Origin of the sequence: Duganella sp. FT27W (assembly GCF_009295655.1) — a bacterium.
Taxonomy (GTDB): Bacteria; Pseudomonadota; Gammaproteobacteria; order Burkholderiales; family Burkholderiaceae_D; genus Rugamonas; species Rugamonas zoogloeoides.
Window position 1 is genome coordinate 621816 of record NZ_WHIV01000002.1, and the last position, 56587, is coordinate 678402.

Genomic DNA, 56587 nt, shown 5'->3' on the forward strand with positions numbered 1-56587 from the left:
GGTAGCCCGTCGCCAGCAGGTCCGGGTGGTGGCAGAAAGCAAACGGGCCCAGGTGCATCGGCTCGTCCGCCATGGCGATCGACAACCACAGCGGCGGATCGCCCGCGTGCATATCGTGGTTGCCACGCACCAGCGTGAGCGCCAGCGCGGGATTCAAGGTGCGCCAGCGCTGCATGGCTGCCATGGTCGATACCGCGTGCGCTGCCTTGGCATGCAGAAAGTCGCCGAGGAACAGCACCTGGCGCGCACCATGGCGCGCCACCAGGCGATCGAGCGCAGCCAGGTTGGCGGACGTGGTACCGGCCGGCACCGGCACGCCCAGCGCGCGGAACGACGCCGCCTTGCCGAAGTGGATGTCGGCAATCACCAGCATCCGCTCGCGCGGCCAATACAAGGCCTTCTCGGGCAGCAGCCAGACCAGCTCGCCGGCCAGTTCCAGCGCCAGTGCGCCGTGGTGATCGGGCAGCGCGCTCATGGTCCCGCCGCCTTTTCCAGTTCGCGCACCATGCGCGCCACCCGGTCCGACAGTTTTTCGGTGCTGAGTTTTTCGCGGAAGCGTTCGACCATCAGCGCAAAGCCGAACGGCGTGGCGCGCCTGGTCTGGTGAAAACTGATGTGACGCGCCTGCAGCTCCTCCAGCGTGGCGCGCAGGCGCGTCAGCTCCAGTTCCTGCTCCAGCACTTCGCGCTGGGCTTGCGTGAGCAACAGGTTGCCGGCATCGTGCTGGCGGAACACGGAAAAGAACAGCGCCGACGAGGCCTGCAACTGCCGCGCGCTCTTGGGCTGACCGGGAAAGCCCTGGAAGATCAGGCCGGCGATGCGGGCGATCTCGCGAAAGCGCCGCTGCGACAGCTCGGTCGCGTTCAGGCTGGCCAGCACGTCTTCCAGCAAGTTATCGGTGCCGAACAGGCCGGCTTTGGCGCCATGGCCCACGTCGAGCAGCGCCGTCCAATCGAGTTCCTGCGCGGCCAGCAGCTCGAAGCCGTAGTCGTTGACAGCGATTGAAAACGTCACCGGCGTCACCCGCGCCACGCGCCAGGCAATCAGCGACGCCAGGCCGACGTGGACCGAGCGGCCTGCAAACGGAAACATGAACAGGTGGCGTCCTTCGCGGCTGTGCATGGTTTCGATCACGGTGGTGTCGGGCGTGGGCAGCGCCGACCATTTTTGCTGGGTGGCCAAGAGTGGCGCAATCGCCTGCATTTCCGGGCCCAGCGTTTCGGCGCCGTCAATTGTCGCCAAGCGTAGTTGTTCGAGCGCGGCGTGGGCCAGCTCGGACGACATTGGCATCCTGCCGCCCTGCCAGCGCGGCACGGCGCCACGGGTGCCGGTGGCGCGGCGCACGTAGGCTGTCATCTCGTGCAGGCGCACGAATTCCAGGATGCGGCCGGCAAACAGGAAATGGTCGCCCTGCTTCAGGCGCGAGATGAACGATTCCTCCACGCTGCCCAGCCGCCCGCCGCTCACGTATTTCACTTGCAGGCTGGAATCGGAGACGATGGTGCCGATGCCCATGCGGTGACGGCGTCCAATGGCGGCGTCCGGCACGCGGTAGACGCCCTCGTCGTCGGGCAGCACGCGGCGGTATTCTGGATATACGGCCAGGGTCTGGCCGCCACGGGCGATAAAATCGAGCGCCCATTGCCATTCTTCTTCAGTGAGATCGCGGTACGACCACGCCGTGCGCACCTCGGCCAGCAATTCCGCCGAACGGAAGCCGCCGCCCAGCGCGATGGTCACCATGTGCTGCACCAGCACGTCGAGCGGTTTATACGGCACCGGCCGCGCCTCGATATCGCGCGCGGCCACCGCTTGCCGGGCGCCGGCCGCTTCCAGCAGTTCCATGCTCTGGGTGGGCACCAGCGTCAAGCGCGAAACGCGGCCCGGTGCGTGGCCGCTGCGCCCGGCCCGTTGCAGCAAGCGGGCGATGCCCTTGGCGCTGCCGATTTGCAGCACCCGTTCCACAGGCAGGAAATCGACGCCCAGGTCCAGGCTCGACGTGCAAATCACGGCTTTCAGTTGCCCACTCTTGAGGCCCAGTTCCACCCAGTCGCGCACCTGCTTGTCGAGCGAACCGTGGTGCAGCGCAATCAGTCCGGCCCAATCGGGACGGGCATCGAGCATGTTCTGGTACCACAGCTCGGCCTGCGAACGGGTATTGGTAAACACCAGCGTGGTGGCGTGGCGTTCGATTTCGTCAATCACGCGCGGCAGCATTTGCAGGCCCAGGTGGCCGCCCCACGGGAAGCGCGACGGATGGTCGGGGATCAGGGTATCGACCACGATGTCCTTGGCGACATGGCCCTCCACTGCCACGCCGTCGGGCATCAACGCCTCGCGCGCTTGCGCCAGGTTGCCCAGCGTGGCCGACAGGCCCCACACCACCAGGCCCGGATTCCAGTGGCGCAGGCGCGCCAGCGCCAGCTGGGTCTGCACGCCGCGCTTGTTGCCCATCAGCTCGTGCCATTCGTCGATGATCACCATGTCCAGCTGGGCGAACTGGGCAACCGCATCGGCCTTGCTCAGCATCAGGGTCAGGCTCTCGGGCGTGGTGACCAGGGTGTCGGGCAGGCGCTTGTTCTGGCGGGCGCGCTGGGCCGAGCCGGTGTCGCCGGTGCGCGCCTCGATCTGCCACGCCGGCAGCAGGTCGGCGGCCGAATCCTGCAACGCGCGCAGGGTGTCGGCCGCCAGCGCGCGCATAGGCGTCAGCCACAATACTTTCAGGCCCACGCGCGGGCGCTTGTGCAGGGCGGCGCGCTGCAAGGCGGCAAACCAGACCGCGTAAGTTTTACCAGCGCCGGTGCTCGCGTGCAGCAGCCCCGACTGGCCGGCCATCGCGGCTTGCCAGACATCACGCTGGAATGGAAACACTTTCCAGCCGCGCGCGGCGAACCACGCTTTGGCCTGGGTCGGTGAGGGGCCGGTGGATTTGGCGACCGGGTTGCCGCCCCGCCTGGCAGGGACTTTGGCCGACAGGTTGGTGGCTGACCTGGCGGAAGACTTGACCGAAGAGTTGGCGACTGACCTGGCGGGAACCTTGGCTGACGAGCTGACATCGGTTTCGGCTGCCGGGTTGATTGGCGGGTTGGCTTCCGGTCCGGCTTGCGCTCTCGCGACCGGGCTGCCGGCCGGATCGATGGCTGGTGCGGTAGCGGAATCGGCCAGCGGCTCGTTCGTCTGGTTGGCGGCGGTGACGACGGACTTGTTGGCAGGCATGGCGACAAGCGTATCGGCGCGGCTCCCGACTGCTGCACCGCTTGGCGCAGGACGCGGCCTGGCCAGTTGGGCGCGCAAGCTGGTGCGGGGGCGCGCCGTCATGGAGCGACCAGCAGGCTTTTCAGGGCGTCGAGCGTATCGGCCTGGTCCACGGTCTTGTCCTGGCGCTGGCGCAGGATGCGCGGGAAGCGCACCGCGATGCCGGACTTGTGGCGCGGCGAGCTGGCGATGCCTTCGAAGCCGATCTCGAACACCATGCTCGGTGTCACGCTCCTTACCGGGCCGAATTTTTCGATCGTCGTGCGGCGGATCGCGTGGTCCACCTTGGCGATCTCGGCGTCGGTCAGGCCCGAATAGGCCTTGGCGAACGGTACCAGCTTGCGGCCGCCCTCGCCTTCGCCTGCTTCATCCCAGACGGCAAAAGTGTAGTCGGTGTACAGCGAGGCACGGCGGCCGTGGCCGGCCTGGGCGTAGATCAGCACGGCGTCGATGCTGTACGGGTCGATCTTCCACTTCCACCACGTGCCGACATTCTTGGTGCGGCCCACGCCATATTGTGCATCGGCCGCTTTGAGCATCATGCCTTCCACGCCGCGCTGGCGCGATTCGGCGCGGATCTCGGCCAGTTGCTCCCAGCTGTCGGCGCGGATCACGGGCGCCAGCCGCAGTTGCGGTGCACCCTGCTGCACTTGCAGCGTGGCCACCAGCTGTTCGAGCATGGCGCGGCGCTGGGCTTGCGGCAAGGTGCGCAGGTCGCGGCCTTCGTATTCGAGCAGGTCGTATGCGACTAGCACCGCCGGCAATTCGCCGAGCAGCCGCGCCGAGACCTGCTTGCGGCCCATGCGCTTTTGCAGATCAGCAAACGGCGCCGGGGCGTCGCCGCCGTGCCAGACCAGGATTTCGCCGTCGATCACCACACCGTCGGGCAGACGCAGCACGGCCAGCTCCGGGAAGCGCTCGGTAATCAGGTCTTCGCCGCGTGACCACAGCCAGTTCTGGCCTTTGCGGCTGACCAGCTGGGCGCGCATGCCGTCGTATTTCCATTCCACCTGCCACCGGGACAATTCGCCCAGCGCTTCCGGTTCGCGGTCGAGCTGGTGGGCCAGAAAGAACGGATACGGCTGGCCGCCGCGCTGCGCATGTTCCTCTTCGGTATGCTCGGCGATCAGTTGCTGGAAGCCGGCAGCCGTCGGCTTGACGCTGCCGTCGGTCCAGCCCATCAGGCGCTGGGCGATCAGTTTGCTGTCGAGACCGGCAATGGCGCTGAGCGCGCGCGTGACCAGCAGGCGCGACACGCCCACCCGGAAGCCGCCGCCAATCAGCTTGGTCAGCAGGAAGCGCTCGCGCGTATCAAGCTGGTCCCAGTACAACAGCAGCGCGCTGCGCACGGTGCCGGGGTCGGCGCCGCGCAATGGCGCGATGCCAAGTTCGATCCAGTCGGCCAGGCCGATTTCGCTGGGCTGGTTCGGCGGTGGCAGGATGTGGGCGATGGTTTCGGCCAGGTCGCCGACGGCGTGGTAGCACTCGTCGAACAGCCAGTCATCCAGGCCCGAGTATTCGATGGCGAACTGGCGCAGCAGCTTGGTCGGCACGGCCTGGCGCGGCTTGCCGCCAGCCAGGAAATACACGGCCCAGGCCGCGTCGGCCGGCGCAGCGGTGCGAAAATACTGTTGCAGCGCATTGAGCTTGCGCGTGGTGGACGTGGTTTCGTCCAGCTCGGCGTACAGCAGGGCGAAGTCACGCATGGCGTGCTCCCGCCGGTGCAGCGTCGGTGGAGACGGCTTCGGCAGACGCGGCTGTGACGTTGGCTGTGACGTTGGCTGTGACGTTGGCGGTGGCGGTGGCTGCGACGTCGGCTGTGGCTGTGGCGGTACCGCTTGCATTGTCGGCGGCACTGCTGGCGGCATTGCCCACGCCTGCATCGTCGGCCTCATCGTCGCCGTACTCGGTATCAAAGCCGCTGGCCTGCAGACCCTGCTGCTGCAACCAGCGCACCAGGACCGCGATCGAACCATGGGTGACGATCACCCGCTGGGCGCCAGTGGCGGTAATTGCCTGCATCAAGCCGGGCCAGTCGGCGTGGTCGGACAGTACGAAGCCGCGATCGACGCCACGGCGGCGGCGCGCGCCGCGCAACTGCATCCAGCCGCTGGCAAACGCGTCGGAAAAATCGCCAAAGCGCTTGACCCACGGCGAACCGGCCGCCGACGGCGGCGCAATCACCAGAGATCGCTTGAGGTCTTCCTTGTCGACGTCGCCCACCATCACTGTGGGCGGCAGCCACACGCCGCTGTCGCGGTAAACCGTATTGAGGGTTTGCACGGCGCCATGGCAGACGATGGGGCCGATGTCCGCTTCCAGGCCACTCAAAATGCGCTGCGCCTTGCCGAAGCTGTAGCACTGCATCACGCTGGCGCGTCCCTGCGCAGCGTTGGCGCGCCACCAGTCGTTGATGTCGTCGTACACGTCCTGCTGCGGCTGCCAGCGGTAGACCGGCAGCCCGAACGTCGATTCGGTGATGAAGGTATCGCAGCGCACCGGCTCGAACGGCGTGCACGTGCTATCGGCCTCGACCTTGTAGTCGCCGGAGGCCACCCACACTTCGCCCCGGTACGCCATGCGCACCTGCGCCGAACCGAGCACGTGGCCGGCCGGGTGCAGCGAGATGGTGACGCCGTTGTGCACCACGGTCTCGCCATAGGCCAGGCCGTCGATGTGGATATCGCCGAGCCGTGACTTGAGCACACCGACACCGGGCGTGGCTGCCAGGTAGTGGCGATGGCCGCCGCGCGCATGGTCGCCATGGGCGTGCGTGATGACGGCGCGCTCCACTGGCCGCCAGGGGTCGATATAGAACTGGCCCGGCACGCAATACAGTCCTTCCTTGCGCACCACCACCATGTCGGACGTCATTGCACACATACGCGGCTTTCAGAACAGGATAACGCCATTCTGTCGCCGCCCGCCGGCGCCGTCTGTCAGGCACCGCACCCAGCCCCGTGGCCGGGAACGCCTTCACCGCCTCAGGCAGGATCGATGTACTCGGCCATGAAGTGCAGGTCGTCGTCTTCCGCAGCGTCGATGATCACGCGGTCGGCGCCGACCATCAGCAACGTGGAAAGACAAATAGCGCCAGCCGGCACGGGTGGCGGTAACGCGGGATCGCCACCGTGGACGGTGGCGGTGAAGGTGGGCTTGCCCGTGCGGGACGGGCTGACGCTGCGTTTGCTGGTGGCCATGGGAGTTCCTCAAAAACGCCGGTGCGGCGTATGGAATCCAGAGTATCGCGCACGATTGCGGGGCGCCATCGGACACTGCCTAGTATGCTGTAGGAGGAACTGACGGCAAACGCTTGCTTGCGCTAACATATGCGTTTTCTCCAGTTTCCGAGCCGACCATTATGACTTTTACCCTCAACGACACCGCCTACGGCACCGACACGCCCGCGGCCAAGCACGCCATGTTCGACGACCTGCGTTCGCAACTGACCGGCCTGGTACACGGTGAGACCGACCTGATCGCCAACTCCGCAAACTTCAGCTCGCTGGTATTCAACGCCATGCCGGGCCTGAACTGGGCCGGCTTCTATTTCCTGCAGGGTGACGAGCTGGTACTGGGACCGTTCCAGGGCAAGCCGGCCTGTATCCGCATCAAGAAAGGCCGTGGCGTGTGCGGCACCACGGTGGTGGAGGGAAAATCGATTGTCGTGCCGGACGTGCACGCGTTCCCGGGCCATATCGCCTGCGACGTCAATTCGCGGTCGGAACTGGTGGTACCGGTACGCCGTCCCAACGGCGAAATCATGGGCGTGTTCGACCTCGACAGCCCGCTGCCGAACCGCTTCGACCAGGATGATGCCGACGGCATCGAAGCCCTGGTGGGTATCCTGGAAAAAACGCTGGCCTGAACTGGCGCAACGCGAGCAGGCTAATAGCCGCGCTTGCGCTGCTCCGAGGCCTCGCGCAGCATCCCTTCAAGCAATTCGGCGCGCATCCGTTCTTCGGCGGCGCGCATCTCCGGCGTGAATTCACGCTGCTCGCGGCGTTCGCACACCTCGCGGATTTCGACGGTGACGTCGCCCGCGTGCGGGTACGGGCAGCCGCCGGCCCAGGCAATCGCCAGGTCCAGGGTAGCGGCCTGGATGATCCAGTAGCCCGCCACCAGTTCCCGCGTATCGGCAAACGGTCCCGCCACCAGCGAGGTATTGGCGTTGGCAAAGTGCACCCGCGTGGCCGTGCGCGTGGCACTCAGGGCGCTGCCGGCCAGCAGCACGCCGGCGCGCGCACTGCGTTCTTCGTGGGCGCGCATGCGCGCCAGCGCTTGCGCCGGTGGGGCAATGCCGAACTCGGCCTCGAAGTCCGACCGCAGGAACACCACGTACCGGGTCCAGTCCGGATTGCGTTCCGGCACACTGCCGGGCGCGGGGCCGTGTGCCCTGCCGTCGGCGAAAGGCACCTGGTCGCGGATTTCATAAACCGCGCCGGCGTCGAACAACGGCCACCACCGCACCTGCTCGATCACGTCGGCGCGCGACGGCGACTGCACCAGCGTAAAACCGGCCACGATCTCACGCGGCGGGTAAGGCCCGGTATCACGGCTCCACACGCCATCGCGACGCACCAGGCGCAGCGCGCTGTCGCTGGGGCGCATGAAGACGCCCGGCTCCAGCGCCGGCGGCTGATCGCCGCGTTCGGTACTCTGGTTGGCGCGGCGCAGTACCACGAATTCCATGCATGACTCCTGGGTAATTTCTTAAAAGCATTATCCCAAGTGATAGCACGCCTCGGCAAGCTTTCGTGGGCCGACCAGGGCTATCGGCAGGTGCGAGGCCGGTATACCGTTGTTGCGCCGGTACGAGCAAGGGCTCGCGGGCGTGCTTCAGCCGGATTCCTGCGCGATTCCAGCTGCATTGCGGCTCAACTCAGGCGGGATTCAGGCCGGTCAGCCGCAACCACCGGGCCCCTGCTGCGCCATGGCCCGCATGATTTCCTCGGTACTCAAATCGCGCTGGTGGGTGGCGATGGCCCAGTAGTGGCCGAACGGATCGACCAGCATGCCGTAGCGGTCGCCCCAGAACATGTCCTGCGGCGGCATTTTGGCCTCGCCGCCAGCTGCGATTGCCTGGGCATAAGCCGCATCGACATCGGCCACGTACAAATGCAGCGTAACCGGACTGCCCTTGAGCGCCTTGGGGCCCATGCTGCCATGCTCGGGAAAATCGTCCACCAGCATGATGGTGGAGTCGCCGATGCGCATGCTGGCATGCATGATCTTGCCGTCGGGACCGGGCAGGCGCATGGTTTCCACGGCATTGAATGCTTGTTGGTAATAGGCCATCGCTGCTGCCGCGCCCTCGCAAACGAGGTGGGGCGTGATGGTGTGCATGGCCGCAGGAACGGGCTGTGCCGCGTCAGGCTGAGCGGAAGTCGTCATGATGATCTCCTTTTCGAGCCATCCACTTTACGCCCACCGCATGCGGCACGACTGAAATCGACGTGATTTTTGCGTTTTCGAGACAACGAACCGGACCATCAACAAGTCCGGTTCGCCATTCAAAAAATCAGAACGTGTAGTTCACACGGGCGTACACAAAGCGTCCGCCCCGACCGAACGGCGCCCGGTTGGAGAACGGCGCGGCCGCGTTCGAGGTCAGCGACGACGGCAGCGAGTCCGGGTAGATATCGAACAGGTTGTCGGCGCCCAGCGCCAGCTGGGTTTGCTTGGTAATGGCGTAGCGGCCTTCGGCGTTGACGATGGTTTTCGCCGAAACAGTCACGTCCGTCGCGGCCGTGGTGCCGGCCGAAATGATTTCGCCGTAGCGGGTGGCGCTGGCGCTCACGCCCCAAGCTGCCTGCTCCCAGTTGACCGATGCCGTGATCTTGTTTTTCGGCTGGCCTTTTTCCAGGCTGATCACGTTGGCGCGGCCGAACAGCACCGGCGCCGGGTTCAACGCAGCGAGTTCGGCCGTTTGCGGCACGCGTTTGACTTCGGTCTTGTTGTAGTTGCCGGCCAGGGTGAAGTCGAACTTGCCGTAGGCGGCCGAACGCCATGGGTAGTTGGCCACGATGTCGATGCCGTCGGTGCGGGTATCGACGCCGTTGATGAAGAAGCGGGCGCCGCCGATGCCGGCATAACCACGCGACGCCAGGTAAGTACGCACATTGGCCGCGTTCAAGTTTTCCGACAGCACGATGCGGTTATCGATATTGATGCGGTAGGCGTCGGCCGTGATGCTCAGCGCGCCAACGCGGAACACCGCGCCCAGCGAGAAGTTGACCGATTTCTCGGCGTCGAGCGGCTTGGCGCCCAGCGCGACCGCAGCAGCGTCGGTCGGACGCAGGGTCACGATATCGAACGGCACGCCGTCAATAAAATTGGTGGACGTGGACGTGTAGAGCTGCTGCTGCGGCGACGGTGCACGGAAGCCGTTCTGGATCGAACCGCGCAGGGCGAATTCCGGCACGAAGTCGTAGCGGGCGGCCAGCTTGCCGGTGACGTTGCTGCCGAAGTCAGAATAATGCTCGGCGCGCGCTGCCAGCGAGGTCAGCAATTTGTCGGTCAGGTTGGTTTCCAGGTCGATGAAGGCGCCGGTGGAATGGCGGCCCTTGTCCACCGCGTTTTCCGGACGGTAGCCCGGGAAACCCTGGGCACCTGCCGCCGATGGCGTGCCGTTGGCCAGCAACACGCCGCCGTAGCGGTAGGAATCGGGCTCGCCGGCCCACAATTCATAATTTTCCCAGCGCGCCTCGGCGCCCACGGCCACGTTGAGCGGCTTGGACAGGAAGGCCACGTCCACCGGACGCACGGCCGAGAAGTTGGCCGACAGTTGTTCGTAGGCGAAGCCGCCAGCGTCGAAGTCGGTCTTGCTGGCCGCGCCGATCGAGCGGTTGAGCGTATTGGTGACATCGAACGCCATCTTGTTCTTGCCGTAAGTCAGCGAAGTGTCGTAGTCCCAGCCCTGGCCGCTCCAGGTGGTGCCCAGCGCCGCGCTGAAGTCGGTCACGGTCGGTTCGATCACAGGCAGGAAGCCGTCCGGATAAATCGCCGCCACGTTTTCATCCTGCAATGGGCGACGGAAGAACGCTGCCGATTCCGACTCGCGCCGCTGATAGCTGGCCCAGCCGTAGATTTTCTGGCCGCTGGCCAGGGTCTGGCCCGCATTGGCAAACAGGGTCGCCTGCTTGAGGTTGGGGTCGCCGGACCAGGTGTCGTAGCGGTTGGCGGTCAGTTCACGCGGATCGAAGGCGCCGGTGGTGGCGTTGCCCACGCGCGGGTAGAACTGGCGCGTGTCGTAGGCGCTGCGCTCGCTGTGTTGTTGCTGCTTCAGTTCGGCCGCGACGGTCAGGAAGCCGTTGTCGCCCAATTCAAAACCTTTCCAGCCACCCACGGTGTAGGTTTGGCCGTCGGTGCGCTTGCGTTCGGTCGGCACGGAGAGGCCAAGGCCGGTCGGCTGCGCCACCGGGTTGAAGCTGTATTCGGTCTTGCGCACGCCGCCGGTGGCGCTCAGGGCGCCGCCGCTGCGGTTTTCACGCAGACGGAAGTTGATCACGCCAGCGATCGCATCGGAACCGTACTGGGCGGCAGCGCCGTCACGCAGCACTTCCACGGTATTGATGATGCCGGACGGCAGGGTATTGATGTCGGTCGAAGCCGAGCCACGGCCGATGGTGCCGTTCACGTTGACCAGCGAGGACGCATGGCGGCGCTTGGAGTTCACCAGCACCAGCACCTGGTCGGGCGCCAGGCCGCGCAGGGTGACCGGGCGCACGGTGTCGGTACCGTCGGTCAGGCCCGGGCGTGGAAAGTTCAGCGCAGGCAGCACTTTCGACAGCGACTCGCTCACTTCGGTCACGCCGTTGTTGCTCAAGGTCTTGGCGGAAATCACATCGACGGCCGAGGCGGTATCGAGCACAGAGCGGTTCGAGACGCGGGTGCCGGTCACCACTACCGTGGCTTCCGGGGCTACGGCGGGGGGCATCGGCCGATTGCGCGTGGGCGGTACCGGCAGTGGCGAACAGCGTGCCGATGGCAACACTGAGCAGGCGGCGTTGCAGCTGTGGCTGAACTGAAAATTTATTCATATATGACCAATCATCGTTGCGGGTTGTTTTTATGTGAAAACAATATAAGGCTTGCACTTGTATAAAGGAACGAACGATTAGGCATAAGCTTTATATAAAAAAAGTAGTTGCATGGAAGTAGGAGCAATCTTTCCTATCCAATCGGTAAGTATCGCAGTGCAGCATCCGCGCGTATCCTTACCCCTTTGGAAACTCATCACACATCGTACAACGCTGTGTTACCCACCCATCATGTCCAAAGATAACGTCAATCTGTCACGCCGCACCATCCTGATGGCGACTGCGGCAGCCGTTCCCCTGGTGACCGCCCCGATCTATAAAGCAAAGGCCGAAGGCCTGGAAGGCACCGACCTGCAACGCTACCAGCCGGTGTTTTTCACGGCGCCCGAATGGCAGTTCCTGCTGGCCGCCTGCGACCGCCTGATCCCGGCCGAAGGCCGTGGCCCCGGCGCGCTGGAAACCAATGTGCCCGTGTTTATCGACCAGCAACTGAAGAACGGCCTCGGCGACGATGTCTATATGCAGGGGCCGCACCAGGCCGATGCGCCGGCCACCATGGGGTTCCAGCAAACCCATAGCCCGCAGGACATGTACCGGATCGGCATCAGGCTGGCGCAGCAGGCCAGCGTGGCCGTACACGGCAAGCAGTTCCAGCAACTGTCGCCCGCCGACAAGGATGCGCTGCTCACCAGGCTGCAAAAAAACGACATCGACTTCGCCGCCCTGGGCGATCCGTCATTGAAAGCTTCGCAGTTTTTCGGCCAGATGCTGGGCGACGCCAAGAACGGCTACCTGGCCGACCCCGCCTACGGCGGCAACAAGGACATGAAGGCCTGGGTAGCGATAGGCTTCCCCGGCGCCCGCGCCGCCTTCACCGAATGGGTCGATACCCATAACGTCAAATATCCGCTTGGGCCAGTGAGCCTCTCCGGCAAGCGCGCTTGATGAGGCACTAAAACCTACTGCGCGATCGCCTATCGCCCTTGTGTTGCTCAGCGTACGTTCGTCCGCCTGCGCTACTCAGGACGATAACCGACCGCTCGCTACGGTTTTAGAGGCCTCCTAACCAATAGGTACCTTATGCAAAAAATTACCAATGACGACGTCGATGTCGTCATCGTCGGACTCGGCTGGGCCGGCTCCATCATGGCCATCGAACTGGCGCAGGCTGGCCTGAAAGTACGCGCGCTCGAACGCGGCCCCGACCGTCCACCCGAAGACTTCGCCTACCCGAAGCCGGCCGACCAGTACGCCTACGCGATCCGCAACAAGGTGTTTGCCACCCCGCGCGACGCCGCCCTGACCGTGCGCTACAACACCGGTGAGACCGCCCTGCCCACCCGCAAGTGGGGCGCGTTTGCGCCCGGCACCGGCGTCGGCGGCTCCGGCCTGCACTGGACCGGCGTGCTGATCCGCCCTACGCCCACCGATATCAAGCTCAAGACCTATGCCGACCAGGCGTACAAGCGCGGCGCGCTCGACCCCGACATGCGCGTCAAGGATTTCCCATTTACCTGGGCAGAGATCGAACCGCACTACGACAAGTTCGACAAGATCTGCGGCCTGTCCGGCAATACCGGCAACCTGAACGGCCAGATCCAGCCCGGCGGCGACCCGTTCGAAGGTCCCCGTTCCAGCCCCTACCCGCTGCCGGCGCTGCACGACACCTACAACAGCTCGCTGTTCGCGGCCACCGCGAAAAACATGGGCTACCACCCGTTTCCCAATCCATCGGCCAACGTCTCGAGTGCCTGGACCAACCCGTACGGCTCGCAACTGGCGCCGTGCAATTACTGCGGTTATTGCAGCAAGTACCCGTGCCTGAACTATTCGAAAGCTTCGCCGCAGACCACCATTCTCGACGTGGTCAAGCGCATGCCCAATTTCGACTACAAGGCCAACGCGATGGTGATCCGCGTCGATCTGCACGCCGATAAAAAGACCGCCCGGGGCGTGACCTATATCGACGAGCAGCAGCGCGAAGTGTTTCAGCCGGCCAAAATCGTCATCCTGTCGAGCTTCCAGTTCGCCAACGTGCGCCTGATGCTGTTGTCCGGCATCGGCAAGCCGTACGATCCGATCACCGAAACCGGCACCATCGGCCGCAACTACGCCTTCCTGTCGAACGGCGCGGCGACCTTGTTCTTCAAGGACAAGCACTTCAATTCGTTCGCCACGGCCGGCGCCACCGGCGAAATGTTCAACGACATTTCGCCCGGCAATTACGACGATGGCATCAGGCTCGGCTTTCTCGGTGGCGCCAAGATCCACAGCTCGCAATCGACCGGCGCGCCGATCGGCACCGCGCTGCCGCCGGGTACGCCAAGCTGGGGCCAGGGCTGGAAAGAAGGCATGGTGGACTGGTATGACCGTTCGATGAAGATCGGCATCACCACCACCTGCATGTCGTATCGCGGCCACTTCCTCGACCTCGACCCGACCTATAAAGACCCGTGGGGCCAGCCGCTGCTGCGCATGACGTTCGACTGGCGCCAGAACGAACTGAAATTGCAGCGCTACCTGCGCGAGATCGTCGGCAAGATCGCCAAGGAAATGAAGCCGGACTTCATGTCGGAGAGTTTCCTGGGGCTCGATTCGCACTGGGACATCACCAAGTATGTGTCCACCCACAACGTGGGCGGCGCCATCATGGGCGATTCGCCGCGCGACTCGGCGCTGAACCGCTACCTGCAATCGTGGGATGTGCACAACGTATTTGTCCCGGGCGGCAATGCGTTCCCGCAGAACTTCCAGGCCAACCCGACTGCCACCATCGGCGCCATCACGCTGTTCGCGGCCGAGGCGATCAAGAACCACTACCTGAAAAACCCTGGCCCGCTGGTGCAAGTATGAACATGAAAAATACCGTGAAAAAATTCGCGCAATGTCTGACGTTTGCTGCGGGACTGATCGCTGGCGCCGCGCATGCCGCGCCAGCGGAAACACTGGTCCAGCGCGGCGCCTACCTGGCCCGCGCCGGTGACTGCATCGCCTGCCACAGCGCACCCGGCAAACCGGCGTTTGCCGGCGGCCTGGCCATCGACAGCGGCCACGGCATCATCTACTCGACCAACATCACGCCCGACAAGCAGCACGGCATCGGCGCCTACACCGAGCAGCAATTTGCCGACGCGGTACGCAAGGGCGTGAAACCGGACGGTACCCACCTGTACCCGGCCATGCCGTACACCAGCTACGCCAAGGTTAACGATGCCGACATCAAGGCGCTGTACGCCTACTTCCAGGCGGGCGTCAAACCATCGGCGTACGCGCCGCCGGCAACCAATATGGACTTCCCGTTCAACCTGCGCTGGGGCATGGGCGTGTGGAACTTCATGTTCGCCTCCGACCAGCCGTTCAAGGCACAGCCGGGCTGGAGCGCGCAGGTGCGCAACGGCGCCTACCTGGTCGAAGGCCTGGGCCACTGCAGCAGCTGCCACACGCCGCGCGGTTTCGCCATGAACGAAAAGGCCAGCGACAGCTCGGAAGCGAAATTCCTCGCCGGCGGCGACTTGAATGGCTGGCCGGTACCCTCGCTGCGCGGCCTGCCGCGCTGGAACGAGGCGGCCATCGTCGATTACCTGCAAACGGGGCGTAATACCACGTCCGCCGTGGCCGGTGAAATGACGGCCGTGGTCGAGCACAGTACCGCGCACCTGAACGATACCGACCTGCACGCGATCGCCGCTTACCTGAAAACCCTGCCACCCGCCGCGCCGCGCACTGCCACCGTCCAGGCCCAGGGCGTGGCAGCGACGGCAAAAAAACTGACGGCGGCTACCAACCTGACCCTCGGTGAACGCCTGTACCTGGACAACTGCGCCGCCTGTCACTTCGTGACCGGCAAAGGCGCAGCTCGCGTGTTCCCGGTGCTCGACGGCGCCACCGTCGCCAACGCCGACAGCCCGGCCGCGCTGATCCACGTGATCATGCAAGGCGCGCGCACGCCATCGACCGACAAGGCGCCGTCGATCCTGGTGATGCCGGGCTTCGGCAAACGCCTGGACGACAGGGAAGTGGCAGCGCTGGCGTCGTTCGTGCGCCAGGGTTGGAGCAACACCGGCGCGCCGGTGACCGAACGCGAGGTGGCGAAAGTGCGGGCGAAGGTGCGGGCGAAGGCCACGCAGGAGTAACCTCGCTGGTCCCGCTGCGTGCCGACACCGCAGGTCCGTCAGTTAGCAGAGAGGCCGCGTGCACGCGTATTGCCTGAACACCCTGCGTCCCTTTGCATGCACCGGGCGGCAGCCGCAATCGAACAAGCGCCATCAACCTTGCAGCACCTGTACGTAATCGTCCAGCGCGGTGCGTACGGCGCCTGTGCAGCGGTCGACCTCGAGATCGTGGACCTTGCCGGCCAGGCGGTCGGCGGCGGCGATGATGATATTCGGTGACACCTTGCCGTCGCGTTCCAGCGCGGTGGCGTATTCGCGGATATCGACCAGGAATTGCCGGATGGAGGGATGGGTGCGCTGATCCCAGGCGGCGGGCGTGGCGAGCCACGCCGCTACCGCGTGTTCGAGATCGGCAATCGCGCGAAACAGGTTTTCGCGCGCAGCCGTGGAGGCCTGCCGGCTGGACGGCGTGACGGTGGTTACGCGGGGTCCGGAGTAATTGTGCATGGTCGATAGCGGCAAGGTACGGAGGATACGACATCTGGCAAACCTCCCGCAACGGCGCCAGGCGAGGGCCAGGACGCCGCTGCGGGCTTGCTGCGGGTGGTACGCGACAGCGCCGCGTCAACGGTTCTTGTGACTTTGGCGGCCAGCTTCCGCATGTTGCTCCGGCGTTCCGCCCCGGGTGCCAGCGGAACTCGAACTGGAACTGACACCAGAACTGCTGCGGCTGCCCGAACCTGCGCCGCTTTGCTGGTTGCCCGTGTTTTTGTGGCTTTGGCGGCCAGCTTCGGCATGTTGTTCAGGCGTGCCGCCCCGGGTACCGCCGGACGAGCTGCCGCCGGAGGCACTTTGCTGATTATTGGTGTTTTTGTGGCTTTGGCTGCCAGCCTGGCGGGCTTCTTCCGAGTCGAACTCGTGGGCGTTGCCGGAGGCGTGCGCAGCACGGCCGCCTTCGGCAGCGATCTCGCGTTGACGTTCGGGATCCATCGAGGCGAAACCACGGCCGCCGCCTTGATTTCCCCCTTGATTGCCCGACTGCTGGTTACCTTTGTTACCTTGGTTCGAATTTGCCATGACAAGTCTCCTGAGAATCCTCGCGTCCGCCTATCGGCCGCGACAGGGTCTCCATAATGCGCAGCCGTGGGCGGGGCGAACATCGGCTTGCGGCTTGGGATCAAGTAGGAACACTCCGACGACGCCGGCGATGTCGATACGCTAAAAAAACATAGGTTGGCTTGGTGAATTTCGCAATTGCCTGCAAGGCAACACGCCAGCAAAATGCCAGGCTACCCTAAAAGCGCACACGTCCCATCCAATAGCGCCCACCCATCGGAGACACCATGCCAGCGCCTGTTCGCAACATCCGCAATACTCCCAAGATACGCACCGTCGGCTTCATCGTTGCCACCCTGTGCTGCGCCGCCGCCTCGGCGCAAACCGTGACCGTCAACTCCCCCGATGGCCGCAACGCCGTCACCATCGACAGCGCGCAGCTGACCTGGTCGCTCGCCCGCGACGGCAAGCGCATCATCGAGCCGTCGCCGCTGGGCCTGAAACTCGATATCGGCACCATCGGCCGGGGTGCACGCCTGGTGGACCAGCAACAAACCACCGTCAACGACACGTACCAGATCGTGCTGGGCAAGGCCAGCACCGCGCCCGACCACTACCGGCAACTGGCCCTGACGTTTGACGCCAGCGCCGCGCTGAAGTTCCAGCTGCTGGTGCGCGCATACGACAACGGCGTGGCGCTGCGCTACGTGGTGCCGGAACAGCCAGGTGTCAAGGCACTGAACGTCAAGGCCGAAGACACCCAGTTCAACTTCGCCAAAGACTATGACTGCTGGGGCGCCAACATGGGCCGCTTCGACACCAGCTTCGAAGCCGAGTACGACCAGATGAAGGCGTCGAAAATCCGCAACTTCCACAACGTCATCGCGCCGCTGGTATGCAAGACCGGCGCTGGCAACACCACGTTTGCGATTGCCGAATCGGACGTCAAGGATTACCCGGGCTTCTTCCTGTCCGGCCGCGGTGACGCCGGCCTGGGCGTGGGCGTGACGCTGCCGCCGCGCTTCGACAACGACCGCGATTTCCGCTCGCGCAAGACCGTGTCGGCCAACGTGCAGTTCAAGGGCGACGGTTTTAGAACACCGTGGCGCGTGGTGATGCTGGGCGACGCGCCCGGCGACCTGGCCGCTTCCGCGCTGATCCCCACGCTGGCGGCGCCATCGCGCATTGCCGACACCAGCTGGATCAAGCCGGGCAAGACCTCGTGGGACTGGTGGAACGACTGGGCCGTGAACGTCCCCAACGCGGGCGTGAATACCGCCACCTACCGCGCCTTTGTCGATTTTTCGAAGGAGATGAAGCTCGACGATATCCTGATCGACGAAGGCTGGTCGGTGGGCAGCGACATCGAACCCAATCCGCAGGCCGACGTCACCCGCGCCAAGCCGGAAATGGACATGCCGGCGCTGATGCAATATGCGCGCGAGCGCAACGTGGGCGTGTGGCTGTGGGTGCAGTGGCACCAGCTCGACCGCCAGATGGACGCTGCCTTCAAACAGTACGCCGCCTGGGGCGTCAAGGGCGTCAAGGTGGACTTCATGAACCGCAACGACCAGGAGATGGTGGACTGGTACCACAAGGTGCTGGCCAAGGCCGCCGAGTACAAGCTGATGGTCAACCTGCACGGCGCCTACCCGCCCGATGGCCTCAACCGCACCTGGCCCAACTACATCACCCAGGAGGGCGTGCTGGGCGCGGAGAACAACAAGTGGAGCGCCCGCATCACCGCCACCCACAACGTCACATTGCCCTTTACGCGCATGATTTTGGGGCCGATGGATTACACGCCCGGGGGATTCCGCAACGCCGCGCCGGCCAACTTTGTCGCCCGCAACCACGAGCCGATGGTGCTGACCACGCGCGGCCAGGCCGTGGCCATGTACGTGGTCTATGACAGCCCGCTGCAAATGGTGTCCGACGCCCCGGCTGCCTACAAGAACGCCGACGGCACGTGGGCCGATGGCGCGCAATTCATCCAGCAGGTACCGACGACCTGGGACGAAACCCGCATCCTGGCTGGCGACATCGGCCAGTACATCGTCTCGGCCCGACGCAAGGGCAATACCTGGTACCTGGGCGCGATGACCAACGAAGCCGCGCGCACGATCAAGGTGCCGCTGGCATTCCTCGGCAAGGGAGGCTTCACCGCGCAGGTGCTGGAAGACGGCAAGGACGCCAGCCACCTGCGCGCCAGCACGCGCCAGGTGACTGCGGGCCAGAGCCTGACCTTGAAATTGGCGCCGTCGGGCGGCGCGGTTGCCGTCATCACGCAGTGATCCGCCCAGACGACACGTTTTGCGCCGGGCGGCTACAATAGTCGTCACTAGTCCGCCAACCGATAAGGAGATTTACCCATGAGCGATAACACCGTCAAGATCGATATCGGCCTGTCCGAGAAAAGCCGTTCCGAGATCGCCGCTGGCCTGTCCGGCCTGCTGGCCGACAGCTACACCCTGTACCTGATGACCCATAACTTCCACTGGAACGTCAAGGGTCCCATGTTCAACTCGCTGCACCAGATGTTCATGACCCAGTACACCGAGCAGTGGGGCGCGCTCGACCTGATCGCCGAACGGATCCGCGCACTTGGCTACCCGGCGCCCGGCACCTACGCCCAGTTCGTGCAACTGGCCACCATCAAGGAAGTGGAAGGCGTGCCGAAAGCGATGGACATGGTGCGCCACCTGGTAAACGCCCAGGAAGCCACCGCCCGCACCGCGCGCAAGCTGCTGCCGCTGGTGGGCGAGGCCGACGACCAGCCAACCGCCGACCTGCTCACCCAACGCCTCGACGTGCACGAAAAAACCGCGTGGATGCTGCGCAGCCTGCTGGAAGAATAAAAGTTACCTGAGAGTTACACGAGCCCGTCGCCAGACGGGTTCGCTTTCACGACCCCTCCCCCTGCGGCTGCAATTTTAAATTCTCCCACCTAACATTTCCTCTAACTTTTGCTGTACGATACCTGACTCATCCGTCAATTAAGGTCGGATGCATGGTTGTTTTCGCCATCCACGAGGTGCTGCGGAAATCGTATATTTAGGGCAAGAGGATCAAGGCGTCTGCTTCCTTCGTGTCCCGATCTCTTGGAGACGGAATGGGAGCTTTGCCCCTACCATTGAACAGCGCTGCGCAGCAGGAACTTCCGGTGCGCCAGCCGCGCCACACCCGCCTGCTGGCATTGTTGTGCATTGCTGCCGCCCTGGTGGCCACGGGCGCTGAAACCTGGCGCTGGTCACGCAGCGCGCTGCACCGCGAACGTCCCACGTTGCCAGTCCACACCGGGGCGCCGATTACCGGCGTCACCGAGCTGTCGCACAGTATTCTTCCGATGCCCGCAGGCGTGCCGTCCGCGCACGCCAGTTCGCTTGCCACCCTGCCCGGTGGCGGCCTGGTCGCGTTCTGGTGGGCCGGCAGCCGCGAGAGCGGTCCCGACGTCAAGGTGTATGCCTCGCGCTGGGCCGATGGCAAATGGAGCCGTTACTGGGAAGTGGCCAGCCGCGACTCGCTGGGCCAGGCGCTCGGCTACGGCGTGCGCCGCATCGGCAACCCGGTGGCGTGGACGGCACTCGATGGTTCGCTGCATCTGTACGTGGTGGCCACGGGCCTGGGCGGCTGGGCCGCCGCGCGCCTGGTGCAAATGCAGTCGCACGACCAGGGCGCCACGTTTACCGTCAAGCGCGTGCTGCCGATGTCGCCGCTGTTCAATACCAGCACGCTGGTGCGCTCGGCGCCGCTGGCGCTGGCCGAGGGCAGCTGGTGGCTGCCCGCGTATTTCGAGATCGGCTACAAGTATCCGATGCTGATCTCGTTCAACGCCCAGGGCGAACCGCAGCGGGTTACCCGCATCGGCACCCGTACCCAGTCGCTGCAACCGAGCCTGGTATCGATGTCGCCCACCGAGGTGCGGGCCTGGATGCGCGACGACGGCAAATCGCGCCGCGTGCAGCAGGCGGTGAGCCGCGATGGCGGCCAGACCTGGAACGACGTCGAAGCGACCGCCCTGTTCAACGACAGCACGGCCCTGGCGGTGCTGCGCCTGTCCAATGGCAGCCTCCTGATGCTGCACAACCGCGAAGATATCGACGGCAGCGCCCGCAGCGCACTGACGCTGTCGCTGTCCACCGATGCGCGCACCTGGCGCCCGCTGCTCGACATCGTCGATGGCGGCGCCGGCGACGAATTCTCGTACCCCGCCATGAGCCAGGTCGGCGACGAACTGCACATCAGCTACACCTACCAGCGGCGCGCCATCGCCCACCATCAATTCAAAATCAACCTGCAGGAGGAGACCAAGTGAACCTGCCCGATCTCATGCTGCAGATTGTCTACGGCCGCCTGGCCTGGGCGCTGGTCGCCGCCGCCCTGCTGCTGGCGCTGCTGCCTGTCACCGCCCGCCGCACCAAGGTGCTGATCGTGGCCGCCACCGTGGCGCTGATGGCCCTGCCCGGCCCGGCCTCGCCGGCCTACTGGCTGACGCTGGCATTACAGTATCCGAGCGGCCTGCTGCTCGGCTTTGCCGTGATGGCGTTGCGCGCCCGCTGGCATGGCAGGCAGCCGCGTTTCGCCATGCGTCCCGGCCTGGCGCTGGGCCTGGCGGCGATCGGCCTGCTGTTGTATCTCGATACCTTCGGCGTCCTGGCGCTGGGACTGTACTATGGCGGCTTCAACCCGGTGGCCGCGCCGCTGCTGGCCTGCGCGGCCGCCGTCGGCTTCGCGGTCAATGCATGGCGCGGCCATGCTGCCGCGCCGTCGGCCGCGATGCTGATGGCACTGCTGCTGTTCTCGGTGCTGCGTCTGCCGACCGGCAACCTGTGGGATGCGCTGCTCGATCCGCTGCTATGGTCCTGGGCGCTGGGCTCGACCATCGTGGCCGCCCGCCGCCGTCTGGCAGGGCGCCGCGCCTTGCACCGGCAACCGGCGCAGGCTACCCCGGACCTGGTGGCAGCGCGGGCCGTCCGTGCAGAATGATGCGGCGCTTTAAGCAATACGATATAAACAATATAAATAACTGAGTAAATAACTGAATCAAGGAGTGGGTATGGCAAATAACAAATGGTACGGTCACCCGGTCATCGCGGTGGGCATCCTGATCAACGTGTTCGTGATGATCCTGGCGATCGTCTGGCGCAACGACCCGCCGGCGCTGTGGCGCCTGGTGGTGGAAGACGGCATCGTCGAGTGGATGCAGTTCCTGTGCTTCGCGCTGCTCTCCGGCCTCTTGGGCTTCCTGGCGGTGGAACAATGGCAGCGCAACCCGAAAATCAACCTGCCACTGCTGGCGTCCGTCTTCCTGTGCGCGCTGGTGGGACTGGCTGCGCTCGAGGAAATCAGCTGGTTCCAGCGCATCCTCAACATCGCCTCGCCCGAGTTCTTCCTGGAGAATAACAAGCAGGCCGAGACCAACATCCACAACCTGGCCATGGGCAGCGGCAGCCTGCACAAGGTGCTGCTCCTGAAAATCATCGCCATCGTCGGCCTGACCCACAACATCATCCTGCCGATCGTGGCGCTCAAGCGTCCGGGCGTGCAGCGCTGGGTGGAGAGCCTGGGCCTGTACCTGCCGCCGCTGTGGCCATCGGTGATCTACATCGTCCTGGTGGCGATTTCGCACCTGGTGATCGACCATCCGCGCAAGGGTGAGCTGGGCGAGATGTTCGGCGCCGTGCACTACCTGGTGACGGTGTTTGCCGCCTACTACCTCGGCGCCAACTACGGCCGGCCGGCGGTGTTCCAGGATGCGCCCGATGCGCGCCGCGTCTCCACCCTGTTCTGCATGCTGCTGGTGTTCCTGCTGATGACAGGCTGGATGCTGTCGGCCGGCGCCGGCGCCGGCAGCTACATCGCCAGCCACCCAGGCTTCGGAGCCGAATGATGCCAAGGCGTGCAGACACTTTCCTCCAGCGCAGCGGCGCCCGGCTCGAGCGCCTGACCCGCTGGGCCGGCCCCTACGCCGCACTGGTGCAGTTGCTGCTGCTCGGCGCCGCGCTGCTTACGCTCTCGCGCCTCGGCCTGATCGCCTGGCAGTGGGACCGCGTGGCGGCCACCGGCATCGTCGGCCGCATCCTGGTGCAAGGCGTACGCGCCGACCTGATTTTGCTCGGCTATTTCATCGCGCTGCCGCTGTTGCTGGCGCCGTTGCTGGCCTACCAAAAAACACTGCGCATCTGGAAAGCGGTCTCGGTGACCTGGGTGACCTTCGCCCTGATCTTCATCGTCTTCATGGAAGTGTCCACGCCGCAGTTCATCATGCAGTTCGATGTGCGCCCGAACCGGCTGTTCATCGAATACCTGTCGTACCCGAGCGAAGTGATCGCAACGCTGTGGAACGGCTTCCGCATCGCGCTGGTGCTGGGCGTGCTGGCCACCATTGCCTTCACCATCGGCATCTACAAGCTGCTCCAGGCGGCATCGATCAACGTCACCACCTGGCGCGCCTGGAAGGTGCTGGCCGTGTGGCCGGTGCTGGTCGTGCTGGTGTTCGTGCAGATCCGTTCGACCACCGCCCACCGCCCCGCCAACCCGGCGTTGTTTGCGCTGACCGGCGACTCGATGGTCAATTCCATCATCATCAATTCGCCGTGGTCGGTGCTCGACGCCATCTACTCGATGAGCAAGGAAGCCAATTCGTCGGAGATCTACGGCGAGTATCCGCGTGAAAAAGTCTTCACCACCGTGAAAAGCGCGCCGTGGCTGCGCGACCTGCAGTTCACCAATCCCGAGCTGCCTACGCTGCACCAGCAGACCGCGTTTGTCCAGCGCGAGCGCCCGTTGAACCTGGTGATCGTGCTCGAGGAAAGCCTGGGCGCGACGTTCGTGCAATCGCTGGGCGGCCTGCCAGTCACGCCGGAGCTGGAAAAGCTCAAAGGCGAAGGCTGGTGGTTCGAGCAGCTGTACGCCACCGGGACCCGCTCGGTGCGTGGCATCGAGGCCGTGGTGGCTGGTTATGCGCCAACGCCGGCGCGCAGCGTGGTCAAGCTGTCGCTGGCGCAGCAAAACTTCTACACGCTGGCCCTGGGCCTGGGCCAGCAGGGCTACCACACCGAATTCGTGTACGGCGGCGAGGCGCACTTCGACAATATGCGCGGCTTCTTCACCGGTAACGGCTTCCAGAGCGTGGTCGATCGCAAGTCGATGAAGCCGGTGTTCGAAGGCAGCTGGGGCGCGTCCGACGAAGACCTGTTTGACAAGTCGCTCGAACGCCTGAAGACCTTGCACGCGGACGGCAAGCCGTTTTTCAGCCTGATTTTCACGTCGTCGAACCACGAGCCGTTCGAGTTCCCCGACGGCCGTATCAAGCTCCATGATCCGGAAAAGCAGACCGTCAACAATGCGGTGATGTACGCCGACTACGCGCTGGGCCGCTTCATCGCGCAAGCGAAAAAAGAGGCGTACTGGAAGGACACCGTGTTCCTGATCGTGGCCGACCACGACAACCGCGTGTACGGCGACAGCCTGGTGCCGATCAAGAAGTTCCACATCCCCGGTCTGATCCTCGGCGCCGATGTGCAACCGAAGCGCATCAAGACCATCGCCAGCCAGGTGGACCTGGCACCCACGCTGTTGTCGCTGATCGGCGTCTCGAGCGAACACCCGATGATCGGCCGCGACCTGGCCCGCGACAGCGACACCCCGGGCCGCGCCCTGATCCAGTTCGACAATTACTTCGCCTGGCTGGACGACACCTCCGCCACCATCCTGCGCCCGGGCCAGGAACCGTTGCTGGGCGCCTACGACTTCGGCACTGGCGTGATGACCCCGCAAGCCAAAGCGCCGGACCCGGCCAAGGTGGATCAGGCGATGTCGCACGTGATTTTGCCGTCGATTTTGTATCGGGAGCAACGGTATAAGTTAGCGAAGTAACACGCTAGTACTACTAAGCAAAAGCCCGCATCGCTGCGGGCTTTTCGTTTTTACCGATGTACCGCACGCGCCACGCTAGCGAGAAATGCCGCGCCAAAATTTCGAGGTCCAGCGTAAGATTGGCGAAATAAGACCCGACGACCGGCTGGCAACTTGTAGGAGGACATCATGACCGAAGAGAGAATTATCAGGGAGACGATCGATAAGATCACAATGCCCGAAGAGGTCAAGGCGGTGGATTTTTCATTTTCTGAAGATTCCACGGGCATGCCCGCCGTGTGGATCAATCTCCATGTGTCGGACGACCTCCATCCGTCCGAAGCCAAGGTCGCCATGTTCACCGCGCTGAAACGAGAGATATCCAAAAGAATATTCGAAGCTAATGCAGATGCTTGGCCTTATGTTCGTCTGATAGCAGATTAACCATGCCGTTTGCCAACGACTTGTTGAACCAGGCTGGGCATTTGGCTTTCGTCGATCATGGCAAGCCCCGCCAAGCCAACCTGAGGCGCGCCGTCTCGTCTGCATACTACGCCGTCTTTCATTTGTTGGCGGACGAAGGAGCTGCACTTATGGGTAGCAGACTTAATCAATTGGCTCGCACCCGGATTCAACGCGCTTTTACCCACGCGGATATGAAGTCGGTTTGTTCACAATATGCAAAAGGTTCCCATTCCCGCTCGGTGCACGCTCAAATCGCACCGCTCCTTTCGTTCCCTGTTGAAGATGAATTGATGCACCTGGCGTTCACTTTTGTTGAGCTTCAAGAGTATCGTCACGCCGCCGATTATGACCTGTCACGAAAATTCTATCGGATCGACGTACTGGCAATCATCAACGCTGCATCGGCAGCGTTCGAGGACTGGCGTGTTGCCAAGCCGACCAATAATGCCAAGATATTCCTGGTGGATCTAATGCTGCGCAAGTCATGGTCACGTATTTGATAAGTATTCTTTAGCGACTTCGCAAATTTGAGCAAGGGCAACCGCCCTTTAAGAGGTATCCGGCCAGACGCTCATCGTTTAAGTGCGGCAACTTGGGAGCACCGGCAGAACGCGGTAAAATGCCAAGCCATACGCGAGAGACACTCCCCCTCGCGAAACCAGCACATCCGCCCCACCGCACCACCGAAAACGAAACAATGACCACCGTCCCCACCGAAATCAACGCTGCTGCTGTCAAGAACGCTGTCACGAAGAATCCTGCTGAGAAAATCACGCCAATGATGGCCCAATACATGGGCATCAAGGAACAGCATCCCGACATGCTGGTGTTCTATCGCATGGGCGATTTCTACGAGCTGTTCCACGAGGATGCGGAAAAGGCGGCGCGTATTTTGGGCATTACGCTGACGGCGCGCGGATCGTCGGGCGGGCAGCCGATCAAGATGTGCGGCGTGCCGTTCCATTCGCTCGAAGGCTACCTGGCCAAGCTGGTCAAGATAGGCGAATCGTGCGCGATCTGCGAGCAGATCGGCGATCCGGCCACCAGCAAGGGACCGGTCGAGCGCAAGGTCATGCGCGTGGTCACGCCGGGTACCTTGACCGACGCCGACCTGCTGCCGGAAAAAGCCGAGCGGCCGTTGCTGGCGATGTGCATCATCACCCAGCGCAAGGTCGCCACGGCCGGCCTGGCGTGGTTGTCGCTGGCCAGCGGCGCGCTGCGGCTGATGGAGTTCTCGGGCGATGTCGCTACCGTCAACACACGCATGCTGCAAGAACTCGAGCGCATCGCGCCGGCCGAGGTGCTGCGCGGCGATAACGCCGACCTGTTCGAGGAGGCGCTGACGTGTCACGTCAACCGCGTGCCGGACTGGCATTTCGACGTGGTGAGCGGCCACAAGTCGCTGCTCGACCAATTGAGCGTAGCCACCCTCACCGGCTTCGGCGCCGACAATCTTGGCGCGGCGTTTGGCGCCGCCGGCGCGCTGTTGCGCTATGCGCAATCGACGCAAGGCCGCGGCCTGCAGCACGTGCGCACGCTCACCACCGAAACCGAGAATGAATTCATCGGGTTGGACGCCGCCACGCGCCGCAACCTGGAGCTGACCGAGACCATCCGCGGTCAGGAATCCCCTACCCTGTTCTCGCTGCTCGATCACTGCCGCACGTCGATGGGTTCGCGCCTGCTGCGCCACTGGCTGCACCACGCGCGCCGCGACCAGGGCATTGCCCGCTCGCGCCATGCGGCCATCGCTGCGCTGGGCCAGTCCGATGTGACGGGCGCGCTGTCGCACACGCTGGCGCAGGTACCCGACATCGAACGCATCACCACGCGCATCGCGCTGCTGTCGGCGCGCCCGCGCGATCTGGCCAGCCTGCGCGACGGTCTAAAACAATTACCGGCGCTGCGCCATGCGATGCAGCGCGCCCTGACCGACGGCGGCCTGCTGGCCGCGATCCACGGCGACACCGCCACGCCCGAAGCCTGCCTCGACCTGCTGCACCGCGCTGTGGCGCTGGAACCGGCGGCCATGGTGCGCGACGGCGGCGTGTTCGCACGCGGCTTCGACGCCGAACTCGATGAACTGCGCGCGCTGTCGGAAAACGCCGGCCAGTTCCTGGTGGACCTGGAGACGCGTGAGCGCGCCCGCACCGGCATCGCCAACCTGCGCGTTGAATACAACAAGGTCCACGGCTTCTACATCGAAGTGACCAACGGCCAGGCCACCAAGGTGCCCGACGACTACCGCCGCCGCCAGACCCTGAAAAACTGCGAACGCTACATCACGCCGGAACTCAAGGCCTTCGAAGACAAGGCGCTGTCCGCGCAAGACCGCGCACTGGCGCGCGAAAAGATGCTGTACGACGTGCTGCTGGGCGACCTGGCGCCGTTCATCGGCGAGCTGCAAACCATTGCCAGGGCGCTGGCGCAGCTCGACGTGCTGGTGTCGCTCACCGATCACGCCTTGCGCCATAACTGGTGCGCGCCGCAGCTGGTGGACACCACCTGCGTGAACATCGTCGAAGGCCGCCACCCGGTGGTGGAAAACCAGATCGAACGCTTCATCGCCAACGATTGCCGCTTCGTCGACGAGCGCCGCCTGCTGTTGATCACCGGCCCGAACATGGGCGGTAAATCGACCTTCATGCGCCAGGTGGCGCTGATCGTGCTGCTGGCCTACGTGGGCAGCTATGTGCCGGCGGCCAGTGCGGCCATCGGTCCGATCGACCGCATCTTCACCCGCATCGGCGCCACCGACGACCTGGCCGGCGGCCGGTCCACCTTCATGGTCGAGATGACCGAAGCGGCGGCGATCCTGAACGGCGCCACCGCCAATTCGCTGGTGCTGATGGATGAAATCGGCCGTGGCACGTCCACCTTCGACGGCCTGGCGCTGGCGTGGGCCATCGCCCGCCACCTGATCGACACCAGCCGCAGCTTCACGCTGTTCGCCACCCACTATTTCGAGTTGACGCAGCTGCCCGACAATCACCCTACCGCCGCCAACGTCCACCTGTCGGCCGTGGAGCACAAGGACAGCATCGTGTTCCTGCACGCGGTACAGGACGGCCCGGCCTCGCAAAGCTACGGCTTGCAGGTAGCGCAGCTGGCCGGCGTGCCACAGCCGGTGATCAAGGCCGCGCGCAAGCACCTGGCGCGCCTGGAAGCGCAGGCGCTCGACGCCACGCCGCAACTGGACCTGTTTGCCGCCCCCACTATCGACGCCAACGACGATGCGGTGGAGGCCCCTGCCGCTGCTGCGGAATCGCCGGCGATGCGCGAGCTGCTCGATGCGCTCGACGATCTCGATCCCGATGCGCTGACCCCGCGCGAAGCGCTCGAACAGTTGTACCAGCTCAAGCGCCTGACGGAGACGGCGCAGGCATGATGCACGCCGCGCGCGCAGCGGTACGACTGGTGGCCCGGGTACGTTTTGCACGCACCGGGCTGGCGCTGTCGTTCGCTGCCTGCGCGCTGTGGCTGGCGCCCGTGCATGCCGAAAGCAAGCCCGAATCGAAGACCGAATCAAAGGCCGAATCCAGGGCAGGCGGCTTCCAGTTCGGCGTGATCGGCCACTCGTTCAAGACCGGCGCCGACGAAACGGTGCTCAAGCGGGCGATTGCCGGCGCCACCCAAGGCAATCCGGCGTTCGTGGTGGCCACCGGCGTCAAGGCCGTCAGCGAACCTTGCAGCGACAAGCTGTACACCGGCCGCCACGCCCTGCTCAACGCGTCGAGCGTGCCGATGGTGGTGTCGCTGGCCGGCAGCGACTGGAGCGCGTGCCTCAATTCCGCCGGCCGCTCGAACGCCATCGACCGCCTCAACCGCCTGCGCGAGCTGTTCTACCGCGACAGCGAAACGCTGGGCGCCAAGCGGCTGCCGGTCACGCGGCTATCGAGCAGCGCCAAGTTCCGCAGCTACGCGGAAAACGCCCACTGGCAGGTGGGCAAGGTGCTGTTCGCCACCATCAACCTGCCGGCCAATAACAACCACTACCGCGCCGAAGCGGGCCGCAACAGCGAATACGAAGACCGGCTGGTGGCCAACCGCGCCTGGCTGCACCGGCTGTTCAACCTGGCCGTGCGCCAGCAAATGGAAGGATTGGTGCTGTTTTCGGATGGCGACGTGGGACTGGAAGCGGAACCGGGCTTTTCGCTGCTGGCACGCTTCGAATCGAAACGCGACGGTTTTGCCGAACCGCGCAAGCAGATCAAGACGCTGGCTTCAAAATTCAAGGGGAAGGTGCTGCTGGTCGATACCCAAGTGGTGCAGGCGGCAGAGAAGGAGCCGTCGATCCACTGGCAGGACAACGTGGGACATCTGAACCTGGCCGCCGACTGGACCGAGGTACGCGTGGCGCCCGCAAGCGCCACGCTGTTCATGATCAAGGGCGCCGCCGAAGCGACACCCTGATCACTCATTAATCAATGAATGGGGTGAATGGCGACGTGATCGCCTTCTTCGCCTTCATCATCGTCATGACCGTGGTGATGGCCATGGGCGCCGTGCACGTGGCCGTGGGCGATTTCTTCTTCGGTCGCTTCGCGCACTTCCGCCACTTCCAGCGAGAAGCGCAGGGCCATGCCGGCCAGCGGGTGGTTGCCGTCCAGGACGACCTTGTCGTCGGCGATGTCGGTCACGGTGAAGATCAGTGCTTCGTCGTCGCTGTCGCTATCGGGCGTGCCCTCGAATTGCATGCCGACTTCCAGTGGCTCCGGCAGGCGATTGCGTGGCTCGACCTTGACCAGGGCGGCGTCGTACTCGCCGAACGCGTCTTCCGGTTCGATCTGGATGATGGAGGAGTAGCCGACTTCCTTGCCGTCGAGTTCTTCTTCGATTTTAGGCAGGGTGTTCTCGTAACCGCCGTGCAGGTAAACCATCGGCTGGCGGCCGTCTTCGATCAGATTGTCCTGGGCATCGGACAGTTTGTAATTCACAGTCACGACCGTGTTCTTGGCAATCTTCATTTGGAATTCCTTTCAGTTATTAGCCCCCAAATTATACCCTGTCTCGCCAGCCGCCCGAGCTACGCCATCGGGAGGCGACAACGGGTGGACGTGGACAATGCGCGCGCCACATAACCATATAACGAATCATTCCAACCCCGGCGCGCCGCACGCCCTACAATGGCGGGCATGACCCTCGCCTCCTCCGTTGCCTTCTCCGATAAGCTGGCCCAGTGGCTGTTGAACAGCATCGAACTCGATGCCGCCGCCCTGCACGTGGGCCGGTATTGCGGTCCGTGGCGCGCGTCCACTGCCGGCCGTGCGCTGGCCAGCTTCCACCTGGTGCTGGCGGGCGACTGTTACCTGCATATTGCCGGCGAAGCGCCCATCCACCTGCGCGCGCGCGACGGCGTGTTCCTCACGCGCGATGTATCGCACTTCCTCAGCCCCTCGCCCGATCCTGCCGCACCGATCGCGCGCCAGCCGATGCAAACGCTGTCGGTGCCGGCCGCGCCGACAGACACCGCCAACGCCGGCCTGGCCTGCGGCTTTTTCAGCTTCAGTGGCGCGCTCGGGCCGCTGGTGATCGGTTCGTTCCCCGATGTCCTGGTGTGCCGCAGCGACGAGCCGTCGCTGGCCCACACGGCCTCGCTGTTCGACCTGATCCTGGCCGAAGCGGGCGATCCCGAACGCCCTTCCCCGCTGATCGCGCGCCTGGTGGAACTGCTGTTCTTCTACCTGATCCGCCATGCCGCACGCCAGGAAACGCTGGGGGCCGGCATCCTGGCCCTGGCCCAGCGCGGCGAATTCATGGACTTACTCGACCGCATGCTGGCCAGCCCCGGCGACGACTGGAGCATCGCGCGCATGGCGCAGGCAGCAAACATGTCGCGCGCGGCTTTTTGCAAGCACTTCACCGAGGCCGGCGGCATCCCGCCCGCGCAATTCCTGCTGCGCCTGCGCATGCGGCTGGCCAGCCAGCGCCTGGGCGCCGGCGACTCGGTCGAGCAGGCTGCCGGCCACGTGGGCTACCAGTCGTATGCGGCGTTCACGCGCGCCTTCAAGCGCGTGGTGGGCGAGCAGCCGGGCGCATACCGCCGGCATGGTCGAGACGTTCGAGCATAAAAACCAGCCGTTTGGATATGGTGCGCGCGTGCGTACCGGCTGATAATATGGCTTCATCCTCACGGAAAGGTCATCATGTCCCGTCTTACCCTGCACACCCTCGACAGCGCGCCGGCCGACAGCCGCTCCTTCGTTGAAAAAGCCATCGCCAACAACGGCTACCTGCCCAACCTGATCGGCGTGCTGGCCAATGCGCCGCAGGCACTGGAAACCTACCTCACCGTATCAGGCATCAACGCCCGCACCAGCCTCACGCTCGACGAGCGCGAAGTTGTGCAACTGACGGCCGCCAACATCCACGGTTGCGACTTCTGCACCGCCGGCCACTCGGCCATCGCCCTCAAGAAGGCCAACCTGGCACCGGAAGTGGTGCGCGCCCTGCAAACCAACGCCCCCACCGGCGTGGCCAAACTCGACGCCGTGCAGCGCTTCGCCACCGCCGTCATCGCGCGCCGTGGCGCCGTGGACGACGCCGACCTGCAAGCCTTCATCGACGCCGGCTACAACCAGCAGCAGGCGCTGGAAGTGGTGCTCGGCATCAGCCTGGCCACGCTGTGCAACTTCGCCAACAGCTTGGCCGGCACGCCGGTCAATCCGCAGCTGCAACCCTACCTGCCCGGCGCGGTTTAAGCATGGCAGCGCTCCACGACTGGCTGGCGCGTTACGCGGACACGCTCGACCAATCCGAATCGCTGGCCGATGAAGTGATGCCGGCGCTGGCCGCGCATGGCTGCTTCAAGGCCGGCGTGCCGGTGGCAATGAACGGCGCCGGCGGCGATGTACGCGACGCCATCCTCGGCATCGCCGACATCGCCCGCCATTCGTTGACGGCGGCCTTTGTATATTGGGGCCAGCGCAGCTTCATCGAATACCTGCTGCAAAGCCCCAACGCGGCGCTGCGCGAGCGGCTGCTGCCCGATCTGCTCGATGGCACGCTTGCCGGCGCCACCGGCCTGTCGAACGCGATGAAATTTCTGTCCGGGATGGAGCCGCTGCAAATCAACGCCCTGCCCGACGGCGATGGCTGGAACCTCGACGGCAAGCTGGCCTGGATCACCAACCTGCGCCCGCAGCGCTTCGTTGCAGCTGCCGCCGTCGCACCGGTCAACGCTGCGCCGCCGGCGATCGTCATGTTCGAGAGCCATGCGGCCGGCGTGCACCGCAGCGCCAACCTGCAACTGATCGCCCTGCGCGGCAGCCACACCGCCGCCGTGCGCATCGAGCAGGTGGCCGTGCCGCCTGCGAACATCATCAGCGCCGACGCGCCGACCTGGCTGCCGCGCGTGCGCCCCGCTTTTTTGGGCATGCAGTGCGGGATGTCGATCGGCGTGGCGCAAGCGAGCCTGGAAGCAGCGGCCAAGGCAGCGGGCGCCGCCACCGGGCGCGGCCAGCTGGCCGACGACATCGGCGCCGCGCGCGAGGCATTGGCGCAGCACACGACGCAACTGCTTGACGGCGTCGTCAGCGGGCGTTTCGTGACCGAGGCGCCGGCCATGTTCAAGCTGCGCATCGGCCTGGCCGGCATCGTGCGCGACGCCGTCACGCTGGAACTGCACGCCAAGGGCGGCCATGCCTACCTGGAAGCGCAGCAGGACGGCTTTGCGCGGCGCCTGCGCGAATCGGCCTTTATCCCCGTGATCACGCCGAGCATCACGCAGTTGCAGGCGGCGCTGGCCAAGCACGCGGGCAGCAGCCGATGAGCATCCTGCAAACCAGCGGCAGCATCGACGGCGGCTGGGCCTTGCAAGGTCAAGGCCTGGGCTTTGCCTATGCCGGCGCCGCTGCCACCTTCGACCACATCGACATCGGCGTGCGCCCGCGCGAAATCGTCGCCCTGCTGGGCGGCAGCGGCTGCGGCAAATCGACGCTGCTGCGGGTGCTGGCCGGCTTGCAGGCGCCGTCCAGCGGTACCCTGACCTTCCTCAATGCGCCTTTGACTGCGCCGAGCCCGCGCAGCGCGCTGGTGTTCCAGCAAGCGAGCCTGCTGCCTTGGCTGAACGTCACCGCCAACGTGGGATTCGGCCTCGATTTTTCGCGCCAACCAAAGATCGCGCGCGCCGAACATGACCAGCGCGTGCAGGCCGCCATCGAAGCGGTGGGCCTGGCTGGCAGCGAGCGCCGGTATCCTGCCGCGCTGTCGGGCGGCATGGCGCAGCGCGTGGCGCTGGCCCGCGCACTGGCGCGCCAACCGGCGCTGCTGTTCGCCGACGAACCGTTTTCCGCGCTCGACGCCATCACCCGCGCCGAGATGCAGACGCTCCTGGTCGACGTGGTGCACCGCTGGCACAGCGCCGTGCTGCTGGTTACGCACGATATCGACGAAGCGATCCTGGTAGCTGACCGCATCGTCCTGATGGGCGGCCAGCCGGGGCGCATCATGCACGAATGGCAGGTCGATCTGCCGCGTCCACGGCTGGCCGATGCGCAGGCAATCAGCGCACTGCGGCTCGAAATTCTGGCGGCGCTGCACGGCGTGCGCGCCGCCGCATAATCAATTTAACCCTTTTCGAAAGTCTGCCATGACCGATACCAGCAACCCGCTCCACCTCTGCGCTTCGTCCGATTGCGACTGCGGCATGACCCGCCGCGACTTCCTGCGCATGTCGGCGCTCAGCACCGCCGCCGGCGCCGCGCCGCTGCTGTTTGCTGGCGACGCCATGGCCCGCCAGGCGCCCAAGGCCGACGACCAGCCGGTCAAGATCGGCTACCTGCCGATTACCGACGCCACGCCGCTGCTGGTCGCCCACGGCCGCAAGCTGTTCGAGGCGGAAGGCTTGCAGGCCGAGACGCCGCGCCTGTTCCGCAGCTGGGCGCAGATCGTCGAAGCGTTCGTGTCGGGCCAGGTCAACGTGATCCACCTGCTGTCGCCGGCCACCATGTCGGTGCGCTACGGCGCCAAGTTCCCGGCCAAGGTGGTGGCGTGGAACCACGTGAACGGTTCCGCCCTCACGGTGGCCAAGGACATCAACCAGGTCACCGACCTCGGTGGCAAAACGGTGGCGATTCCGTTCTGGTACTCTATCCACAACATCCTGCTGCAGCAAATCCTCGCCAAGTCCGGGCTGTCGGTGGTGACCAAGGGCCGTGAAGGCACTATTGGCGCTCGAGAAGTTAATTTAGTCGTACTGCCACCGGCCGAGATGGTGTCCGCACTGGCCAGCAAATCGATCGCCGGCTTCATCGTGGCCGAACCGTTCAACGCGCTGGCCGAGACCAACGGCGTGGGCAAGATCCTGCGCTTCTCGGGCGACGTCTGGAAGAACCATGCGTGCTGCGTGACGTTCCTGTCCGAGCGCGACATCAATACCCGGCCGGAGTGGGCGCAGCGCGTGACCAATGCCATCGTCAAGGCCCAGCTGTGGACCCGCACCAACCAGCTCGATACCGCGCGCCTGCTGTCGAACACCGACTCGCACCGCTACACGCCGCACGCGCTGCAAGTGCTGTCCAAGGTGCTCACCGTGACCGATTACGCCGACTACGAAAAACGCGGCATCATCGTCCACAAGAACTGGAACCAGCGCCGCATCGACTTCCAGCCGTACCCGTTCGCGTCGTACACCGAGCAGATGGTGCGCGCCCTGAAAACCACGCGCCTCGAAGGCGACACCGGCTTCCTCGACAAGCTCGATCCGGCCTTTGTCGCGCGCGACCTGGTGGACGACCGCTTCGTGCGCAAGGCCATTACCGCCGTCGGCGGCCCGGGCGCGTTCGGCCTGCCGGCCAACCTGCTGCGTACCGAAACGCTGGCGGTCTGAGGATGGCAAAACCGTTGAACCGCCCCGCGCGCGCGGCCCTGGCGCTGGCCGGTTTCGGCGCGGCGCTGGCGCTGTGGCAGCTGGGCGTGACGTCGCTGGAAAAAGAGACGCCGATCGCGGCCTCGTTCGCGCCGCTCGAAGCGTTCCGCGCATTATTCCAGCTGCTGCAGGGCGACGACATCTGGCGCGACATCGGCCTCAGTTTGCGGCGCGTCGCCTACGGGCTGGCGGCAGCGGTGGCCATCGGCGTGCCGCTGGGGGTGCTGGTCGGCAGTTCGCGCCGGGTGGCGGCCGCGCTGATGCCGCTGTTCCAGCTGCTGCGCATGGTGTCGCCGCTGTCGTGGATGCCGCTGGCGGTGATGACGTTGGGCGTGGGCGACGCGCCCGTGTACTTCCTGCTGGCGTTTGCAGCCGTGTGGCCGATCCTGCTCAACACCGCCACCGGCGTGGCGCGGCTCGATCCCAACTGGCTGCTGCTGGCGCGCAGCCTGTCGGCCACACCGACGGAGACCGTGCTGCGCGTGGTCCTGCCCGGCATCACGGCCGACATCCTGACCGGCGTGCGGCTGGCAATCGGCATCATCTGGATCGTACTGGTACCGGCTGAAATGCTGGGCGTGTCGGCGGGCCTCGGCTACTTTATCCTCGATGCGCGCGACCGGCTCGCGTACAACGAACTGATGGCGGCGATCGTGCTGATTGGTTTGCTGGGCTTTGCGCTGGACTGGCTGGCGCGGTGGGCGCACGCGCGCTGGCTGCATACGCGGTAAGCCATCGACCGGCCCGGGGTGAAGTTCAGGCCCCGGGCTGGTTATAATGGCGTATGCAAAAATTACCTCTCCTCGGCGATATCACGCCGGCGCAGTTCCTGCGCGACTACTGGCATAAAAAGCCCCTGCTGATCCGTAACGCCATCCCCGGCTTCAAGCCGCTGCTGACGCTGGACGCACTGGCCAAGCTTGCCTCCACCAACCATGCCGAATCGCGCCTGATCACGGCCGTTGACGGCCAGTGGGACATGCAGCACGGTCCCATCGAAACCCTGCCGGCGCGCACCGAGCGCGAATGGACCATGCTGGTCCAGGGCGTGAACCTGTTCGACGCCAAGGCCGACGCTTTGCTGCGCCAGTTCCGCTTCCTGCCCGACGCGCGCCTGGACGACCTGATGGTCAGCTTTGCCACCGATGGCGGCGGCGTCGGTCCCCACTTCGATTCGTACGACGTGTTCCTGCTGCAAGCCCAAGGCCAGCGCCGCTGGCGCATTGGCCCGCAAAAAGACCTGAGCCTGTTCGAAGGCTTGCCGCTCAAGATCCTGGCGAATTTCACGCCCGACGAAGAGTTCGTGCTCGAACCGGGCGACATGCTGTACCTGCCGCCCCATTACGCCCACGACGGCGTGGCCATCGGAGACTGCCAGACCTATTCGATCGGCTTCCGCTCGCCGTCGTACCAGGAGCTGGGCGAAGGCTTCCTGCAATTCATGGCCGACTCGATCGACCTGCCGGGCCGCTACGGCGATCCGGAACTGCAAGCGACCAACAAGCCGGCCGAAATTCCACGCGATATGTTAGAGACCATCATCGAAGAGATGAACAAGGTGCGCTTCACCGAGGACGACATCACCATTTTCCTCGGCGAGTACATGTCCGAACCGAAGCACAACGTGTTCTTCACCGGTCCGGCGAAACCGCTCACGTTCGGCAAGTTCGGCGACGCGGTGGCGAAAAAAGGCCTGGTCCTGTCGCGCAAGACGCAGATGCTGTATCGCGGCAAAAACGTCTTTATCAACGGCGAATCGTTTGGCGTGGGCCGCGCCGACAAAGCCACTCTGGAGCTGCTGGCCAACCAGCGCGCACTGACCGGTGAACAGTTTGCCGGCGCGTCCGACGACGTGCTCGAAGCGCTGTACACGTGGTACCAGGACGGCTGGGTGGAGCTCGGTTGATGTCGGCGCCGCCAAACTTTCCCGTCCAATGGCAGCCGTTGGTGGACCAGGCCGCCAGTGCGCTGCGGGCGCTGGCCCTCGATGAGCACGCCAAGGAAAAATTCTGCAACGACCCGCTGTTGCAGCCGCTGATGCACAAGGTGTCGCAGCGCTACGTGGCGGGCCAGACCGTGGCCCAGGCGCTGGCGCGGGTGGAGACCATCATCGCCCGCGGCCATGCGGCCTCGGCCGAGTACATGGGCGAGAGCGTACGCGACGAGGCGTTTGCCATGGCCGAGACCGAGGTCTTCATGGACCTGGTTGCCGGCATCGGCCAGCGCAACCTCAACTGCTCGATTTCGCTCGACCTCTCGCACGTCGGCTCGCTGGTGGACGTGGAACTCGGCTACCGCAACCTGCGCCGCATTGCGCTGGCCGCCGCCGAGATCAACCGCGAGGTGATGATCTCGATGGAAGGCGTGGACCGCGCCGACGACATCTATGCCGTGTACACGCGCCTGCACCAGCAGGACGGCTTGCACAACGTCGGCATCACGGTGCCGGCGCGGCGCCACCGCACGGCTGCCGACCTGCCGGCGATGATGAAGCTGCCGGGCCGCATCCGGCTGGTCAAGGGCGCCTACCTGGACCCCGGCGAGCAGTCCTGGCAGCGTAACAGCGCGGAGCTGGCAGCCGCGTACCGGGGCTTTGCGCGCGAATTGCTGGCAAGCGGCCACAAGTGCTCGATTGCCACCCACGACCGCGCCATCCAGGAAGAACTGGTGGCGCTGATCCAGCAGGAACGGATCGATCCGCGCTGGTACGAATTCGAATCGCTGATCGGCCTCGGCACCGAGCAAATCGACGGCTTGAACGCACGCGGCTACCCCACCCGGGAATACGCGGTATTTGGCGCCGAGCACTTTTTATATGTACTTAATCGCATTGCCGAAGAGCCGATCCGGGTGTACCAGGCCGTCGTCGATGTGATGCAAACCGGTTAATAAGACGTGCCTATGTGTGTTGGCTACGAATTATTACAATTTGTCTTGGTTTAACGGCTAAATTGATCAGGAACCGGACCCGATTTTGGCCCGGTTCCGGGTAAAATGCGCATGTTCGAGCGAAAGCTGGTAACGTCACGATCCGGGCGTTTTGCGGATCGAAAACGTAATGTTGCGATATCGCAAAATAGTTCCCTGATAGGGATGTTGTCCTATTGCGACGCACTAAAAATCGCTATAATATTCGGTTAGGAAGTTTCCGTTGTCTGGCAGGCACCATTTCAGGTACGAAAAGCCTTCGAAGACGACCTAATGAGCGATAATTACCGGTAATTATTCATCGCAACACTGTGTTTAAATTTGAATTAACTAAGGAAAACAAATGAAAAAATCCCTGCTGATCGCTTCCCTGCTGGCCGTAGCTGCTCTGACCGCTTGCTCGAAAAAAGAAGAAGCTCCTGTTGCTCCAGCTCCAGTAGCTGCTCCAGAAGCCGCTCCAGTTGTGACCCCAGCTCCAGCTGACGCTGCTGCTCCAGCTGCTGCTGACGCTGCTGCTGCCGCTTCGCAAGCTGCTTCGGCCGCTGCTGACGCAGCTGCTGCTGCTTCGACCGCCGCTTCGGCTGCTGCTTCGAAGTAATTCGACAGCATTCTAAAAGCCGGCCTTCGGGCCGGTTTTTTTTCGCCCGCGTTTTTATAGCGGCGCGATTATATAAGACGTAAAAAAACCGGCGCCAGGCCGGTTTCTTTTTGCAGCGCAACATCGCGCTGCATGCTTGATAAACGATTATTTGAGCTGGTCGTACAGCACGCCCATGATCTTGTCGCCGACCGGGGTCGCCACCGCCGCACCGGCATTGGTGAGCACGGTAACGGCACTGGTATTGGCTTCGCCAGCCTTGACCTGGATGCGGTAGCGCTGGGCTTCCTTGTCCGCTTCCGACGACGAGCCCCAGCTGAACAGCTTGCTGAAGAAACCCTTGCTCTCGACCGTATCGTCGATGTAGCGCACGAAATAGGTGCCGGTGGTGCGGTCGCGGTCTTCCACGGTGAAGCCGGCGCGGTCCAGCGCCAGGCCCACGCGGCGCCAGGCGCGGTCGAAACCTTCATCGACCTGCACGTAGCGGTCGGCGCCGGTGCCGACCAGCGATGCGTGCTGTGGCTGTACCACGGCCGAATCGACCGCATTCTTGACGCTTGGCGCATCCTTCTTCTCGTCGGCATTGCCCAGGCGCGTCATCAGCTTGGCCAAGAATTCCGCTTCCAGGCCCGGATCGTTCGGACGCGAGGTCCAGATCGCGGTTTCCTTTTGCGCGCCTTGCAGCACTTCCTGCACGCCACGGTGGCTGATATAGATTTCGCTGGCGCCGTCGGCGCGGCGTTCGATGCGGGTACGGAACTTGTCGCGCTCGCCGGTCGAATAGACCGAATCGAAGACCTTGCCGATGGTGTTACGAATAAAATCTTGCGGAATCTTGGCGCGGTTTTCGGTCCAGTCGGTTTCCATGATGCCGGCCGCCGGAACTTCCTGCGACAGCTTGAAGCCTGCATCTTCCCAGAACTGCGTCAGTTGCGGCCACAGTTGCTCGGGCGTCTGCTTGATCACCAGCCAGCGCTGATTACCATCGCGTTCGACCTTGATATCGTTGATCGAGGTAGGCACCACGGTGCCAACTGCCGGCTGACCAGGCACCACGGCAGTGCCATCGGCCACCGCAGCGGCCGAGCGCGCGGCGTTGTAGCCGGAAGCGGTGGCCACACCGTTGGTGGAATCGGGCTGGGCGTAGCGGCTGTCTTTTTGCAGTTGCGTCAGATCGGGCGGCACGTCGAGCGGCACGGCCTTCTTGGCGCCCTTGTAATCGACCTTGTCGTTGCCGATGACCGAATTGATCATGCCGCAACCGGTGAGGCTGGCCATCAAGGCACCCGTCACCAGGGCGCGCTGTGAAGTAATAAAAGCTGTCTTGCGAATAGTCATGTATTTATATGCAGCAAAAGTTAATCCCAGCGATTCGGGACGGGATGCTTTTTTTGAACCAGGGTAATTACAGGACGCCGGCCTCAACCAGGGCCGCGCGGACAGCGGCGTGGCAATCGTCGGCCAGCGGCACCAGCGGCAGACGGATACCGGCTGGCATCTTGCCCATCTCGGCCAGGGCCCACTTGACCGGCACCGGATTCGGTTCGATGAACAGCTTCTGGTGCAGCGGGAACATCAGATTGTTCAGCGGCACGGCCTTGGCAACGTCGCCGGCAATGGCGGCGGCGCACATCTCGGCCATGGCTTTAGGCATGACGTTGGCGGTGACCGAGATATTACCGGCGCCGCCGGCAAGCATCAGCGCCATGGCGGTGGGGTCGTCACCGGAATAGACCGCGAAGTCGTTTGGCGCCAGGCGCAGCAGGTCGAAACCGCGCGCGATATTGCCGGTGGCATCCTTGACGCCCACGATGTTGGAGATCTTGGCCAGGCGCAGGATGGTGTCGTTGCTCATGTCGGCCACGGTGCGGCCCGGCACGTTGTACAGGATCACCGGCAAGTCCACCGCCTCGGCAATCGCCTTGAAGTGCTGGTACATGCCCTCTTGCGTCGGACGGTTGTAGTAAGGGACCACTTGCAGGGTGGCGTCGGCGCCGGCTTCCTTGGCAAAGCGCGAGAGCTTGATCGCTTCGGCGGTGGAGTTGCCACCCGCGCCAGCGATGATCGGGATACGGCCCTTGGCATGCGCAACCGTCGCCTTGATCAGCGCGCAGTGTTCTTCCACGCTGACGGTGGCCGATTCGCCGGTGGTGCCGGCGATGACGATGCTGTTCGTACCTTCGGCAATGTGCCAGTCGATCAGCTTGTTCAAACCCTCGAAGTCCAGACTACCGTCTGCGTGCATCGGGGTGACGATTGCTACTATGCTGCCCTTGATCATAGGAAATAACTGCATAAAGTATTAAAACAACGATTGTAGACGATGACTCGGAACTATGGTGCTTTTCACGGCGATTACAAACATAAATTCGAGTCAATCTTCAGGGTGGTTTTGACGCTCAGAGCGGCGGCAATAGCGCCGCAGACCGCGGAAACTCGGGCTTGACGGCACAGATGCGCTGCACCATGGCCTGCTTGGGTGTCTGCGTGACGCCATCCTCGAAAGCCACCACGCGCAGGCCGTGTTCGGCTGCCAGCGCCAGCAATTCGCCCGCTTGCAGCAGGAAATCGGGGTTCGACGGCTTGCCGAACTGGGCATTGCCGTCGGCAAAGGTTTCGTAGATCAGTACGCCATTCGGCGCCAGGCTGCCCAGCATGTCCGCCAGCAGCGGACGGTGCAGGTAGTTGGTGACCACGATGCCGGCAAAACGGTCCGGGCCGAAAGGCCAGACCGCGCCCGCCTCTTCTAGGTCGATCGGCGTGGTGGTGATGCCGGGACCGGCAGCAGCAAGCAGCACCTCGGGATTGCCGTCCAGCGCCAGTACGGCATGGCCCAGGCTGACCATGTGGCGCGAATGGCGGCCCTTGCCGCAAGCGAGGTCCAGCACTTCGCCGCCGGGAACCAGCGGTGCGTAGCGTTGTACCCAGGAAGAGATGGTATCGGTCATGGTGGTTTAAGGTAGTTACTTGAAATCAATCGCTTATGGGAGCAATAGCGCCAGCAGCGGCTGCACTGCCATGTGAAACACCCGCTGCACCGCGTACGTGCACTCGATCAGGAACTGCAATACCGGCGGGTAGTTCACCAGCGCCAGCAACGGAATGATGATCACCAAAGGATGCCGGTCGAACCACTCTAGCTTGCGGGAGATGACGTCCGGCAATATCCCCATCAAGATACCACCGCCGTCGAGCGGCGGGATCGGAATGAGGTTCACTACTATCATAACGGAATTGATGGCCACACCCGCTTCCGCCATCTTCACGAAGAAATCGTGGCCATCCATGCCCAGCGCATGCTTCAAGATTACCCACACCACCATCCAGCCCACGCCCATGAGCAGGTTGGCGGCAGGACCGGCGGCGGCGACACAGGCCGAATGCAATTTGGGGTCGCGCAGCTTGTCGATCTCGACCGGGACCGGCTTGGCGTAACCGAGCGGCGGCAGCGACATCATGACCATGATCAGCGGCAACAAGATGGTGCCAAACAGCGAGATGTGATTGAGCGGATTCAGGCTCAGGTGTCCCTCGTCCGCAGCCGTGGGATCGCCGAAGCGGTTGGCGGAATAGGCGTGGGCCGCTTCGTGCAGCGTTATGGCAAACAAGACGGGCAACGCGTACGCCGACGCCGTCTGCATGAAGCTATTTATGTCCATATGGACACAATTCTACCAGAGCGGCGGACTGCGCCATTCGGCGGCGGGTTCAGATGCCGAACACGGAAGCATCGCCCCGGCCCTGGCGTACCAGCGCGGCTTCGGCGCCGGTCAGATCGATCACGGTGGTCGGCTCCATGCTGCAGGCGCCGCCGTCGATCACCAGTTCCAGTTGCTTGCCAAGGCGTTCGCAAATGGTGTCGGCATCGTTGAGCGCCTCGGTTTCGCCCGGCATGATCAGGGTGGTGCCCAGCAGAGGCTGGCCCAGCTCGGCCAGCAAGGCGTTGATGATGGCGTCTTCCGGCACGCGCAGGCCGATGGTCTTGCGCGACGGATGGCTCAAGCGGCGTGGCACCACTTTCGTCGCTTCAAGAATAAAAGTGAATGGTCCCGGCGTTGCTGCCTTGAGCAGGCGAAACTGGCGATTATCGACGCGGGCGTACACGCCCAGTTCGCTCAAATCGCGGCACAGCAAGGTCAGGTGGTGTTTCTCGTCGATGCCGCGCAGGCGGCGCAGCCGCTCCACGGCGCCCTTGTCATCCAGGTGGCATACCAGCGCATAACAGGAATCGGTCGGCACGGCGACAATGCCGCCGCCGTGGATGATTTGCGCGGCCTGCTTGATCAGGCGGATCTGCGGATTATCGGGATGGATCTGGAAAAATTGGCTCATACGTCGGCTTATTCCTTCTTGCTCACGCGCGCAGGTTTTGCAGCGCGGCAATGCGTTGTTCGAAGGGCGGGTGGGTGGAGAACAGCGCGCTCCAGCCACGGCCACTGGTAATGCCGGCCGCTGCGATCGATTGCGGCAGCGCGCCGGGCGGCACGCCGTTCAGGCGCGCCAGTGCGTGCTGCATCGGCATGGTGCTGCCCAGCAGCTTGGCCGAGCCGGCGTCGGCGCGGAATTCGCGCTGGCGCGAGAACCAGGCCACGATCAGCGAGGCAGCCAGGCCAAAGATCAGCTCGCAGACGAACACGGTGGCCATGTAGCCGATGCCCACGCCCTGGCGGTCGGTGTTTTTCAGCAGCACCTTGTCGACAAAGAAGCCGACGATGCGCGCCAAGAACACCACGAAGGTGTTGACCACGCCCTGGATCAGGGTCATGGTGACCATGTCGCCATTGGCGATGTGGGCCACCTCGTGACCGAGCACGGCTTCCACTTCCTGCTGGTTCATGCTCTCGAGCAGGCCGGTGGAGACGGCAACCAGCGCCGAATTTTTAAACGCGCCGGTGGCAAACGCGTTCGGTTCGCCCTGGTACACGGCCACTTCCGGCATGCCGATGCCGGCGCGCTCGGACAGCTGGCGCACGGTGTTGACCAGCCACAGTTCGGTGGAGTTGGACGGATTGTCGATTACGCGCGCGCCGGTGGACCACTTGGCCATCGGCTTGCTGATCAGCAGCGAGAAGATCGCGCCAGTAAAGCCCACCACCAGCGAAAACGCCAGCAAGCTGCCCAGTTCCAGCGTGTTGCCGGCACCGGGACGGCCGATGCCCAGCAGCGACAGGACGATGGACAGCACCAGCATCACGGCGAGGTTGGTGGCGATAAAGAGGACGATGCGTTTCATAAGGTATTTCTCCGTGCGGACAAGATTGCCCAGATCATAAGGTATGACCGGGGTATCGCAAAATCAAGAGGCGAGCTGAATCGCGGTCGAAGCCGCCCGGTCAGAACCAGTCGTGCCAGACGGGGGTGACATTGCCCGGCAACGGCGGCAGCGCGGCGAAATCGACGCGCGACTCGCCCGGCGCATGAAAATCCGACCCGCGCGAGGCCAGGAAACCGTAATAATTGGCCAGCTGCGCATACTCGGGATACTGGTCCGGCGTATGGCTGCCCGTCACTACCTCGATGGCGGCGCCACCGAGCTGCTTGAACTCGTCGAACAACTGGCCCTGGGCCAGCTGGCTGAAGCGGTAGCGGCCCGGGTGGGCGATCACCGCCACGCCACCGGCCGCGCGGATCCAGCCGACGGTGTCGGCCAGCGTGCCCCACGCATGCGGCACATAGCCGGGCCGGCCTTCCGACAGGTACTTGCGGAACACTTCGGGGATGTTGGCGCAGGCGCCAATCTCGACCAGGTAGCGGGCGAAATGGGTGCGCGACATCAGGTCGGGGTTGCCGACGAATTTTAAGGCGCCCTCGTAGGCGCCGTCGATGCCGGCCAGTTCGAGCTGGCGCGAGATTTCGCGGGCCCGGTGGTCGCGTCCGGCGCGGGTGCGCGCCAGGCCGGCGGTCAGCTCGGGATGGTGCTCGTCGATGTTCAGGCCGACGATGTGCACGGTTTCCCTGGCCCAGGTGATCGAGATTTCCACGCCGGTGATGAACCGCATGCCCTGCTCTTCTGCCGCCACGCGCGCGGCGGCAATACCGCCCACTTCGTCGTGATCGGTCAGCGCCCACACGTCCACGCCGGCCTGGCGCGCGTACGCAGCCACGGCCTGCGGCGTCATGACGCCGTCGGAAACGTTGGAGTGGCAGTGCAGATCGACTTTGAGCATGATTTTTTTGGCGACGTAGAAGCCTTCATTGTACGCTGCCTGCGGCTTTTCCACGCAAGCTGGCGTGCTGATCAGTCCTTGAGGAAATCCTCGATCAGGCGCGCCAGCGCCACCGGCTGATCGTGGTGCAACATGTGGCCGGCGCCGACGATGGTTTCGCGGCGCAGCTTGCGCAAATGACTTAAGCGGCGGTCCAGCTCCACGCGTCCTTTCGGCTGCGAGCCGAGCCAATCCCACATATTGGTCTGGTCGGCCTCCACCCACAGCACCGGCGCGGTAATCGCGTCCCAGCACGCCAGGATGTCTTCCACGTGGTACGGCAAGGGACCGGCCTGCTTGTGGATGGGGTCGCCGAGGATTTCCCACTGGCCCACGTCGTTTTGCGCCGACCAGTGCTGCGCCAGGAAGGCGGCGCGTTCGTCCGACAGGCGCGGATTGGTCTTTTGCAGGCGTGCTGCCACGGCAGACTGGGTGGGATAGCTGCGCAGCTCCGGTTTTTCCAGCAAACCATCGAGCCACTGGGCATAGCGGCCCGGGGTTTGCTCGGGGCGCGGTGCGCGCAAGCCTGCCCCTTCCAGGTTGATCAGCTTGCGGATGCGCTCGGGACGGGCGCCCGCATACAGGCCCACCACGTTGCCGCCCATGCTGTGACCGAGCAGGTTGACGGCCTGCCCGGGCGCATAATGGCGCAGGATGGCGTCGAGGTCGGCCAGGTAGTCGGGGAACCAGTAGGTGTCGGCGCCGCTGCGCTCGGACAGACCAAAACCGCGCCAGTCGGGCGCGATCACGTGCCAGTCGCCCTTGAGCGCGTCCACGACAAACTGGAACGAAGCGCCCACGTCCATCCAGCCATGCATCATGAAGATTTTTGGCGCGCCCTCGTTGCCCCAGTGGCGCACGTGGCAGCGCAGGCCGCGTATGGTCAGAAATTCGGAGCGCGATGGCGTGAGGGTCATGGTGTGTGCCTTGAAATTAGCGGCCCCGGCGCAATATCGGATGATTGCTGGCCGCAGACATTGTTGGAACCAAAATAATAGCACGACCGTTCGCTGCACGTGGTAGCAGCCTGTCGGGCCTGGGGAGTCAGAGCGAAAAAATAGCTGGTCGAGGACAGATTTTGTCGATTTCGCAGCGCCCATAGCAGGCTATGGGCCGAGAAAGCGGCGAAATATGGACCGATCCAGGTATTTTTGCAGCTGACGATCCCAAGTCCGACAGGCTGCTGGCCCCGTGCACGCGTAAAATAGCGGGTTATCGTGGCCACGCTTTCACGCCGCCAAAACAGATTGGATACTAATATGAGCACTACCCTGTCCCAGGACACCCTGCAGAAATTCATTTTCGACAACGCCGCCGTGCGCGGCCAGTTCATCGACATCTCGGCCACGTGGCGCGAGGTACTGGCGCGCCACGCGTACCCGACGCCGGTCAAAAAGCTGCTGGGCCAGATGGTGAGCGCGGCGGCACTGCTGTCCGCCAACCTCAAGTTCAACGGTTCGATCATCATGCAAATCCATGGTGACGGTCCGGTGCGCCTGCTGGTGGTCGAGTGCGACTCCGACCTGCGCCTGCGCGCCACCGCCAAGCTGGCGCCCGATGCGGTGATCGCCGACGATGCCTCGCTGGCGTCGCTGCTCAACGCCACCGGCAACGGCCGCTTCATCATCACGCTCGATCCGGCCGACAAGGTGCCGGGCCAGCAGCCGTACCAGGGCATCGTACCGCTCGACGGCGAGGACGTGGCAACCGTCATCGAAAACTACATGTTGCGCTCGGAACAGCTCGACACCAAGCTGTGGCTGGCCACCGACGACACCACCTCGCGCGGCCTGCTGCTGCAAAAGCTGCCGGACCACGGCGGCAAGGCCGGTGTCGCGCCGCTGTCGGCCGACGAAGCGCTGGAAACCTGGAACCGCGCGGTCATGCTCGGCGGCACGCTGAAGGAACAGGAAATGCTGGAGACCACGGTGGACGTGCTGATGCAGCGCCTGTTTTGGGAAGAAACGATCCGCGTGTTCGAGCCACTCACGCCATCGTTCCACTGCAATTGCACCCGCGAAAAGGTGGGCAATATGCTCAAGATGCTGGGCCAGGAGGAGATCGACAGCGTGGTCGCCGAGCAAGGCCACGTGGGCGTCAACTGCGACTTCTGCGGCCAGCACTATGACTACGACAAGGTGGACGTGGCCCAACTGTTTGCCACCGATGCGCCGGTGGAAGCGCTGCTGCCACCGGGCGAAGCCAAGCACTAAGCCGAAGAAGTCAGCATCAAGTCAGCTCGGCCTGCTTTTCTTTCTCGGCCGAGCTGGCGTAACGTTGCGCCAGCACCGCGCACACCATCAACTGCAACTGGTGGAACAGCATCAAGGGCAGCACTACCGCCCCCAGCGTGCCACCAGCGAACAGCACCTTGGCCATCGGCACGCCGCTGGCCAGACTCTTCTTCGAACCACAGAACACGATTGCAATCTGGTCTTCGCGGCTGAAGCCCAGTTTGCGGCTCACCCTGGCGGCGGTGAACATCACCAGCGCAAGCAATATCACGTCGATCAGCAGCAGCCCGGCCAGCGAACGGCCCGATACCTGGTGCCACAAGCCCTGCCCCACCGCCTCGCTGAATGCCGTGTATACCACCAGCAGGATCGAACCCTGGTCCACCAGCCGGGTCATCGCCTTGTTGCGCTCGACCCAGGCGCCGATCCAGCGCCGCGCCGCCTGGCCGGCAATGAACGGCAGCAGCAACTGGGTGGCGATCTGGCCGAACGATTCAAGCGACGAACCGCCCTGCATCTGCGCACTGGTCAGCAGGCCAACCAGCAGCGGCGTAATGAAAATCCCCAACAGATTAGAGGCCGACGCGCTGCAAATGGCGGCGGGCACATTACCGCGCGCGGCCGCCGTAAACGCGATCGACGATTGCACGGTGGACGGCAACATGCACAGGAACAAGATCCCCAGGTAGAGGTCGGGCGTGACCAGCGGTTCGAGCAGCGGGCGCAAACCAAGGCCCAGCAGCGGGAACAAGGCGAACGTGCACAGCAGCACCAGCAGGTGCAGGCGCCAGTGCGTGATGCCGGCAATCACCGCCTCGCGCGAGAGCTTGGCGCCGTGCAGAAAGAACAGCAGGCACACGGCGGCGTGGGTGACATTGTCAAAGACCACGGCGGCCTGGCCGGTACAGGGGAAGAGGCTGGCGGCGGCGACCGTGACGATCATGGCCAGCGTGAAGTTATCGGGGAGGTATTTCGGTCGAGCCATTGAGTGAACTATCTAGAACATTTGATTGCAAGGATGTCGATGCCGCCCAGCATGCGGACCGACGCGGCGCTACGCACCAGGTCCACCCGCTCCTGGCACTCGCCGCGCACGAGGCTGTACTGGGTGCGGGTGCACGCCGTCAGCGTGCCGGCGCTGCTGCTCTGGCAGTCGAACTGCTCGGCACGCATGCGCACCAGCGCTTCGTCCAGCGTCATGCCCGGCTGGATCGTGGACGTGACGAAGTTGCCGAGCTTGCCCTGGTTGACGGTGTAGCAGCCACCGAGGGACAAGGCCAGCGCCAGGGCAGCAAGGACGACAGGGATGCGCATGGTGTGATTCCTGGTTATTTCCATCGGGCACAGTGTACCAGCCCCGGGATTTTTGCGGTCATGCCGCCGTCATTGAGCAGTCACTAAGCGGTCACTGAGCGGTCATCACGCGGTCACATGCGAAACCTATCATGCGCCACGTTGCGATTCACTTAAACTGGCCACAAGGTAAACATGAACAAGAAATTATCCGTAATGCGCTCGGCATGCTTCATCGCTTTGAGTCTCCCGATGCTGGCCATGGCTGCCAATGTTGCCGCCGCCGTCGCCGACATGGCTGACGCGCCTGCCGCAGCCGAGGCCGACGCTGCATCGGTGGGCGCCGCCGCTGCGCCGATCGCTACCGTGGAAATCTCGACCCGCAAGACCCGCTCTTCGGTGGAAATGAGCAAGAGCGACATGCAGAAAATCCTGCCAGGCATCAACCCGCTGAAGGCCCTGCAAACCCTGCCCGGCGTGAGTTTCCAGACCGCCGACCCGTGGGGCAACAACGAACAAAACCTGTCGCTGTTCATCCACGGCTTCTCCGGCCAGCAACTCGGCTACACCATGGACGGCGTGCCGCTCGGTGACCAGCAATACGGCAACTACAACGGCCTGTCGCCACAGCGCGCCGTGATCAGCGAAAACGTCGGCAGCGTGATCCTGTCGTCGGGCGCCGGCGACCTGGCCACCGCGTCTACCAGCAACCTCGGCGGCACCATCGAGACCTTCTCGAGCGATCCCACGCAAAACCGCAACCTGGCCGTGCAGCAAACCGTGGGCAGCCACACCACGTCGCGCACGTTTGTCCGTTACGATACCGGCGCGTTTGGCGACGGCAGCAGCGCCTACATCTCGGCCCTGCACCACGAACAGAAAGCCTGGGACTTCGATGCGCGCCAGGGCGGCGACCAGTTCAACGCCAAGTACGTCAACCAGAGCAGCCTGGGCAAGCTGACCCTGTTCCTCAACTACTCGGACAAGATCGAGCCGAACGAAGACAGCACCGTGCGCTCTGCAACCGAAAAGTACCAGCCGTACACGCGCCCGTTCATGTACCCGAATTTCCAGGAAGCGGTGAATTACCTGTCGCCCACCGGCGCCACGCCGACGGCCGAAGGCAATAACTACCGCAACTACTACAGCGATGCCCAGCGCACCGACTACCTGACTTACGCCAAGTTCGACATGAACGTCAGCGACAACACCACCTGGTCCAACCAGGTGTACTACCACAACGACGATGGCGTGGGCGTGGTGGCCGGTCCGATCGGCGTGGCCGGTTTGCCGGGCCTGTTCTCGGTGTATTTCCCGGGCCAGAATCTGAAGCAGGTGTTTGGCAACTCCGGTTACGCCACCCGCACCACCGAATATAAAATCAACCGCGCCGGCTGGCTGTCCACCGTGCGCAGCGAGATCGGCAACCACAAGCTGCAGGCGGGCATCTGGTTCGAGCGCAACCGGTCGGAAGCGTACCGCCGCTGGTATGCGCTCGACGTCAACAACCCGAGCTCGCCATACGACCGCCCGAGCAATCCCCTGATCACCCAGTACGGCAGCGAGATCGACAACAAGGTCGTGCAGTTGCACCTGCAGGACGAATGGCGCGTGCGCGACGACATCGCGCTGCAGGCCGGTTTCAAATCGAGCTTGCAGTTTGCCGATGGCCAGTTCCCGGTGCAGCCAAAAGTGGGCGCGATTGCCAACGGTTCCACCGCCCTGCCGGTCGGCAAGATCGAAACCAAGAAATGGTTCCTGCCGCAACTGGGCGCGCGCTGGGACATCACGCCGCACGACCAGGCGTTCTTCAACGTGCAGAAAAACATGCGCCAGTTCGTCACCTACGGCGGCGGCGGGGCATCGCCGTGGAGTTTGGCCAGCCAGGCCGCGTTCGACCTGTTCCGCGACACGGCCAAGCCGGAAACCTCGGTCACGTATGAAGCAGGCCTGCGTACCAGCCGCCAGTTGAACTGGGGCGCGATCTCGGCCTTCGACGGCCAGGTCAATATCTACCACGTCAACTTCAAGGACCGCCTGCTGACCATCAGCCCGACGCCGGTGATCTCGTCCATCATCGGCGGCAACCCGGTGTTGGCCAACGTGGGCAGCGTCAAGACCGATGGCATCGACCTGTCGGGCACGCTGCACTTCGGCCGTGGCTTCTCGTTCTATAACGCGCTGTCGTACAACAAGGCTGAGTACCAGGACAACTACAGCAACGGCAAGGACATCGTGCCGACCGCCGGCAAGACCATCCCCGGCAGCCCGGAGTGGATGAACAAGTTCGTTGCCACCGCCACAGTCGCCGACACCGAGTTCCAGCTGATCGGCGACTACGTTGGCAAGCGCTACGCCACCTACACCAACGACCTGGCGGTAAAGAGCTATTTCCTGATGAGCCTGGGCGTGTCGGGCAAGCTGCCCTTCCTGAACAGCAACTGGATCAAGAACGCGCGCTACCGTGTCAACATCAGCAACCTGGCCGACAAAAAGGGCGACCTCAACGTTGTAGTGGGCGCGGCCAGCGGCACGTACAATACCTTTCCGATCGCACCACGCCAGGGCTTCCTGACGTTGATGGCAGACTTCTGATTTTTTACCATGCCGCTGCCGGGAGGCTAGACCCGGCGCGGTTTATCGAGACAGACTCCGATGACCAAACCAGTTTTTGCATCACCGCTGCCGGGCAGCTTGTCACGGCGCGGTTTTATCCAGGTAGCGGCCGCTGCTACTGCAGTTACCGGCGCGTCGTTGTTGCTGCCAGCTTCGGTGCTGGCGGCAACGCCGGCTGCTGGCATTGACCAGTCCGGCATGCCGGGCATTGCGCCGCTGGGCGCTGGCGGCATCGCCGGTGGCAAACGTCCATTGGTATTCGGCCACCGCGGCGCCAGCGCGCTGCGTCCCGAACACACGCTGGCCGCGTACGCCAAGGCCATCGTCGATGGCGCCGATTACGTGGAGCCGGACCTGTGCAGCACCAAGGATGGCGTGCTGGTCGCACGCCACGAAGCGTACCTGAGCGAGACCACCGATGTGGCCAGCCACAAGCAATTCGCCAGCCGCAAAACGCGCAAGACCATCGACGGCGAAGCGCACGACGGCTGGTTCGTTGACGACTTCACGCTGGCAGAACTCAAAACCCTGCGCGCGGTCGAGCGCATTCCGCAGTTCCGTCCCGGCAGCGCCGAGTACAACGGCATGTTCCAGGTGGTGACGTTCGAGGAACTCATCGACTTCGTCGCGGCCGAAGCTGCCGCGCACGGGCGCATCATCGGCATCGTGCCAGAACTCAAGCACTCGACCTATTTCGCCAGCGTCGGCTTGCCGCTGGAAGACCGTTTCCTGTCCATCATCGCCGCGCACGATTACACGCGCCGCAACCCGGTGCAAATCCAGTCGTTCGAAGTAGCCAACCTGAAATACCTGCGCAGCAAACTGGGGACGCGCGCCAACCTGCGCCTGATGCAACTGGTGGTCGGCGAAGATGTACGACCGATGGACGTGGCAGCAGCCGGTGGCAAGCTGACCTTCGCGCAGATGTGCACGCCAGCCGGCCTGCGCGACATCGCTCAGTATGCCGACGTGGTAGCTCCCCCGACCCGTTCGATCATCCCGTTGAAGAAAGACGGCAGCCTGGCGGCACCGTCGTCAATAGTGGAAGACGCCCACAAAGCGGGTCTGCGTATCGAACCGTGGACCTTCCGCCCGGAAAACCGCTTCCTGGCCGCCGACTTCCGCAACGGCGCCGACACCGCCCGCAACGAAGCCGGCTCGATCGCCGAAATGAAACGCTACATCGCCACCGGCATCGACGGCTTCTTCACCGACGACCCGGCCCTCGGCCGCGCTGCGCTCGCGGGCTGACCGTTGTTTCAGATGCCTGGTTTGCTGTGGCGACTGGTGTGCCACAGCGCCAGGATCTCGACGCGATTACCTGTGATTCGGTAGTACAGATGGTGGTGGATTTTAGCGAGATGGATACTATAGCTTCATGCGGCTAACGCTGATGGAGTATAGGGCATTCAAGGGCCACGCAAACTGGCAAGCAGTTCAGCGCCCGAAATCACTTCACCGCGCTCGGCTTGCTGGATCGAAAGCATCAAGGCAGCTTCTTCTTCGTCGCTCAGCTCGAACGGTTCATCGGCCTCATGCGCGAATACCGATACGACTGTCCCCTCATCGAACGGCGCACCGTCGACGACTACCTGGCCAGCCACGATTTTTCCGGTAATAAGCTTCATGTCAAAAATAATAGCACTGGTGGCGCGGATGTCAAAGTCTCACCCAATTCATCCGCGCCGTGCTGCTGGTGCTCTGTTGCCTGCGCTGAACTCTTAACGGCTGGCCTGGCGCGCGGTGTCGGCGCGTGGCAGTGCTGCGGCCAAATCGATCCATGGCTGCGGCGCTGGCTTGTTGCGCTCGCGGACGGCAAAGAAGCTCACCACCTGGTCGCTGTTTTGATCGAAGAATTCCACCGACGTCACCCCTGCCCGCTTGACCACCCAGCCGCTGGCAAACGCGCTGTCGCGCAGGTGCAGGTTGAATTCGGGATCGAGCACGTTAAAGTAACCGCCCGCTTCCGCCACCTTGTTCACGGTGCCGCTGTAGATCTGGATGGTGGCGCCGTTACCCAGGAAAGTCATGAACTTGATCTGGTTCCTGGCCACACCTTCGAGCAGCGTGCGCACCGCTTGCGGCGTGATGCGCTCGGCCGCGCCCGGTGGCGCCAGGCGCATCGCCTGTTCGCGCGAGACGCCAAATTCGGTCAACAAACGGTTGAACTGGTGGACGTCGTTGATCTCGTTCCACGCCAGCTGGAATTCCTTGACGTCGATCTCGCTGTCCGGCTTCTCCCTGGCCTTGACGGGCGCGGCCGCTACTTTCAGGTCCGGGCCCTGGTTAGTATTGCGGAAGTCGGCCACCAGTTTATCGAACACCGGTGCGCCGGCGTCGCTACGCACATAGAGCTTGTGCACGGCGTTGCCGCTGGCGTCAAAAAACTGCAGGCTGCGCGCCACTACGCCATCCTTGCCCGGCTGGGCGACAGCAAACGCGTACTTCCATTTGTCGAACCAGAAGCGCAGGTCGATCTCGCCGCCCAGGTAGCCGCCGGCGATATTACGCATGCGTACTTCGCGCTCTTTTTCCTTGTCTTCTTCCAGGGTCTGCACGTCCTCGTCCGGTTTCAGGCGAGTGGCGACGCCGGTGCGTTCGATCACGCCGTTTTCATTGCGCGTCAACGCCATGACCTTGCCCAGGTCGAGCGCGCGACGCATGATTTCCCGTGGCGCGGTGCCGTCGTCCTGCAAGCGGGTGACGGTCTTGCCCAGGCTTGTTGCCAGCAAGTCCGCTTCGGAGACGCCAAGTTGCCTGGCGGCGTCACGCGCAGGCAAGCGCGGCTGTTCGGCACGCAGCTTGTCCCACTGTTCGACGAGGTTGGTGGCGCTGCCGGTTACCGAGGTCAGCAGCAAGGCGCCGGCCAGCGCCAGCGCATATCGATGATGGTGTTTCATGGGTGGCTCCGTTAAAAAGATTAGTAGATGACCTTCAGGGTGAACGCGTAATTGCGGCCGGGACGCGCCATGCGTTCGATATCGTCGCGCGTGGCGACCGTGGTGCCTCCTGGCATGCCGCGCGACGAGGCGAAGTCCCAGTACTTCTTGTCGCCGAGGTTGTAGGCGCCGGCGCTCAGTTCGAAGTGCTTGCTGATGTTCCAGTAGGCGGTAAAGTCCATCACGCCGTAGCCGGGCGTGAGGAACCGTTCGGCGGTCACGCCACCGATCACGTCGTTGCCGGCGCGCTGGCTGCGCACGCCACTGACAGTGAACGCCGCGCCGCCGCGCTTGGCCGGATCGTCCCAGGCGAAGGTCGCGTTGGCCTTGTACGGCTGCACCGATACCAGGCCGCCCTTCTGCCCGGTCAACTGGTTCTCCGCATTGCCGCGCGACAGGCCGGCAGCCAGGTTGACGCTATAGCCCTTCATGCCTTGCAGCCATTGGCCCAGCTGGAAGTTGCTGGAGAATTCGCCGCCCCAGATGCGTGCCTTGCCGATGTTCTCGGGACGGAACAACCCGAAGGTGATGGTCGGGAAATTGACCGGGTCGGCCGGCTGCGTGGCGTACTCGATGAAGTTGTTATAACGGGTATAAAACATCGACGCGCTGAACTCCACGCCCGGCGTGGCCGTGCCTTTCAGGCCCAGCTCGAAGGCGTTGCTGGTTTCCTTTTGCAGGTTGGCGTTGCCCAGCACTGCGTAACCGACGCCGGCGCCGGTGTAGCTGAACGAATCGTAAGTGCCGGTGCGCTCGGCCGAATTCGGCAAGCGGGTACCGCGCGAATACTGGGCGTAGGTGGTCAGGGTGGGCGTCAGCTCCACCGACAGGTTCAGGCTCGGCGTGAAGTACGAGTCGCTTTCCTCCTTGACTTCACTGGCGGCATTGGGAATGGCGATCGCGTAGTTCTGCAAATTCTTCGGCGACAGCTTGCGATGCTCGCCGCGCAGGCCCGGCGTCAAGGTGGCCTGGTGGCCCGCCAGCGGGAAGCCGAACTCGCCGCGCACATAAGCGGCGACCTTGTCGGTATCCATGTCGGCCATGCGGTTCTTGCGGGTGATCTGGTGCGCACCGGTGCGCACCACGGTGCGGTCTTCATACCATGGGCGGCGCGACTCCTGGGTTTCATAGTTGGCGCCGTAGAACAGCGACGACGCCGTGCCCAGTTTCTTGCTGGCCTCGATGACCAGTCCACGGCTGTCGTTGTAGTAGCCGGTCTCGATAAAGCGCAGGTAGGGCTGGCCACCGCTCACGTAGGCGGCGTTGGTCTGATCCACCACCGAGGCATCCTGCTTGTACACGTGGGTTTTCAGGCTGTCGAACAGCGCCAGGCCGGCGTCGGTCCAGTTGTGCTCGATGCTGTAGCGGTTGCGCTTGGTGGTCGAATCCTGGATCGCGCCTTGCGGATACAGGGCGCCCGTCTTGTTATTGTAGACGCGGTGATGGTCGGCCTTGTAGCTGTCGATGGTAAAGCCGAGCTTGTGGCCGGGCGCCACTTGCCAGTTCAGCTTGGCAAGGATGGCATTGCTTTCCCAGTCATCGGGATTGACCGGCACGCTGCTCTTGCTATCGAGCTCATCGCCCTGGCGGTGCACGCCCACGACCAACGCCTTGAGGCTGGGGCTGATCTCGGTGGCAGCCGTGAATGCATGCATGCGTGCGTTCTGCTCGCCCGAGTAGCCGAACTTGTATTCGCCATACACCTTGCGCGTGTCATCAAGGTACTGCTCCGGCGACTTGGTCACGAACGACACCGAGCCGCCCAGGCCCGGCGTGCCGCTGCCGGCCGGGCTGGCGCCCGAACCGATGCTCACGTAGTGGAAAGTCTCGGGATCGAAATAATCGCGGCCGATGCCGAAGGCATTCATGGTGTTGCCGTCCGGCTTGGGCGCAGCGTCAGGCAAAGAAATGCCGTCGAGCTCCATGCTTACGCGGTTGCCTTCCACGCCACGGATATTGAAGCCGGTATTGCCGGCGCCGTCCCACACGTTACCGCTGCCGCTGGCCGCGCCAGGCACGCTGATCAGCGGCGAGTAGCGGGCGATATTGGCCATGTCCACCGCGTTGTTGCGCTCGATCTGCTCGGCGCCGATCACGGTGGTGGTGCCCTTGCGGGTGGAGGCCGGATCGTCGCGCTTGGCCTGGACCACGATTTCGCCCAGCGCCGGTGCCCCTGCCGTAGCGGCCACGGCAGCGATTTGCGCCTCCTGCGCGTGCGCCGGCAGCAGCGCCACGCCAAGCAAGGTCAACAAAGCAGATTGCACAGCCACGCGCATCAGGCGCGGACGCGGGAAGTGAACAGCAGCGGCGGATTGCCGGGCAGGAGTAGCAGCCATAAAGTATCCAGAGAGAGTATGTGAACGGCTGGCTCTCGGACGGTTACGATTGCTGGCAAAGAATCATACTAACAATAATGATTCTCATTTACAAGCAATAATTAATGCCTGTTGATCATTATTGGTGTTCTGTCAGGTGTATCTGTCGCGTTTTGAATTAATAACATTCAATACCTTGTCATGCAGCGCGCCTGAAATCAAATCCTTAAGATGCAGGTCTCCATTGACGTACTGAACATGAAAGCGCCAGCCGGAGGTCTTATCGACGTCGGCACGGTAAATCGCCTTCTTGGTCCCGACAACCTTGTGCAGCCTGGTGACCGGAAATGACCGCAGCTTATGACTGGTGTTATTTTCAAGCTCGGCAAGGCCCGCGAGAAACTGAAGCCGGTGGCGATCATCCGGCAACCGCTGGTGGGCGTCGAGGATGACAGCGAAGTGATCGGCAAGGACTTTGATATCAGCCATGCTTCACACTTGCATCTTGCAGTTGCGGGTAAAGCAAATCTGCCGCGGTTTGAAAGGCTGTCTCGAACTGCGCTTTTGGAACAGCTCTAATGAGCGTCCAGACGTCTTGCTCGAAGAGTGGATCGTGCTCAACGGTCAGAATCAGACGAAGCCGCTCCCCGATGCGCATGCCATACAGGCTGGGCTCCACGTCGTTCAACGAGGAGATATTGGAAGGCTGAAACAGGATTTGCGTCGGGACCTCTCCACTGCTGGCATCGATACGCCCGCCCCAATAATCCAGGCTGCGCACGATGAGCGAGCGGTCTGCCGCC

At 63.7% G+C, this 56587-nt stretch carries 51 protein-coding genes and 1 pseudogene (2 of these 52 only partly in view); 26 read left to right on the plus strand and 26 right to left on the minus strand.

Going from position 1 to position 56587, the window contains the following annotated elements; all coding sequences use genetic code 11:
* The 5 genes from pdeM to F8197_RS08955 form a co-directional block, all read right to left on the minus strand.
* On the minus strand, window positions 1–475 hold the 5' portion of the coding sequence (gene pdeM / locus F8197_RS08935) for a ligase-associated DNA damage response endonuclease PdeM (protein WP_152881580.1). It extends 221 nt beyond the left edge of the window; only the first 475 of its 696 coding nucleotides appear in the window; the start codon lies at window positions 473–475; its stop codon lies off the left edge, out of view.
* The gene (locus tag F8197_RS08940; RefSeq protein ID WP_152881581.1) at window positions 472–3318 is read right to left on the minus strand and encodes a ligase-associated DNA damage response DEXH box helicase; all 2847 of its coding nucleotides are present in this window, start codon (window positions 3316–3318) and stop codon (window positions 472–474) included. Before F8197_RS08940 ends, pdeM begins: the two co-directional genes overlap by 4 nt.
* A complete protein-coding gene (locus F8197_RS08945) occupies window positions 3315–4961 on the minus strand; it encodes an ATP-dependent DNA ligase (RefSeq protein WP_152881582.1) in 1647 nt (548 codons plus the stop codon). The genes F8197_RS08940 and F8197_RS08945 overlap by 4 nt, the downstream gene beginning before the upstream one ends.
* Window positions 4954–6129, minus strand: a complete 1176-nt coding sequence (locus F8197_RS08950; protein WP_152882008.1) for a ligase-associated DNA damage response exonuclease — start codon at window positions 6127–6129, stop codon at window positions 4954–4956. Before F8197_RS08950 ends, F8197_RS08945 begins: the two co-directional genes overlap by 8 nt.
* A 110-nt stretch (window positions 6130–6239) precedes the next feature.
* Window positions 6240–6455 (minus strand): hypothetical protein, encoded by a 216-nt coding sequence (locus F8197_RS08955; RefSeq protein ID WP_152881583.1) that lies wholly within the window; start codon window positions 6453–6455, stop codon window positions 6240–6242.
* A 161-nt stretch (window positions 6456–6616) separates the two neighbouring features.
* On the opposite strand from F8197_RS08955, the gene F8197_RS08960 reads away from it, so the two are divergent.
* Window positions 6617–7123 carry a GAF domain-containing protein gene (locus F8197_RS08960; RefSeq protein WP_019922692.1) on the plus strand — a complete coding sequence of 169 codons (507 nt, stop codon included), beginning with the start codon at window positions 6617–6619 and terminating at the stop codon, window positions 7121–7123.
* Window positions 7124–7143: 20 nt separating this feature from the next.
* On the opposite strand, the gene F8197_RS08965 is transcribed toward F8197_RS08960, so the two are convergent.
* The 3 genes from F8197_RS08965 to F8197_RS08975 form a co-directional block, all read right to left on the minus strand.
* Entirely contained in the window at window positions 7144–7947 is an 804-nt protein-coding gene (locus F8197_RS08965) for a YciI family protein (protein WP_152881584.1), read from the minus strand.
* 210 nt (window positions 7948–8157) lie between these two features.
* The gene (locus F8197_RS08970) at window positions 8158–8649 is read right to left on the minus strand and encodes a VOC family protein (RefSeq protein WP_152881585.1); all 492 of its coding nucleotides are present in this window, start codon (window positions 8647–8649) and stop codon (window positions 8158–8160) included.
* Window positions 8650–8776: 127 nt separating this feature from the next.
* The gene (locus F8197_RS08975; protein ID WP_227012165.1) at window positions 8777–11194 is read right to left on the minus strand and encodes a TonB-dependent siderophore receptor; all 2418 of its coding nucleotides are present in this window, start codon (window positions 11192–11194) and stop codon (window positions 8777–8779) included.
* 334 nt (window positions 11195–11528) lie between these two features.
* Between F8197_RS08975 and F8197_RS08980 the strand changes: the two genes are divergently transcribed.
* The 3 genes from F8197_RS08980 to F8197_RS08990 all read left to right on the plus strand — a co-directional run bounded on the left by F8197_RS08980 (window position 11529) and on the right by F8197_RS08990 (window position 15430).
* Complete coding sequence (locus F8197_RS08980; RefSeq protein ID WP_152881586.1) at window positions 11529–12242, plus strand: gluconate 2-dehydrogenase subunit 3 family protein; 714 nt, start codon at window positions 11529–11531, stop codon at window positions 12240–12242.
* 135 nt (window positions 12243–12377) lie between these two features.
* A complete protein-coding gene (locus F8197_RS08985) occupies window positions 12378–14150 on the plus strand; it encodes a GMC family oxidoreductase (RefSeq protein WP_152881587.1) in 1773 nt (590 codons plus the stop codon).
* Window positions 14147–15430 carry a cytochrome c gene (locus F8197_RS08990; protein ID WP_227012166.1) on the plus strand — a complete coding sequence of 428 codons (1284 nt, stop codon included), beginning with the start codon at window positions 14147–14149 and terminating at the stop codon, window positions 15428–15430. Before F8197_RS08985 ends, F8197_RS08990 begins: the two co-directional genes overlap by 4 nt.
* A 132-nt stretch (window positions 15431–15562) precedes the next feature.
* Here the strand turns inward: F8197_RS08990 and F8197_RS08995 are convergent, their stop codons facing one another.
* Both F8197_RS08995 and F8197_RS09000 read right to left on the minus strand, forming a co-directional pair.
* The gene (locus F8197_RS08995; RefSeq protein WP_152881588.1) at window positions 15563–15916 is read right to left on the minus strand and encodes a hypothetical protein; all 354 of its coding nucleotides are present in this window, start codon (window positions 15914–15916) and stop codon (window positions 15563–15565) included.
* Window positions 15917–16174: 258 nt separating this feature from the next.
* Window positions 16175–16486, minus strand: a pseudogene (locus F8197_RS09000) (KGG domain-containing protein); the annotation flags it as partial.
* 266 nt (window positions 16487–16752) lie between these two features.
* On the opposite strand from F8197_RS09000, the gene F8197_RS09005 reads away from it, so the two are divergent.
* The 10 genes from F8197_RS09005 to F8197_RS09050 all read left to right on the plus strand — a co-directional run bounded on the left by F8197_RS09005 (window position 16753) and on the right by F8197_RS09050 (window position 29200).
* Window positions 16753–18759 carry a glycoside hydrolase family 97 protein gene (locus tag F8197_RS09005; protein WP_227012167.1) on the plus strand — a complete coding sequence of 669 codons (2007 nt, stop codon included), beginning with the start codon at window positions 16753–16755 and terminating at the stop codon, window positions 18757–18759.
* 78 nt (window positions 18760–18837) lie between these two features.
* Window positions 18838–19323, plus strand: coding sequence for a Dps family protein (locus F8197_RS09010; RefSeq protein WP_019922705.1), 486 nt, complete (start codon window positions 18838–18840; stop codon window positions 19321–19323).
* 263 nt (window positions 19324–19586) lie between these two features.
* The gene (locus F8197_RS09015) at window positions 19587–20780 is read left to right on the plus strand and encodes a sialidase family protein (protein WP_227012168.1); all 1194 of its coding nucleotides are present in this window, start codon (window positions 19587–19589) and stop codon (window positions 20778–20780) included.
* Window positions 20777–21451 carry a hypothetical protein gene (locus F8197_RS09020; RefSeq protein ID WP_152881590.1) on the plus strand — a complete coding sequence of 225 codons (675 nt, stop codon included), beginning with the start codon at window positions 20777–20779 and terminating at the stop codon, window positions 21449–21451. Before F8197_RS09015 ends, F8197_RS09020 begins: the two co-directional genes overlap by 4 nt.
* Before the next feature lie 70 nt (window positions 21452–21521).
* Entirely contained in the window at window positions 21522–22355 is an 834-nt protein-coding gene (locus tag F8197_RS09025; RefSeq protein ID WP_152881591.1) for a hypothetical protein, read from the plus strand.
* On the plus strand, window positions 22355–24343 hold the full coding sequence (locus tag F8197_RS09030) for an LTA synthase family protein (RefSeq protein ID WP_152882012.1): 1989 nt from the start codon (window positions 22355–22357) through the stop codon (window positions 24341–24343). The genes F8197_RS09025 and F8197_RS09030 overlap by 1 nt, the downstream gene beginning before the upstream one ends.
* Before the next feature lie 168 nt (window positions 24344–24511).
* Window positions 24512–24766 carry a hypothetical protein gene (locus F8197_RS09035; RefSeq protein ID WP_152881592.1) on the plus strand — a complete coding sequence of 85 codons (255 nt, stop codon included), beginning with the start codon at window positions 24512–24514 and terminating at the stop codon, window positions 24764–24766.
* A 2-nt stretch (window positions 24767–24768) separates the two neighbouring features.
* Window positions 24769–25287, plus strand: a complete 519-nt coding sequence (locus tag F8197_RS09040; RefSeq protein ID WP_152881593.1) for a hypothetical protein — start codon at window positions 24769–24771, stop codon at window positions 25285–25287.
* A gap of 197 nt (window positions 25288–25484) precedes the next feature.
* A complete protein-coding gene (gene mutS, locus F8197_RS09045; RefSeq protein ID WP_152881594.1) occupies window positions 25485–28175 on the plus strand; it encodes a DNA mismatch repair protein MutS in 2691 nt (896 codons plus the stop codon).
* Window positions 28172–29200 carry a hypothetical protein gene (locus F8197_RS09050; RefSeq protein ID WP_152881595.1) on the plus strand — a complete coding sequence of 343 codons (1029 nt, stop codon included), beginning with the start codon at window positions 28172–28174 and terminating at the stop codon, window positions 29198–29200. The genes mutS and F8197_RS09050 overlap by 4 nt, the downstream gene beginning before the upstream one ends.
* 11 nt (window positions 29201–29211) lie before the next feature.
* Here the strand turns inward: F8197_RS09050 and F8197_RS09055 are convergent, their stop codons facing one another.
* Complete coding sequence (locus F8197_RS09055; protein WP_019922712.1) at window positions 29212–29754, minus strand: peptidylprolyl isomerase; 543 nt, start codon at window positions 29752–29754, stop codon at window positions 29212–29214.
* A gap of 168 nt (window positions 29755–29922) precedes the next feature.
* Here F8197_RS09055 and F8197_RS09060 point away from each other — a divergent pair, with 168 nt between their 5' ends.
* From F8197_RS09060 to F8197_RS09100, 9 genes are all read left to right on the plus strand, one after another.
* Window positions 29923–30858, plus strand: coding sequence for an AraC family transcriptional regulator (locus F8197_RS09060; protein ID WP_227012169.1), 936 nt, complete (start codon window positions 29923–29925; stop codon window positions 30856–30858).
* Window positions 30859–30933: 75 nt separating this feature from the next.
* A complete protein-coding gene (locus tag F8197_RS09065) occupies window positions 30934–31488 on the plus strand; it encodes a carboxymuconolactone decarboxylase family protein (RefSeq protein WP_152881596.1) in 555 nt (184 codons plus the stop codon).
* Between the two features lie 2 nt (window positions 31489–31490).
* Complete coding sequence (locus F8197_RS09070) at window positions 31491–32558, plus strand: acyl-CoA dehydrogenase family protein (RefSeq protein ID WP_152881597.1); 1068 nt, start codon at window positions 31491–31493, stop codon at window positions 32556–32558.
* The gene (locus F8197_RS09075; RefSeq protein ID WP_152881598.1) at window positions 32555–33349 is read left to right on the plus strand and encodes an ABC transporter ATP-binding protein; all 795 of its coding nucleotides are present in this window, start codon (window positions 32555–32557) and stop codon (window positions 33347–33349) included. Before F8197_RS09070 ends, F8197_RS09075 begins: the two co-directional genes overlap by 4 nt.
* Before the next feature lie 28 nt (window positions 33350–33377).
* Entirely contained in the window at window positions 33378–34616 is a 1239-nt protein-coding gene (locus F8197_RS09080) for an ABC transporter substrate-binding protein (protein WP_152881599.1), read from the plus strand.
* Window positions 34617–34618: 2 nt separating this feature from the next.
* The gene (locus F8197_RS09085) at window positions 34619–35386 is read left to right on the plus strand and encodes an ABC transporter permease (RefSeq protein WP_152881600.1); all 768 of its coding nucleotides are present in this window, start codon (window positions 34619–34621) and stop codon (window positions 35384–35386) included.
* 53 nt (window positions 35387–35439) lie between these two features.
* Window positions 35440–36561 (plus strand): cupin domain-containing protein, encoded by a 1122-nt coding sequence (locus tag F8197_RS09090; protein ID WP_152881601.1) that lies wholly within the window; start codon window positions 35440–35442, stop codon window positions 36559–36561.
* The gene (locus tag F8197_RS09095; RefSeq protein WP_152881602.1) at window positions 36561–37544 is read left to right on the plus strand and encodes a proline dehydrogenase family protein; all 984 of its coding nucleotides are present in this window, start codon (window positions 36561–36563) and stop codon (window positions 37542–37544) included. Before F8197_RS09090 ends, F8197_RS09095 begins: the two co-directional genes overlap by 1 nt.
* A 382-nt stretch (window positions 37545–37926) precedes the next feature.
* Window positions 37927–38181 (plus strand): hypothetical protein, encoded by a 255-nt coding sequence (locus F8197_RS09100; protein WP_071651632.1) that lies wholly within the window; start codon window positions 37927–37929, stop codon window positions 38179–38181.
* Window positions 38182–38328: 147 nt separating this feature from the next.
* Here F8197_RS09100 and bamC read toward each other — a convergent pair whose 3' ends face one another.
* The 8 genes from bamC to F8197_RS09140 form a co-directional block, all read right to left on the minus strand.
* Entirely contained in the window at window positions 38329–39459 is a 1131-nt protein-coding gene (gene bamC / locus F8197_RS09105) for an outer membrane protein assembly factor BamC (protein ID WP_082488725.1), read from the minus strand.
* A gap of 127 nt (window positions 39460–39586) precedes the next feature.
* Window positions 39587–40462 carry a 4-hydroxy-tetrahydrodipicolinate synthase gene (gene dapA / locus F8197_RS09110; RefSeq protein WP_152882013.1) on the minus strand — a complete coding sequence of 292 codons (876 nt, stop codon included), beginning with the start codon at window positions 40460–40462 and terminating at the stop codon, window positions 39587–39589.
* Window positions 40463–40580: 118 nt separating this feature from the next.
* The gene (locus tag F8197_RS09115) at window positions 40581–41129 is read right to left on the minus strand and encodes a bifunctional 2-polyprenyl-6-hydroxyphenol methylase/3-demethylubiquinol 3-O-methyltransferase UbiG (RefSeq protein WP_152881603.1); all 549 of its coding nucleotides are present in this window, start codon (window positions 41127–41129) and stop codon (window positions 40581–40583) included.
* Window positions 41130–41162: 33 nt separating this feature from the next.
* Window positions 41163–41840, minus strand: coding sequence for a site-2 protease family protein (locus F8197_RS09120; protein ID WP_152881604.1), 678 nt, complete (start codon window positions 41838–41840; stop codon window positions 41163–41165).
* Window positions 41841–41889: 49 nt separating this feature from the next.
* Complete coding sequence (locus F8197_RS09125; RefSeq protein ID WP_152881605.1) at window positions 41890–42513, minus strand: L-threonylcarbamoyladenylate synthase; 624 nt, start codon at window positions 42511–42513, stop codon at window positions 41890–41892.
* A 22-nt stretch (window positions 42514–42535) separates the two neighbouring features.
* The gene (htpX, locus tag F8197_RS09130; protein WP_019922727.1) at window positions 42536–43414 is read right to left on the minus strand and encodes a protease HtpX; all 879 of its coding nucleotides are present in this window, start codon (window positions 43412–43414) and stop codon (window positions 42536–42538) included.
* 100 nt (window positions 43415–43514) lie between these two features.
* Window positions 43515–44348 (minus strand): 3',5'-nucleoside bisphosphate phosphatase, encoded by an 834-nt coding sequence (locus tag F8197_RS09135; RefSeq protein ID WP_152882014.1) that lies wholly within the window; start codon window positions 44346–44348, stop codon window positions 43515–43517.
* A 71-nt stretch (window positions 44349–44419) separates the two neighbouring features.
* Window positions 44420–45304, minus strand: coding sequence for an alpha/beta fold hydrolase (locus F8197_RS09140; RefSeq protein ID WP_152881606.1), 885 nt, complete (start codon window positions 45302–45304; stop codon window positions 44420–44422).
* A gap of 342 nt (window positions 45305–45646) precedes the next feature.
* On the opposite strand from F8197_RS09140, the gene hslO reads away from it, so the two are divergent.
* On the plus strand, window positions 45647–46600 hold the full coding sequence (hslO, locus tag F8197_RS09145; RefSeq protein WP_152881607.1) for an Hsp33 family molecular chaperone HslO: 954 nt from the start codon (window positions 45647–45649) through the stop codon (window positions 46598–46600).
* A 16-nt stretch (window positions 46601–46616) separates the two neighbouring features.
* On the opposite strand, the gene F8197_RS09150 is transcribed toward hslO, so the two are convergent.
* Window positions 46617–47606, minus strand: a complete 990-nt coding sequence (locus F8197_RS09150; protein WP_152881608.1) for a bile acid:sodium symporter family protein — start codon at window positions 47604–47606, stop codon at window positions 46617–46619.
* A gap of 8 nt (window positions 47607–47614) precedes the next feature.
* Window positions 47615–47935, minus strand: a complete 321-nt coding sequence (locus F8197_RS09155) for a hypothetical protein (protein WP_152881609.1) — start codon at window positions 47933–47935, stop codon at window positions 47615–47617.
* Window positions 47936–48109: 174 nt separating this feature from the next.
* On the opposite strand from F8197_RS09155, the gene F8197_RS09160 reads away from it, so the two are divergent.
* Both F8197_RS09160 and F8197_RS09165 read left to right on the plus strand, forming a co-directional pair.
* Window positions 48110–50509: a TonB-dependent receptor gene (locus F8197_RS09160; RefSeq protein WP_152881610.1), complete on the plus strand. Its 2400-nt coding sequence runs from the start codon at window positions 48110–48112 to the stop codon at window positions 50507–50509.
* 60 nt (window positions 50510–50569) lie between these two features.
* Entirely contained in the window at window positions 50570–51781 is a 1212-nt protein-coding gene (locus tag F8197_RS09165) for a glycerophosphodiester phosphodiesterase (protein WP_227012170.1), read from the plus strand.
* A gap of 158 nt (window positions 51782–51939) precedes the next feature.
* Here F8197_RS09165 and F8197_RS09170 read toward each other — a convergent pair whose 3' ends face one another.
* The 5 genes from F8197_RS09170 to F8197_RS09190 form a co-directional block, all read right to left on the minus strand.
* Window positions 51940–52158: a hypothetical protein gene (locus F8197_RS09170; RefSeq protein ID WP_152881611.1), complete on the minus strand. Its 219-nt coding sequence runs from the start codon at window positions 52156–52158 to the stop codon at window positions 51940–51942.
* 93 nt (window positions 52159–52251) lie between these two features.
* Window positions 52252–53430 (minus strand): hemin-degrading factor, encoded by a 1179-nt coding sequence (locus tag F8197_RS09175; RefSeq protein ID WP_152881612.1) that lies wholly within the window; start codon window positions 53428–53430, stop codon window positions 52252–52254.
* A gap of 20 nt (window positions 53431–53450) precedes the next feature.
* Window positions 53451–55805: a TonB-dependent receptor domain-containing protein gene (locus tag F8197_RS09180; RefSeq protein ID WP_227012171.1), complete on the minus strand. Its 2355-nt coding sequence runs from the start codon at window positions 55803–55805 to the stop codon at window positions 53451–53453.
* A gap of 132 nt (window positions 55806–55937) precedes the next feature.
* Window positions 55938–56273, minus strand: a complete 336-nt coding sequence (locus F8197_RS09185; protein WP_152881613.1) for a hypothetical protein — start codon at window positions 56271–56273, stop codon at window positions 55938–55940.
* Window positions 56266–56587, minus strand: the 3' portion of a protein-coding gene (locus tag F8197_RS09190; RefSeq protein WP_152881614.1) for a hypothetical protein. The gene runs 56 nt beyond the window's last position; the window shows 322 of its 378 coding nt (coding positions 57–378); the start codon falls outside the window, past its right edge; its stop codon occupies window positions 56266–56268. Before F8197_RS09190 ends, F8197_RS09185 begins: the two co-directional genes overlap by 8 nt.

What these genes read in the sequence shown, in the direction of transcription:
- F8197_RS08940 (WP_152881581.1), bottom strand. Translation starts at nt 3,318, where the DNA reads ATGACGGCGCGCCCCCGCACCAGCTTGCGCGCCCAACTGGCCAGGCCG.
- F8197_RS08945 (WP_152881582.1), bottom strand. Translation starts at nt 4,961, where the DNA reads ATGCGTGACTTCGCCCTGCTGTACGCCGAGCTGGACGAAACCACGTCC.
- F8197_RS08950 (WP_152882008.1), bottom strand. Translation starts at nt 6,129, where the DNA reads ATGACGTCCGACATGGTGGTGGTGCGCAAGGAAGGACTGTATTGCGTG.
- F8197_RS08955 (WP_152881583.1), bottom strand. Translation starts at nt 6,455, where the DNA reads ATGGCCACCAGCAAACGCAGCGTCAGCCCGTCCCGCACGGGCAAGCCC.
- F8197_RS08960 (WP_019922692.1), top strand. Translation starts at nt 6,617, where the DNA reads ATGACTTTTACCCTCAACGACACCGCCTACGGCACCGACACGCCCGCG.
- F8197_RS08965 (WP_152881584.1), bottom strand. Translation starts at nt 7,947, where the DNA reads ATGGAATTCGTGGTACTGCGCCGCGCCAACCAGAGTACCGAACGCGGC.
- F8197_RS08970 (WP_152881585.1), bottom strand. Translation starts at nt 8,649, where the DNA reads ATGACGACTTCCGCTCAGCCTGACGCGGCACAGCCCGTTCCTGCGGCC.
- F8197_RS08975 (WP_227012165.1), bottom strand. Translation starts at nt 11,194, where the DNA reads ATGCCCCCCGCCGTAGCCCCGGAAGCCACGGTAGTGGTGACCGGCACC.
- F8197_RS08980 (WP_152881586.1), top strand. Translation starts at nt 11,529, where the DNA reads ATGTCCAAAGATAACGTCAATCTGTCACGCCGCACCATCCTGATGGCG.
- F8197_RS08985 (WP_152881587.1), top strand. Translation starts at nt 12,378, where the DNA reads ATGCAAAAAATTACCAATGACGACGTCGATGTCGTCATCGTCGGACTC.
- F8197_RS08990 (WP_227012166.1), top strand. Translation starts at nt 14,147, where the DNA reads ATGAACATGAAAAATACCGTGAAAAAATTCGCGCAATGTCTGACGTTT.
- F8197_RS08995 (WP_152881588.1), bottom strand. Translation starts at nt 15,916, where the DNA reads ATGCACAATTACTCCGGACCCCGCGTAACCACCGTCACGCCGTCCAGC.
- F8197_RS09005 (WP_227012167.1), top strand. Translation starts at nt 16,753, where the DNA reads ATGCCAGCGCCTGTTCGCAACATCCGCAATACTCCCAAGATACGCACC.
- F8197_RS09010 (WP_019922705.1), top strand. Translation starts at nt 18,838, where the DNA reads ATGAGCGATAACACCGTCAAGATCGATATCGGCCTGTCCGAGAAAAGC.
- F8197_RS09025 (WP_152881591.1), top strand. Translation starts at nt 21,522, where the DNA reads ATGGCAAATAACAAATGGTACGGTCACCCGGTCATCGCGGTGGGCATC.
- F8197_RS09030 (WP_152882012.1), top strand. Translation starts at nt 22,355, where the DNA reads ATGCCAAGGCGTGCAGACACTTTCCTCCAGCGCAGCGGCGCCCGGCTC.
- F8197_RS09035 (WP_152881592.1), top strand. Translation starts at nt 24,512, where the DNA reads ATGACCGAAGAGAGAATTATCAGGGAGACGATCGATAAGATCACAATG.
- F8197_RS09040 (WP_152881593.1), top strand. Translation starts at nt 24,769, where the DNA reads ATGCCGTTTGCCAACGACTTGTTGAACCAGGCTGGGCATTTGGCTTTC.
- mutS (WP_152881594.1), top strand. Translation starts at nt 25,485, where the DNA reads ATGACCACCGTCCCCACCGAAATCAACGCTGCTGCTGTCAAGAACGCT.
- F8197_RS09050 (WP_152881595.1), top strand. Translation starts at nt 28,172, where the DNA reads ATGATGCACGCCGCGCGCGCAGCGGTACGACTGGTGGCCCGGGTACGT.
- F8197_RS09055 (WP_019922712.1), bottom strand. Translation starts at nt 29,754, where the DNA reads ATGAAGATTGCCAAGAACACGGTCGTGACTGTGAATTACAAACTGTCC.
- F8197_RS09060 (WP_227012169.1), top strand. Translation starts at nt 29,923, where the DNA reads ATGACCCTCGCCTCCTCCGTTGCCTTCTCCGATAAGCTGGCCCAGTGG.
- F8197_RS09065 (WP_152881596.1), top strand. Translation starts at nt 30,934, where the DNA reads ATGTCCCGTCTTACCCTGCACACCCTCGACAGCGCGCCGGCCGACAGC.
- F8197_RS09070 (WP_152881597.1), top strand. Translation starts at nt 31,491, where the DNA reads ATGGCAGCGCTCCACGACTGGCTGGCGCGTTACGCGGACACGCTCGAC.
- F8197_RS09075 (WP_152881598.1), top strand. Translation starts at nt 32,555, where the DNA reads ATGAGCATCCTGCAAACCAGCGGCAGCATCGACGGCGGCTGGGCCTTG.
- F8197_RS09080 (WP_152881599.1), top strand. Translation starts at nt 33,378, where the DNA reads ATGACCGATACCAGCAACCCGCTCCACCTCTGCGCTTCGTCCGATTGC.
- F8197_RS09085 (WP_152881600.1), top strand. Translation starts at nt 34,619, where the DNA reads ATGGCAAAACCGTTGAACCGCCCCGCGCGCGCGGCCCTGGCGCTGGCC.
- F8197_RS09090 (WP_152881601.1), top strand. Translation starts at nt 35,440, where the DNA reads ATGCAAAAATTACCTCTCCTCGGCGATATCACGCCGGCGCAGTTCCTG.
- F8197_RS09095 (WP_152881602.1), top strand. Translation starts at nt 36,561, where the DNA reads ATGTCGGCGCCGCCAAACTTTCCCGTCCAATGGCAGCCGTTGGTGGAC.
- F8197_RS09100 (WP_071651632.1), top strand. Translation starts at nt 37,927, where the DNA reads ATGAAAAAATCCCTGCTGATCGCTTCCCTGCTGGCCGTAGCTGCTCTG.
- bamC (WP_082488725.1), bottom strand. Translation starts at nt 39,459, where the DNA reads ATGGCCAGCCTCACCGGTTGCGGCATGATCAATTCGGTCATCGGCAAC.
- dapA (WP_152882013.1), bottom strand. Translation starts at nt 40,462, where the DNA reads ATGATCAAGGGCAGCATAGTAGCAATCGTCACCCCGATGCACGCAGAC.
- F8197_RS09115 (WP_152881603.1), bottom strand. Translation starts at nt 41,129, where the DNA reads ATGACCGATACCATCTCTTCCTGGGTACAACGCTACGCACCGCTGGTT.
- F8197_RS09120 (WP_152881604.1), bottom strand. Translation starts at nt 41,840, where the DNA reads ATGGACATAAATAGCTTCATGCAGACGGCGTCGGCGTACGCGTTGCCC.
- F8197_RS09125 (WP_152881605.1), bottom strand. Translation starts at nt 42,513, where the DNA reads ATGAGCCAATTTTTCCAGATCCATCCCGATAATCCGCAGATCCGCCTG.
- htpX (WP_019922727.1), bottom strand. Translation starts at nt 43,414, where the DNA reads ATGAAACGCATCGTCCTCTTTATCGCCACCAACCTCGCCGTGATGCTG.
- F8197_RS09135 (WP_152882014.1), bottom strand. Translation starts at nt 44,348, where the DNA reads ATGCTCAAAGTCGATCTGCACTGCCACTCCAACGTTTCCGACGGCGTC.
- F8197_RS09140 (WP_152881606.1), bottom strand. Translation starts at nt 45,304, where the DNA reads ATGACCCTCACGCCATCGCGCTCCGAATTTCTGACCATACGCGGCCTG.
- hslO (WP_152881607.1), top strand. Translation starts at nt 45,647, where the DNA reads ATGAGCACTACCCTGTCCCAGGACACCCTGCAGAAATTCATTTTCGAC.
- F8197_RS09150 (WP_152881608.1), bottom strand. Translation starts at nt 47,606, where the DNA reads ATGGCTCGACCGAAATACCTCCCCGATAACTTCACGCTGGCCATGATC.
- F8197_RS09155 (WP_152881609.1), bottom strand. Translation starts at nt 47,935, where the DNA reads ATGCGCATCCCTGTCGTCCTTGCTGCCCTGGCGCTGGCCTTGTCCCTC.
- F8197_RS09160 (WP_152881610.1), top strand. Translation starts at nt 48,110, where the DNA reads ATGAACAAGAAATTATCCGTAATGCGCTCGGCATGCTTCATCGCTTTG.
- F8197_RS09165 (WP_227012170.1), top strand. Translation starts at nt 50,570, where the DNA reads ATGACCAAACCAGTTTTTGCATCACCGCTGCCGGGCAGCTTGTCACGG.
- F8197_RS09170 (WP_152881611.1), bottom strand. Translation starts at nt 52,158, where the DNA reads ATGAAGCTTATTACCGGAAAAATCGTGGCTGGCCAGGTAGTCGTCGAC.
- F8197_RS09175 (WP_152881612.1), bottom strand. Translation starts at nt 53,430, where the DNA reads ATGAAACACCATCATCGATATGCGCTGGCGCTGGCCGGCGCCTTGCTG.
- F8197_RS09180 (WP_227012171.1), bottom strand. Translation starts at nt 55,805, where the DNA reads ATGGCTGCTACTCCTGCCCGGCAATCCGCCGCTGCTGTTCACTTCCCG.
- F8197_RS09185 (WP_152881613.1), bottom strand. Translation starts at nt 56,273, where the DNA reads ATGGCTGATATCAAAGTCCTTGCCGATCACTTCGCTGTCATCCTCGAC.